This is a genomic window from Fodinicurvata sp. EGI_FJ10296 (assembly GCF_040712075.1).
Classification (GTDB): domain Bacteria; phylum Pseudomonadota; class Alphaproteobacteria; order DSM-16000; family Inquilinaceae; genus JBFCVL01.
Genome location: NZ_JBFCVL010000003.1, coordinates 56,812 through 113,896 on the forward strand (window position 1 = coordinate 56,812; position 57,085 = coordinate 113,896).

Consider the following 57,085-nt stretch of genomic DNA (forward strand, 5'->3'; position numbering starts at 1 on the left):
ATCGGTGTTCAGGCGATTCGCGATTCGGTTGAGCAGATACGGCAGGAAATCGTCGAGATAGATGCCATCGGCGAGCGGCTTTGCGCCCCCGTCCGATGGGGCTGCGTTGCCGTCATCTCCCGCCGGATCCGAGTAGTCAGCGCCCGCGCTGCGATCTCTGCTTGTTTCGTTGGTCATGGAGGTATCCTTCCGTCACCACGCCTTTCAGCGGAGTCCGGCCGCTAATTCGGGTAGCCATGTCGCCAGCCCCGGATACGCGAGGATCAGCGCCAAAACAAGGATTTGCAGGAGGATAAACGGTGCCGCCGCCGTATAGACCTGGCGAAGGGTGATATGCGGCGGCGCAACCCCCTTCATGACGAAAATCAGCAGCCCGAACGGCGGGGTCATGAAGCTGACCTCCATGCAGATCAGCATCATCACGCCGAGCCACAGCAGATCGATGCCGACCAGCTCGGCCAGGGGCACGAAGAACGGCAGCGTCACCATGATCATGCTGATCTGGTCCATGAACGCGCCGAGAAACAGCAACACCAGCAGCATCAGCAGCAGGACCGTCAGCGTCGAAACCTCGGCACCCTCGATCAGCGCCAACAACCCCCGCGTCGCCCCGGAGAACGACAGAATCTGCGAGAACGTGATCGATGCCACGATGATGAACAGGATCATCACCGATATCTTGGTGGTCTCCATCAGGGCGGTTTTCAGCGCCTCGACGGTCAGGCTGCGATAGCACGCCGCCGCGACGAGCGAAGCCGCGCAACCGATGGCAGCGGACTCCGTCGGCGTCGCCCAGCCGGCGAGCATGCTGCCGACCACCGCGACGAAGATGCCGAACAGCGGCACGACATAAATCAGGAACGGACGGACCCGGTCCCAAAAATCCAGATTCGCCAGCCCGTCATCCCCGGCCGGCGCCAGTGTCGGGTTCAACACGCAGCGCGTGACGATATACGCCAGAAAGACCGCGCTCATCATCAGGCCCGGTATGATGCCGGCGATCAGCAACTGCGAAATCGAGATGCCCGCAAGACTGCCGAGCAGCACGGCCAGCGCAGACGGCGGGATCAGCATCGCGATGCCGCCTGTCGCCATGATCGGCCCCATCGCGATCGAGGGATGATAGCCGCGCTTGAGCATATCGGGCAGAAGCGTGCTGCCCAGCATGGCGGTGTTGGCCAGCGAAGAGCCGGACAGCGTGGAAAAGATCGTGCCGCCGGCCACCGTGACCACCGACAGCCGGCCCGGAACCCGGGAAATCAGTCGGTTGGTAGCCTCGATCGCGCGAAAGGCGAGGCCGGAATGAAACAGGATCTCGCCCATCAGCAGGAACAGCGGAATCGGCGCGAGCGAGAAGTTCGTCAGCGACGCCGCGGCATTGCGCACGAGTTGCCCGAGTCCGATGCCGCCGCCCAGAAAAAGGATCGACCCGACGATGTTGACCCCGAGAAAGGCGACCGCGACGGGCAGGCCCAGTGCCATGAAGAACACCAGCAGGCCCAGCAGGATCGTCAGGCTGGTTACCCAGTCCATATCAGCCGGCCCCCGCAATCGTGTCGGCCCCGGGGACGGGGCGGTCGCCGACGATGATGTCAGCCGCGCGCATCAGAAAACCGATGGTCAGCAACATCAGGGTGAACGGCAGAAAAGCCAGCAGTATCCATTCCGGAAACACCAAAGTCTTCAAAATCATGGCGCCGCGGGCATGGGCGGCCAGCGTCACAACAACCCCGTACCAGGACAGGATCCCGGTAATGGCCGCACCGACAAGCGCCGCAACGATCTCCAGCACTCTTGCGCCGCCAGCGGGCAAAACGCGCGGCACAAGGTCCATACGGACATGCGCACCCAGCGACAGCACCCATGGCGCCGCCAGCAGGGTCATGCCGTAAAGACCGTATTCCGTCGCCTCGTTCGTCCAGGGAATGGTGCCGAGCCGAAGGTTGCGGGCAAGAACGTCGGCGCAGATCAGCACGACCAGACCGCCGGCGATGGCGGCGGCAACCACCGCCAACGCCCAGACCAGAAAGTCATGAACGACCCGGCAATAGCGCAGCGCCGTCATCTGTCGCCGATCAGATCGCGCAGGCGTCCGGCGTTCTCGGCGTCGATCTCTTCGGCCTCTTCCCAGCCGACGCGATAGGCGGTGTCGAGCCAGCTTTCCGCCTGCTCGCCCTCCAGCGTGATCACCTCGATCCCGGCTTCGGCCTGACGGTCATATTCCGTCTGGTTGATCTCGGCGTTCTCGTCGTTGAACGCTTCGGTCCAGACCGCCGCTTCGGTCAGGAAATCGCGTTGTTCGTCGCTGAGGCCGGTCCAGGTGTCGAGATTGACCAGGAACGAGACGTCGACATTGTAAAAGCCCGGATCGACGCGATAGCTGGTGTGTTCCTGCCAGCCCAGGTCGAGCACGCCCTGCGCCGGCCAGCCATAGCCGTCGACAACGCCGCGCTCCAGGGCGGTGTACACTTCGCCCGGCGCCGTCTGAACCGGCGAGCCGCCCAGCGCATTGATGAAGGCGCGATAGGTCGATGTCGTCCGGATGCGCAGATCGCTCAGATCCGGTCCGTCGACCGGCTGAGTGGTATAGATGTGGAATGGAATCCCGATGCCGGTCCGGGCCAGATAATGGACGTTCATCTGCTCGCGGTGTAGCTCGTCGATAAAGTCCATGGCGCCGTTCTCGCGCATCTCGGCGGAGCTGATTTCGGCCAGCTTCAGCGCATCGCCCAGGGGTAGAACATTGGTGTAAAAAGCCCCGCTGGCATTTGCCAGGTCGATGATGCCCTGCGACACGGCGCTGCCCATTTCGAACGGCGGAATCGCTTCGGGACCGCCGATCAGATCGATCTGAACGAGCCCCTCACCCTCCTCGTTGACATGGTCGACGAACCGTTCGAACTCGCGGGTGAACGTCGTTCCCAGCGCAAAGGAACTGGCCGCGCGCAGCGTCGCCTCTTCGGCGGCGGCCGGCAGCGCCGCCAGACCGGCCATGACCCCGATGCCGCTTGCCAGCGCCACCGTCGAAATCCTGCTGAGTGTGGTCTTCATCGTGGGTGCCTCCTGTCGCTTGTTTGTCGCATTCTTCTTGCCATCAGACAGCCGGCGGGACCGGCTGTCCATCCGTCGCCGGCGTTTACGCCAGCGTGCCGCCGTCGATCATGTCCCGCAACCTTATCCCGCTCGGATCGGCCAGCGCCGCCTCTCGCAGTTCACCGATGCGCGCCACGGCGTCAACCGGCGGCGTATCGTCGGCCAACAGGGGATCGATCGCCCGGTCCATCAACAGATGGAAGGCCGACCAGCCGCGCCGGTGCGTATCGGAATATCCCTTTATCAGCTTGGCACAGCGCGCGATTTCGGTACCCAGCGCCGGCGACCGCTCGGTACCGGCGATCACCGCCGACAGCCATCGCTCGATCAGGGCCTGTTCCTCGGCAAACCGGAAGGTTCGCGGCCGCCAGACCCGCAACCGCGCCAGCAGCCACAGCCGCAGGAAACCGAAAACGGTGTGCGTGCGGATGCGCATGCGGACGTGTTTGGTGCCGATCCAGCCGCGCCGGTCGGCCAGCGCCATCAGGCGGCGGCCGAGACCGGGCGTCAAAAGGGCGGCGACTTCCTCGACACCGGGCTTGAAGAACTCCGTCAGTTGAACCGGCTCGTTCTCCGCCGCCCGGACCTCGCCGCGCACGCGGTCGAACCGTTCCGCCCGCGTCTTGAGATCGGCGACCTTGACGATGTCCTCATAGCTCATCCACAGGGCCAGAAACCGCGCCGTTTCCCGCGTTGCCGGAAATCCGTCGGCGCCCCCATGCGCGCGCTCGGCGGCCAGCACCGGCGCCAGCCGGTCGAGATAGCGGCGGCCATAGGCGATATCCTGAAAATCGACCACACGCTCCAGGCCGGTTTCGACCAGACGGGCGATATCCGCCGGGAACTCGGCCCACACCCGCTTTCTGAGGCCGCCCAGCGTCGTCGGCGCCGCGCGGCCGGACTCGCTTTCGGCATTGTCGATCGGCGCCGCACCCAAGGTCTCGGCGCCGCCGCCCGCCGCCAGATCGAAACCCGCCCGGAACGCCGCCAGATTGCTGTCGACCATCTTGCCGGTGGCCCTGATCGACGCCTCGTACACCTCGCGTGCGATCGGCAACGCGCCGGAGCCCGACAGGATGCCCAGCATCACGGCATTGGGCGCGCCGCCGGCCTGTTCGGCGATGCGGCGGATATCCATCAGATATGACCGCTTTGCCACCGCATCGATCGCCTTTTCCAGCGGCCGGTGATCGAACCGCCCGTCGGCCATGGCCGATTTCTCGCTGATGGCGTAAACTCGATGGGTCGAGGCGATCAGCGTCGTCCGGTCGGGGCTGGCAAAGCCGCGCTCCATCGCCCGCCCGGCCTCCAGAATTTCAGAGGCGACGACGACATCGACCTCGCCCGGAACGGGATAGAGGCCGAACAACGGGCGCCGCCCGCCCAGTTCCGCATAGGGCACCGGCAGAAACTCGACATAGTAGGTCGTCGCGCCGGTGCGCTGGGCCACGCCGGGAATGGACGTGCTCTGAACCGGAAAGCCGCTCTCCATCGCGGCGCGGACGATCCAGTCCGTCAACACGCCGCCGCCCTCGCCGCCCAGGGCCGCGATCACGACAGAGCGCGACTTCACCCCGGCCGCCGGATCGGCAGCGTCGGGCTCGCGGGTGTCGTCGGGAATGCTGATCTGATCGGGACTCACGGGATCAGACCTCCGCCCGGCGGGCGGTAAACCCCTGAAGGGACCCGATCACGCGGTTGCGCAGCCGCGCCATGAAGCGGTCCCATCGGCCGGGATTGCGGATGATGTCGGCGCGATAGAACGAGGGGCAGAGCGCGGCGGCGTCGGCGACCTCGCCGCACAGGCCGCAGCCGACGCAGTCGTTGTTCACATGGGCGACAGGGTCGGTGCGCAGCGGGTCGGCGGATTCCTTGACCGTCAGCGACGGACAGCCCGACAGCCGGATGCAGGCATGGTCGCCGGTGCACACCGTCTCGTCGACGCCGAAACGTGTGCGCACAACCCGTTCGCCGCGTTTCAGCGCCGCACCGTCCGCCACCTTGACCCGACGCTGGCGGGCAAGCTGGCATTCGCCGTCGGCGACGATGACCTTCAGCCCGCCGGCCTTCGACGTCACCGCCTCTTTCAGGGCCGACACCATGTCGCCGACCTTGTAGCTGTTGATCGTGCGCACCCAGGACACGCCGAAACTCTTGACCGCATCCTCGATCGTCATCAGCGCCTTGCGATCGGGCCCGACCTTCGACGACGGGATGGTTTGCTGGCCGGTGGCCGACGAATAGCCGTTGTTCAGCACGACCAGCACGCCGTCGGTGCCGTTCTGGACCGCCCCGGACACGCCGCTGGTCAGGCCGTTGTGCCAGAATCCGCCATCGCCCATGACACTGACCACCCGCTTGCCCAGCGCCGGGCGCACGCCGTTGGCGCTCGCCAGCCCCAGGCCATAGCCCAGGATCGAGTTGCCGATATTGAACGGCGGCAGGGTGCTGAAGGAATGGCAGCCGATGTCGGCGGAAACGTGGAACTTGCCGATCTGGCGCTGGGTCAGTTCCATGGCCGTGAACACCGGTCGTTCCGGGCAGCCGGTGCAGAAGGTCGGCGGCCGCGACGGTACCGCGCCGCCGATCAGCGACCGCGCCCGATCGGCGTTCGACGTCACCCGATGGACGATGCGCCCGACCGTCTCCAGATCGACACCCCGGGGCACCGCGCCTTCCAGATAGGCGCCGAGGCCCTTGAGCATGACATCGGCGACATATTCGCCAGCTTCGGGCAGCACGCCCTTGCCGATCACGGTGGTGTTCAGGTCGGCCTTGCGCAGGATCGTGTTGACGGCGTCCTCGATATAGGCCGGAAAGCCCTCCTCCACCACCAGCACCGACCGCTTGCCGGCGCAGAAGCCCGAGATCTCGTCGGGCAGCAGCGGATAGGTCACGTTCAGCGCCAGTATCGGAATGTCGGTACCGCCGAACCCGTCGGCCAGGCCAAGCTGGGCCAGCGCGCGCATGACCGTGTTGTGCAATCCGCCCTGACAGATAATGCCGACATCGTCATAACGCCCGTCGAAATGATCGTTCAGGGCGTTGTCGCGGATGAATTTCAGCGCCTCGGGAAAACGGCGGGTGACCTTGTCCTGCTCCTGCACATAGGTCGACGGCGGCAGGCAGATCCGGTTGTAGTCGAAGTCTGGGTTTTCCAGCGGCGCCTTGGCCGAATAGCGCGGGCTCTTGTTGTCGCGGGTTTCGAACCGGCCATGCATGTGACATGCGCGGATGCGGAACTCCATGATCACCGGCGTGCTGGTGGCCTCGGAGAACTCGAAGGACTTTTCGATCAGATCGACGAAACGCGTGTGATCGGGGCGCGGGTCCATCAGCCACATGGACGACTTCATGGCAAAGGCGTGGGTGCGCTCCTGGATGATGCTGGCGCCCTCGCCATAATCCTCGCCGACGATGATCAGCGCGCCGCCGACCACGCCGGCCGATGCCAGATTGGACAACGCGTCCGAGGCGACATTGGTGCCCACGACCGACTTCCAGATCGCCGCGCCGCGTATCGGATAGTTGATCGATGCCGCCAGCATTGCCGCACTGCCGGCCTCGTTGGCCGCCGGCTCGTAATGGACGCCCAGTTCGTCCAGAAACGGCTTGGCCGTCGACAGCACGTCCATCAGATGAGAGACCGGCGCGCCCTGATAGCCGCTGACATAGCCGACGCCGGACTGCAACAGCGCCTTGGTGATGGCAAGAATGCCCTCGCCCTCGAAGACCTCGCCGTCGCCGCGTTTCAGCAACTCAATCTCAGCGGAATACGACCGTTCCATGCCTGCCCCGACCTTTGCGTCACCTCGCCACGGCGAAGCATATGCAAATTCATATAGGCAGGCAAGGATACACTTCAGGGGCGAAGCATCACTCTCTTGAAACGCAATTGCGCTCAAAAGGCTGGAAGCCGTGTCCGACGAGCATGACCACCGGCTGACCGTGCGCCGCCAACCCGGCTACGATCAGAGCTACTTCTTCATCGCCACCGTTATCGACGACCCTCTGCGCTACCACGCATCTGATCTGGCATGAGCGGCTTGAAACCGCAGAGTTCCGCCCAGTTGCGGCGCAGAGATGTGCCAGCATGGCGATCGCCATAATGCTCACGCACCCAAGCACTATAGGCCTCAAGGGGGCCGTCATGTCGGTACAGGCAGTATTCGGCCATCGCCGTGCCGGCCCGCAGGCCGGATTGAAGTGCCGGCCCCAGCCCTTCGCCGGTGAGGGGATCGATCAGTCCGGCGGCATCGCCGCAGGATATGACCCCGCCGCCGAGATGCCACAGGCGGCCCTGACCGCTCCACCCGTTGCCGACGCCGCCGCGCAGCGATGGGCAACCGGCAATGCCGCTCGATTCTCGGGACTGGACATAGGTATCGAACGCCGCGCGCAGGGCGTGCCCCTTGGTGGGAGAGAAAGCGCAGATGCCGATGTTGACCTGGTTCTCACCAACCGGAAAACACCAGCCATAGCCGGGCCGAAGGCCGAGCAGAAAGTCGAACGCCAGGATTTGCGGCTGGTGGCCGTGTCGGTACCCGGTTACGGACCAGAAGCGGGTCGGGCGGCCGTCGACACCCAATCGGCGCGCCAGGCCGTCGGCCGATCCCGCTGCAATGATGACACCGTCGACATTGATGTCTTCGCGGCCGCCGGGTCCCTGCGCGTCAATAGTCCACTGGTTACGGCCCGTCGCTACGATATTGCGGACCCTTGTTTCGTAACGCAAGTCGGTGGTCGAAGCGGTCCTGTCGCGCAAGGCCTGATCGAACGCCTTACGGGGCATGACAAAACCGGTATCCTTGCCCAGGCGCCAGGTCCACAATTGGGCCCCATGGGCAAACAGCGATACCGCCGAAACCGCGGCCCCAAGTCGTTCAAGGTCGCGCGGCATCATTCCAAGGGCAGTGAGCGCGCTGACGGCTTCGCCCATGAACGCATCCCCGCAGGCCTTGTCCTTGCCGGGTCGGCCACGCTCGAACATGACCGCCGCGATGTCCCGTCGGGCCAGAACCGTCGCTGCCGCGCAGCCGGCCGGGCCCGCGCCGATGATGGCGACGCGCGGTCGACTCATTTCGGTCCGTCCAGTGACGTTGCCGTCAGATCCCCCAACAGGCAACGCAGCGGCGGGCAATCCAGTCCTGCCGCTTCCAGCGCCGATACGGCACGGGAAAGTCGCCCGACGCCGATGGCGATCAACGCTTCGGTCGTGGGCGCGTCGCTCAGGGCACGCCCCAGCCGCGACGGCGTATCCCCATATGTCGAATGGGCAGCAAACCGGTTTCGGGCGGCGAACTCGATCAAGGGGACGTTCCATGAATCGGCATTCGCGTCTTCGACGAGATCCTGAATGTCGTCGATCCACTCAAGATAGTCGCCCAGAGCGTCCATGGAATTCCGATACTGGTCAAGGTCGCATTCGGCAGGAGATCCATCGACGCAGACCGGCATCAAGGCCATGCACCAGGTAGTCGTTCGGGTCTTGGAATCGAGATCCCTGCCAATGGCGGACAGGTCCGACCCGGTCCGGGAAAACCGCAGACAGGGCGTGCGGAACTCCGCCGCGAGAGCCTCGCGAGCCGCTTGGGCGACGGCGTTGCGGATAGTTGGATCCCGCCGCCACGCGGCGCTTTCCCGGACGGCCTCGGTCCAGAACAGGGCCGTTCGCCACAAGAGCGCGGTAGCGGGATGGCGGTGGGTCGTGTCGGCCCAGCGCAAGGGCTGAGGGCCGTCCCGTGTCAACGCTGAAGGGATTTCACGTTGAAGGTCGGACCGGTCGGATTCCGTCAGCAGGTCCGGTGCATTGTCGATCAACCCGTCGAGCAGGCGGATAAAAACGTAAATCCATTGCCCGAGCTGCCGGGTTTGCATGTTGGTGGCACCGTGCAGGCCGGTAGCGAGGGCTTCGGCAATGCGGCCGCCCAGGCCGGCGCTGCGCGGCAGGGAAAACATGAATTCCAGCCGCGCATCACCTTCGACCAGTGCCTGAAAGGTCTCGCCGTCGAATCCTTCAGCGTCGGCATACGTCTGGAGCATGTGCACGCCGTCGACCAGGGATGCGGCCATCCGGTCGGCATGTCCGGCGAGAGCGCTATCGAAAGCCGGCGCCAATGCTGCCCACTGCCGCGCCATGAGATCGCGATGCAGTGTCGCCACGAGCCGGTCCGGATCGATCGTCATCGCCGATCTCCCCACCGGATTCTGGCCATTGCGGTTACCATAGGCCCTTGTTGTGAACCAGATAACCATTGGCGAAATAGGTATTATCGCCATCCAGGATCAGGTTGTATACGGGCATCTCGTACGGTGCCCCGGCGGCGGCGATGCGCATGACCGTTTCGTCGACAAGCGGAATTTCCATGGTTGCGGCGGCGCTGCCGGTAGTCACCGGCTGTCTCCATTGCCCTGGCATGCGCGACAGCCGGTCCCCGATTACCATCGGCGTTGCCTCCAGCGTCATCCCCTCGGCCTTACCCGCCGTCGGGTCGAGGGCTTTCCAGCCGGACTGCGTCCAGAATGGGTGTTCGGCGGTAAAAAACGCCCGGCCGTCGTTGATGGCAAAAAGACCACGGTTGCCGAGCAGCGGTGTTTCCACATCCAGAACGCGATTGGCTGCGCCCGACCAGCCCAGGACCCGATCACCCACAGCGATTGCAGCGATCGGCTTCTCACTGCCATCGGCCATCGTGACGACCGTTTCACCGTCAAAGCAACAAGTCGTCGTTGGCGGCTTTGGGTCCAGGCAGATCGTCACCCAGCCCGAACTGACATCCGAGGAGGTGAATGAGTGGGTTTTCGGATGGAGCCCGCCCGCCGACGCGGTCAAGGCGTAGCCGGGATAGGCATAGGAGGTATACCAGAAGCCGTAAACATCCGCCGAAGCTATATTGCCGAGATTATCGGACAGCGTCGCGTATCCGATCCCGTTGTGATTGTCGCAGCGTTGCACGCGACCTTCGACATAGGCCATCGCTCACCCTTCCCCATTGCTTGATTGTTCGGTACGGTGTCGTGGGGCTCCCGGCCCCATGCCAAGGCCCGAAGCCATATTGGGCACGCGCATACCGCCGATCGCGCCAGATCGTGCTGCGAGAACCTTCAGCATCAGTCGCCGGGCCGTCTCCGGGTCATCATGGTCAAACTCTACCTGGGGCGGCGCCATCCTCGCCGCGAGGGCCGCGAGTTGGACCAGATTGCCGAGGCTGTCGATGGGAAAAAGAAAATCGGGAACCAGAGACGTGAAATGCCCCAGGTCGTAATCCTCGCCCCGAAAGCGGATGGGACCATTGCCCGCAAGCTCCCTCATGCTCTTGATCGGTAGCCGAGGGGCCAGTTGGCTGACCAGTTCCAGGGTCTCGCGCGCCTCGTCCACCTCGTGGACGATCAGTGTCAGGGTTTCGAGATCGTCTTTGCCGGAATTCGGATTCTTTGCCATGCCGGGCGCTCCTTCGGGTCAAGTGTGGGCCGGGTCAAGTGTGGGCCGGGTCAAGTGTGGGCCGGGTGATGGGTGGTCAGGTGACGCTAACAACCAAGGTGTAACCTCCGATAATGTGCCGGTCGGTGCGCAGCAGAATGTCCGCGACCACCACATCGCCACTTGCGGCCTCACCGGGTGCCGTTACTTCCACCTCCAATTGGCGTTGCTCGAATGGTTGAGCAGTAAAGCGCAGTATGGGGATGTCCGACCCGCCCTGGGTACAGGCACCGTCGGAGGACAGCTTGTCGTCGGCACCGAACGCATCGCACATTGCCTTGCCGGTGTGCTGCGGCACCAGAATGCGTGTGTGGTCCGTCAGACCTGCGGCCAGGGCCGGTGTTCCCCGAACCGGTGTCGCAATCGGGTCTTTCTGACGAAACTGCGTGTGGGCGTGTCGCCCCAGCGCGGCCAAGGCTTCCCGGGTTCGGGCCGGAAGGGCGCCGGCGGCGAAGCGCTGTTCGATCTCCCAGCCGTCGTTCGCGCCGCTGTGAGTGGTGGATGCCAATTGGTTCAGCAAAGTCTTGCGGGGAAGAGCAAGGCCGACCCGCGTGGGACGCAGGACACGCATGCGTGCGGTGACGGCAACGGCTGTTTCTATTGGAAACAGATTGTTTGCGAACAACAGCATCTTCGCCGCCTTTCCGGCCGGCGCCGACAGGACGGTAATGTTTCGCTGGCCGGCACGGCGGTCGAGGCGCGGTTTGAACGGGTTCTGGATTGGATCGAGAATCCAGTTGCTGCAATTGACCTTGAGGCATTCATGTCCGTTATTGACGAATTCGGGTACCCAGGGCGTCTGGCATCTCACCTCCCGTGATTGCCATGAGGGAATCGTGACCCATTCCGTACCGATCGGCTTCATGTGGTGGGCGTCCAGGCCGAGCGAGGGATCGGCCCAGTAGAAGTCGACCTGGACCGGCAGGGCAGCGGCCAATCCCAGGTTAAAAACTCGGCAATGGACAAAATTGGCTTCACCGGCGACGGCATTACCATCCGGATCGCTGGATTCGACCCGAATGTCGGGTGACTTCCAGTGAATCTCTCCGTTGGGTATGGGGCGAGCACCCACGTCGGTAAGAGCGTAGCGGATGAGAAGCCACGGGGTGTAGGTCGAACGGTTCTTCTCCCGCGCGATCCGTTGCAGGCGGCGATAGAGTTCAAGGATACGCTCTTCGCTCCAGGGCGAGTTCGGATCGGGCCGATCATCCGGACGTCGGTCATCCTGGGGAGGACGGCGGTCCTTGTCTCGATGCTTCCGGCCTTCACTGCGGTCCGTCTTATCCTGATGCGCGCGCGTGCCGTGTCGATTTCCGACCATCGTTTGGAGTCCCCGAGTCAGGGTTCCGGTTCTATGTCTACCGGATCGGTGTAAAGGCTGTTCTTGAACTGCCAGGTCATGTACGCGGTGCCGCGATCGCCATCGAGGTTCCAGTCCGGCAAGGCGCCGTGGCGGTGCTGAAGAACGTCAACGGCGTTGGCGACGGCATTGCCGAACTGTACCGGCAGCGCCATGGCGCCAACGACGGCCTGCGTAGCCACGGGCCAGGACCCGCCGTCGCGAACGCGGCCGTTGGTCAGGGGATTGGTCGCGTCGTTGTTCAGAAAGAAATCGGGGTAGGCGGTGGTATAGTAGCCAATCGTATGGGGGGCTTCGAAAGTTGTCGGTGCCAGGTGCCAGCTTGCGGGCGTGCCATCCCATACCGTTGCGGGAAAGACTTCCGGCCGCCGCGACTTGACCAGGTTCGGCCCGCTGTCATAGCGGGTGCCCAAGAGGTCGGCAGTCGCTTCGTCATTGCCCAGGAATTGGGTGTGCGGATAGATGAAACCCGCATAAACCAGAAGTTGGTCCAATCCGCGCAGCCCGTTGGCCAGGTATTGGCGGTACCAATAGATCATACAGCGCAGCTTGCCCCAATCGACATCGACGCTGCCCAGAATCAGGGCAACGCCACCGGCGATCGCGCCGCCGCCCGCAACGAGCCCGCCAGCCAGGAATATCAGTCCACCGATGATCGCCAGGATGAAGCCGCAGACCTTCTGGGCGGTATCGACTTCGACAAAGTCCTCGGGATTGGGTGTTGGCGGAGGCAAGGGGCCGCCGGAGGATCCAGACTCCGTCGGATCGACCCAGGGTGGTGCGCCCCCACAATCCGCGGGCGGTGCCAGGGTCTCGAACCGATGGACGCATCCGATGACGTCGCCGCTGGTCTGGAACCAGAGAACGAGCCAAGTCATCAAATAGGCGGCGTTCAGTCGTTCTTCACGGACGGCGCTCGTCGCAGTTACCGGGCCATGGGCATCCTGGTAGGCGGCGATCCAGAATTCCGTGAAGTCGCTGGGCAGGATGTCGCTCTGCGCGTCACCGGACCATAATCTGCCCATGACATCCTGAAGGTCGATACCGGGCAGTTCGATCTTTTCGTGGAGGCGAGCGTCACAAAGATCGGGCCAATCCGCATAAGGGGGTGTCATGGTGTCGCCGGAAACGCTGGCACCGGCCCCCTGGTAGCCATGAGTCCAGGCTGCAATGAAGTTGTTTATCCAGCGGTGACGCCACCACTGAGTCCGGTAAGGGCCGCCGACGATGGAGTTGGCAAACGGGCTGGCACCGGTCTTGGCTGCGTAGCTGGCCGCGTATCCATAGGCATAGGCGCGGAAACGGTCGTCATTGGCCGCCTCGGCCCGCGAAACCAGGGCGGAAACGAACTTGCCCGTATTTTTCCAGTGAAGCTGTGCCCGGGCCTTCCACAGTTCATGGGGTGGTACGGCGTCGCCGACGCTGACGCTGATGACCGGTTTCATGGCCGACCCGATGCTTACTGCAACCGGGACGGCAATGCCGGGAATCTGGTCGACAATGATCTGCAGGCCGTTGGCGACATCCTCGATATCCTCCAGGCCGCCATCATCGGACAGCGTTTGCAGAGCATCCAGGTCTTCGGCTTCCGCAATTTCGTCCAGCCGATCGATGATTTCCCGCATGCGCGACAGCAGGGACAATAGTCCCTTCTCTGCCACCATATTGTCGCCGACAATGCCGATGATCTGACGCCAGATGACTAGATAGGGGTTGCCGCCCAACTCGCCGGGTGGTGGCGGCTCGCCGGGAATGAAGTCCGCCAATGTCGGACCGATGACGCCAAGATGTGCATAAACCGATTGGTTTTTCATCACCTTGCCGACATCCTGAAGATCGGCATCCGGTGACATTGTCAGCCGCTCGATTGTATCGTCGAGTACATTGAATAATGTAGGAATGCCCGGCATGTGACACCTATAACTGTGCTGGAACTGTGCTGGCCTACAAGATAAAAAGCTAATTATTGTATGTTTATGTTCACGGATTTTGTAGATACAGAATCCAAGTATAGATTTAATGACAACGATTGCAAAGAAATACAAAATTCATAATAAAATATATAATATTTTAAATTTATTTACTGTATAATAAATTGAATTAGAAATTATGTTTCTAAATTTCTGTTATTATAAACGAGCCAACCTCCTTTTCAGGATCGGTTTTTGCTGTACGCGCAAGTTCGCATCCTGAAAGTATATCCCTAATTCTTTATATTGCATTGTGATTATTTTGTGACTGAAAGTAGCTATAATATAATATATATAAAAAGGCTTCCTATCCAGGCAATTCCCAGAGGGCTGCGAGTCCGGTCGCGCGAATCGTGGGATTCTCGCCCGGATGAGGACATGTCCGATAGCGCTTGCGACTCGGAGGCCCGGGGTTACGACCTCTTTCAATCAGGCCGAACCAGCGTTTCCTTACCAGATCACGCCCAATTTCTTCGATACCAGACCTTGACCCAACTTAAATACCGGCTTCAGAAAGAATTCATAATATCCTATGTTACGGGCCGGGCCACGTCGGACCGCCGATCAGATGTGCAGCACCCCACTGCAGCTGCTCCCGACCGACCCGCCCCCGAAACGGCCGCTCACTCGCCGCCCGAGGCGCATTTGATGCAGGTGGGGATGGTGGGATCGACGGCGAGGCGTTTGGGGGCGATCTCTTCGTCGCAGACCGTGCAATAGCCATAGTCGCCCTTGTCGATCCGGGCGATGGCGGCCTGGACGCGCTGCACATCCACGTTGCGCGCATTCTCTGACGCCAGTGCCATGGCCTGCTGCTGCATGGCGTCCATACGCGACAGCCGGCCGACGGTCGTCTGATCGAGTTCGACCGGCTTGCGGTTGGCAGCCGTGTCGGTGCTGGCCGTCTTGAGCGTCTTCAGCCGTTCGACCAGGGATTGGCGCAGTGCTTTCAGTTCGTCGTCGCTCAGGGCCATCTCTCGTCCGCTCCGTCTCGGAATTCCCTGAGTCTGACGAAGAAAGGGCGCAAGGAAAAGAGGGAAGTTCCCCCGCTCCTCGCGCCCTTGCAGTCCGGTAGGTCTGTCGCTGGTTGGTGCGGCCTATTCGGCGGCGTTGCGCAGCGCCTCGTCCTCTGTCCAGCGCAGGATCGGCTTGCGGGCCGCGGCCGTTTCGTCCAGCCTGCGCAGCGGGGCGTAATACGGCGCCCCGGCGAAATACGCCTTGTCGCCGGCCTTCGCCCGCTCGGCCAGATAGTTGAGCGTGTCGACGAACTGGTCCAGCGTCTCCTTGCTTTCGCTCTCCGTCGGCTCGATCAGCATGGCGCCGTGGACGACCAGCGGGAAATACACCGTCATCGGGTGGAATCCCTCGTCCAGCATCGCCTTGGCGAAATCCAGCGTGGTGATGCCGGTGCCCTTCAGGAAGCGGTCGTCGAACAGGGCCTCGTGCATGCACGGCCCGGCGAACGACGGCGTCATGGTGCGCGACAGCCCTTTCATGATGTAGTTGGCGCTGAGCACCGCATCTTCCGATGCCTGGCGCAGGCCGTCGATGCCATGGCTGAGCATATAGGACAGCGCCCGGACGAACATGCCCATCTGGCCGTGGAAGCCCTTGAGCCGGCCAAAGCTGTTCTTCGTCTCGCCCTCGGCCGATTCCACCAGATCATAGACATCGCCCTTGCGGGTCACGACCGGGTACGGCGCGAACGGGGCCAGCGCCTCGGACAGCACCACCGGACCGGAACCCGGACCGCCGCCGCCATGAGGCGTGGAGAAGGTCTTGTGCAGGTTGATGTGCATCGCGTCGATGCCCAGATCGCCCGGCCGGACCTTGCCGACGATGGCGTTGAAATTCGCCCCGTCGCAATAGAAGAACGCCCCGACCTCGTGCACCGCCTCGGCGATGCGGGCGATGTCGCGCTCGAACAATCCGCAGGTGTTCGGATTGGTCAGCATGATCGCGGCAACGTCGCTGTCCAGCATTTTGGTCAGCGCCTTCAGATCGACCCGGCCGGTCTTGTCGACCGGGATCGTGTCGACCTTGTAGCCGAGCGACGCGGCGGTCGCCGGATTGGTGCCATGGGCACTTTCCGGCACCAGAACCCGCGTCCGGCTTTCGCCGCGATGCTCGATCGCCGAGCGGATGGCCATCATGCCGCACAATTCGCCATGCGCGCCGGCGCCCGGCGTCATCGCCACGGCCGGCATGTTGGTCAGCGCCTTGAGCCATTCGGCCAGATCGTCGATCAGGGCCAGCGCGCCCTGCACGGTCTCGATCGGCTGCATGGGGTGGATGTCGGCAAGCCCCGGCAGCCGCGCGACCTTTTCGTTCAGGCGCGGGTTATGCTTCATCGTGCACGAGCCGAGATTGTACATCGTGCTGTCGATGCCGATGTTCTTCTGGCTCAGACGGGTGAAGTGACGCACGACCTCGGGCTCGGTCAGGCCCGGCAGGCCGACCGATTTCCGTTGCGCAACGCCGCCCAGTCGCGGTTTGCCGACGTCTGGCAGGTCGGGCAGGTCGACGCCAGTCGATCCAGGGCTGTCCTGTTCGAAGATCAGCGATTCCTGCAGCATCAGCGCCCGGTTGCCGGTATAGGTGCCGGCAATGCCGCCGAAGCGGTCGCCTTCCGGCCCGTCGACGGGAGCCGTCGGCCGGCCCTGCTTGTTCATGCCGGTCATTGCAGTTCCTCCTTGAGGCCGTCGATCAGCGCGTCCATATCGGCGTCCGTCGTCATCTCGGTCACGGTAACCAGCAGGTCGCCGGACAACTCGGCGCGGTCCGGATAGAACCGGCTGACGGGAACGCCGGCCAGGACGCGGCGCTTGGCGAGGCTGTCGACAATGCCGGCGGCCGGTTTCGGCAGCCTGACGGTGACCTCGTTGAAGAAGCCCCGGTTCAGCACCTTGACGCCCTTCAGTTCGGCCAGCCGGTCGACCAGCTGGATCGTGCGGGCATGGTTGAGCTCGGCCAGCTTCAGCAGTCCGGCCTCGCCCAGCAGGCTGAGATGAACGGTGAACGCCAGCGCGCACAGGCCGCTGTTGGTGCAGATGTTCGACGTCGCCTTTTCGCGGCGGATATGCTGCTCGCGGGTCGACAGGGTCAGCACGAAACCGCGATTACCCTCTGCGTCGGTCGCCTGACCGCAGAGCCGGCCCGGCATCTGACGCACGAATTTCTGGCGTGTCGCGAACAGGCCGACATGCGGCCCGCCGAAGTTCAGCGAATTGCCGATCGACTGGCCCTCGGCGACGACGATATCGGCGCCCATATCACCCGGCGGCGTCAGCAGGCCCAGCGACATGACCTCGGTCACCGCGACGATCAGCAGCGCGCCCTTGGCGTGGCAGGCCTCGGCCAGCGCCGTCAGGTCGCTCGGATGGCCGAACAGGTCCGGTGTCTGAACAACGACGCATGACGTCTTGTCGTCGATGCGGTCGGCCAGATCCTCGACGTTCTCCGGATCCGGCGGGCATTCGACCAGATCGAAGCCGATGAACCGGGCCAGAGTGCGGGTCGTCTCGGCGTAATGCGGATGCAGGCCGCCGCTCATCACCGCACGGCTGCGCCGGGTCAGGCGATTGGCCATCAGCACGGCTTCGGCGCAGGCCGTCGCGCCGTCATACATCGAGGCGTTGGCCACATCCATACCGGTCAGCAAGGCAACCTGCGTCTGGAATTCGAACAGATACTGCAGGGTGCCCTGGCTGACCTCGGGCTGATACGGCGTGTACGAGGTCAGGAACTCGCCGCGCTGGATGATATAGTCGACCGTCGCCGGCACATGGTGGCGATAGGCCCCGGCGCCCAGAAAGAACGCCGCATCGCCGGCCGGTGTGTTCCGCCCGGCATAGTCGGCAAACAGGCGCTCGACTTCCAGCTCGCCCTTGTGGGTCGGCAGGCCGTCGATGCGATCCTTGAGCAACAGGTCGGCGGGCACGTCGCGAAACAGGTCGTCCACGGTGCCGGCGCCGATGCTATCGAGCATCGATGACCGGTCCTGGTCGGTGAGCGGCAGATAACGCATCAATCAAGCCCCTCCACAAAGGCTTCATAGGCTTTCTCGTCCATCAGTCCGTCGAGCGCGCCGGTATCGGCGATCTTTATCTTCATGAACCAGCCGGCCCCGGTCGGGTCGGAGTTCACTGTCGACGGATCGTCGGCAAGCGCGTCGTTGGCTTCGGTCACTTCGCCGGCAACCGGCATATAGATCTCGCTGGCGGCTTTCACGCTCTCGACCACGGCCACCTCGGCGCCCTTGTCCAGGGACTTGCCGACTTCGGGCAGTTCAACGAATACGACGTCGCCCAATTGCTGCTGGGCAAAGTCCGTGATGCCCACCGTGCCGATGTCGCCGTCGACGCTGACCCATTCATGGTCTTCAGTGAAATATGTCTTGCTCATGGCTCAACCCTCTCCTGGTCGTTATTGGGCCTCTCCATTTGGCTGGAGAGAGTTTTCATGTTTTGGATCCCGCAGCACTGCGGAAGTAATTCTGGGGTACGAAGGGCAGCGCCGCGATGGTCGCTGGCACGGTCTTGCCGCGCACGACCAGCCCGATCCTGGTGCCGGGGGCGTCATGGCCGGCCGCGACATAGCCCATCGCCACCGGCGCCTGAACCGTCGGCCCGAATCCGCCAGAGGTCACGCGGCCGATCTCCGCTCCGTTCTCGTCGACGATGACAGCGCCTTCCCGGGCCGGGGCGCGACCTTCGGGCCTGATGCCGACGCGCCGCCGGGGGGCGCCGTCGCGCAATTGCTGCTGAATGACACTCGCGCCAGGGAATCCCCCCTCTTCGCGCCGCCGCTTGCCGATCGACCACGCGAGATCGGCTTCGATCGGTGTCGTCGTGGTATCGATGTCGTGACCGTACAGGCACAGCCCGGCCTCGAGCCGAAGGCTGTCGCGGGCGCCGAGGCCGATCGGCTCGACTTCCGGCTGGTCGAGCAGGCGTTCGGCAATGCCGGCTGCCTTGTCCGACGGCACCGACAGCTCGTACCCGTCCTCGCCGGTATAGCCACACCGGCTGATCAGCACCTCGACACCGTCAAAGGCCGAATCCCGGCACGACATGAACGGCATTTGCGCCACGGCGTCACCCTCGGCGCTGCCGATCAGGCGCGACAGCACCGCCGCCGCCTGCGGCCCCTGCAGCGCCAGCAGGCCGCGGTCGAGCACCTCGACCTCGTGCCCCGCCGGCAACCCGCTGCGGATATGCGCGATGTCGTCGTCCTTGCACGCGGCATTGACGACCAGGAACAGATGGTCGGCCCGGCGGGTCACCATCAGATCGTCCAGAATGCCGCCCTTGACGTTGGTCAGCTGGGTATAGCGCATTCGATCGGTCTTCAGCCCGGCGATGTTCCCGGGCACCAGCGTCTCGATCGCCGCCTCCGGATCCGGGCCGCGCAGGATCGCCTGACCCATATGCGACACATCGAACAGCCCGGCCGCGTTGCGGGTCTGGGCGTGCTCCTTCATGATGCCGGCGGGGAACTGCACCGGCATCTCATAGCCGGCGAAGGGAACCATCCGGGCGCCGTGCGCACGGTGCAAGGCATTCAGCGGGGTCGCTTTAAGGGCGTCGGTATTGTCGGTGGTGGTCGGGTCGGTCATCGTCTCGTCCTCGGACAGGGCCAGTTATCGACGGTGCCGCCACTGCGGTTCCATCCTAACGCCCCACTCTGTCCGAGACCTGAGAGATTCACGCGAGCCGCAAAAAGCGTCCGCCGCTTACTCCTTCGGTGGGATGAACCGACTTCCCGGCGCATCCGCTTTCCAGAGTGCCATACATGTCCCTGGCGGTCCGTTGGCCTGAGAGTTTCCGGGGCGGTTGCTCCTTCGGCGTCGACCGGCAATCGGGCAGGTCGAACTCTCCCGCCAGGGCCTTGGCTATGGGCCATAGCATAAGGGTGGCAGCGTCGATGTCAACCGAATGCGGGCGCACGGTCCGCAGCACGGTGTATGACCGGCTTTCGCAGCCTCAATGTCTCCGGTTTGCGGAGCGGCCTCAGGTCGGCTGAATTGAAGGTCCTTTCGATGGATACAGTAGCTGGGTGCGACGCGGTGAACATAAGAACTCCGGTGTACGGAAAAATCATTCATAACTTGTATTGTTGATTGATGGGTTATCAGGCTCACTACACCATTCGTGCTGCCATGGCGGTCGACAACGAACTCGGGGTTCCTGCCTTGGGCGGCCATAGCGCCCTGGCCGAGAGGCATTAGTTCGGAGTGTAAGTAATCCAGGAAAAAATATATCTTGGAGCAAATTTCTATTTATAGTAGTGATATACCACGGTCTGCCGCAGCCGGTGATTGACGAGCAGCGTGGCCGTTGAACCAGCCGCCACCCTTGTTCATCACCGTCAAACCCGCCACGGACACGAGACAAGCAAGATGCTGAACAGGCTCAAGGTCTCACAGAAGGTACTGATTGCGCCGTTGGCGGTTCTGATCGTTCTCCTTGCTTTCGCGACTCTGGCCTTTATCACCGTGCGCGGGCAACTGGCGACGACCAACCGCCTCGTCGACGAAACCCATGCCGCCAGCCTGGCCGCGGAGAATCTGGTCACCATCGTCTCCGACGCTCACGCCGACATCATGCGGCTCATGGTCTGGAACCGTATGGACAGGCCGCAGGAGGATCTGGATGGCCTGATGGCGTCCATCACGACGGCGATGGAAGACCTTCCTGCCGCCCATGTCGCGGTGAACGACGTGGCGGGTTCGGCGCACCGGACGGCGCTGGCCGATATGGAACCCCTCATTGCCGATTTCCGTTCCGTTGGCGGGAATGCGGCCACTATGGCCCTGGTCAACCCGGCGCTTGCAGCGGCCGTGGTGACGGGTGCCACCGAACGCTATACCGAGCTGCGTGGCGAGATCGATGCGTTGCTGGCCGAACTCGCCGTCGAATCCGAAGCGACGACCGCCATGGCCGAGCAGCGCGCAACACAGATGCAGCTGCTTCTGGCCGCCTGTATCGTCATCGCGGTGTTCGGTTCGGCGATCGTGACGATCACCATCGGCCGCCATATCACCAACGGCCTGAGGTCCGCGGTGGCGGCCATCGATGCGCTGGCCGACGGCGACCTCGACGCTCCCATCCCCAACGCCGATCGTCCGGATGAATTGGGCGACATCAGCCGCGGGCTCGTCATCTTCCGCCGAAAACTGCGCGAGCGAACCGAGCGGGAGGCCAACGACCGACGCCGACAGGAGGCAGACGCCCAATCGGTGCTCCTTGGCGATCTTGCGGACACGTTCGAATCGAGCGTCACCCATGTGACCGAAACCCTGGCTTCCAGTGCGACCGAACTCGGACAGGCAGCGGACAACATGTCCGCCATGGCCGGGCGGTCATCGACGGGCGCGCGAGATGTGATGTCGGCAACCGAATCCGCCGCGGAAGAAGCCGATCACATCCGTGGCGGCGTTTCCGACCTGAACGACGCCACGCGGGCCATTCTGGACCGGGCCACCGAATCGACGACCGTGGTCTCTCGCGCCGTCAACCGCGCCGAGGACACGAATGCGACGCTTGCAGACCTGTCCGAAGCAGCGCAACGAATCGGCGACGTCATCAAGCTGATCACCGAGATTGCGGAACAGACCAACCTGCTTGCGCTGAACGCCACGATCGAAGCCGCGCGCGCCGGTGAAGCGGGGCGCGGGTTCGCGGTCGTCGCCCAGGAAGTCAAATCGCTCGCCAGCCAGACGGCCGAGGCGACCGACGATATCCGCCGCCAGATCCAGGGCATCCAGTCCGCGACCGCCGACTCCGTCGCGGCCATCAAGGGTGTGACCGCCGTCATCGGAGAAATCAGCGCCGGGACCGATGCGATCAGGACATCCGCTGAGCAGCAGAACGACACGACCGACCGCATGACGGACGCGGTGGGACGCGTTGCGGATTCCACGGCCCGCGCCGTGGAAGAAATGCGCGCGGTCATGTCGGCTGTGGAGGAGACGAGCGAGATTGCGGGCCATGTGCAGCAGGCGTCTCGCCATCTCAGCCAGGAAACGGAAACCCTTTCCGCCGAATCGCGCCAGTTCATCGACGGAATACGCCAGCAGAAATCCGGCACAACGTCCTAGCCCGCTGCCAGACTACGATTTCAACGGCCTGGAGGTTTCCGGCCACTGTCCGCACAGGCACCCTTTCGGCAGGGCTCCACTTTCGTTGGAATGGGACTCGATGTCTGAAAGAGAAGTCGTGCTGGCAAAGGATCGATGCAGGTTATACACCTGCGCTTCGAGCCGACCGCCGCACCTCTCACCTGTCGAATCATCTGTCGGGGCGCCATCACGATGAAACCTTTACCCGGCACCCGCAAATGTATGGCCCGATCCGCGGCCATTGCGATGCCGGTGGCAGTGCTTGCCTCCATTAGCGGTCCGGTAAAAGCCGATCGGGAGATCGGGGATATACCGGCTCCCGCCGTATCGATCGAAATTGGCAGCCTTGCCGGGCAGTGGTCAGGCGAACCCGTGACGGTCGCCGTCACCACGACCGGCGCCACGGCGTTCGATTCCGTCGTCCGGGGGTGCCCCGGCTGGGGAACGGAGCCCGGGAACACCGCCGGCGCCGGTCTCGGTGTGGAACTGGGAAGCGTCATCGGCGATCTCTTCATCCAGTTCGAGGGCGAGAACACTGTCGCCGCCATCGTCGAGGGACCGGACGGTGTCCATCACTGCGTGACCCCCGACGATGACGGACTTCTGACCCACCATTTCCCCGATGCGGGCATCGGCCGGCTGCGTGTCTGGCCGGCGGGCGTCGAGCGGGGTGAAACGATCAGCACCCGCGTCATTCTCTCCAGCCGCCATCTGCGCGACCGCGATCTGCATCCGGTTTCGATGGACGATACCGCCCCGCCGCGACAGGGCGCGTTGTCCCTGGATGCCGGGCGTCACGGCGTGCGACAGCACCTTGCAACCGGCCCCATACAGGCAACGGAACCCGCATTCGCCGTCGCCGCCGACTGCGCTGGTCACGTGAACTTCGATGCACCGGATGCCCTGTTGAACGTCACCGACCAGGAACACACACTCAGTGTCTTTGCGGAAAGCGTCGTCGATCTGGTTCTCATGATTCAGGATCCGTCCGGTGATTGGCACTGCAATGACGACATCCATGGCTTCAACCCGGCGGTGACTCTTTCGCCCGCCCCTGCGGGAACCTATCGAATTCAGGTCGGCGCCTATGAGCGCGACCGCACTGGTTCCTACGAGCTCTTCGCAAGCCGCGGCGACCCGCAATGGACATACTCGTCAGCCTTTGCCGACCCCGGCGGATGGCTGGATGGGGAACTTGGTTCCCAAACATTGCCAGCGGGCGGACGGCTGAGTCTCAATGGTCCTGACAGCGGTCACACAGACGCCGATCGCCTGCCTCTCCGATTGACCGCTCGCGGCACACCCGCAGAAGATTTTCGAGCGGACTGCCGGGGCTACATGGATTTCAGCCGCCCGGACGCCATCCTGACAGTCGCACGCCGGGAACGGCACGTGACCATCTATGCCGCCTCGCAGGCCGACACCGCCATGCTGGTCCGAACGCCGGGCGGCAGGATCCTGTGCAATGACGATTTCGATGGCTTGAACCCGGCAATCGTCATGCGGGATGTCGGTCCGGGCGACTACATGATCTGGGTCGGCACCTATGACGGCTTTGGCGCCGAAGCCACGGTCGGTGTCACACGCACAACGCCCGATTGGACGGAAGTGCAGCAGGCCGGGATCGGCTCCGGCATAGCTCCCGGCCAATCAGTCGCAAATCAACCGACTCTGGCCATAGGCCGTCGTTTGACCCAGATCAGCGCCCGAGTCAGCGATAGTCGAAGATACGGCATTGCTCCATCGGCGACCCCGGCCGCAAACGCCCGCCCAAGCGGCGAATTACAGCACAGGCGGCATTGATTCCCGTGTGCAGAGCGCCTTCGGCCCATCCTCCCGACCACGAAATGCCGTCCCCCGCCAGGTAGATGCCGTCGTCGTGCGCCGTTCCGGCTTTCTGGAACTGAAAATAAAGCCCGGCATTGTCGACATCCTGACCGGGCAGCATCAGCTTGAAGGCGCCCATATGGTCGGATTCCGATTGCCAATCCACCGCCTTGATCTCGCCATTGACGGGCACCAGATGTTCGGCGAATTGCGGACTTATCCGGTCGATATATCCCCGGACCATTTCGAATCGGCGCATCGGATCGAAAGACTGCATTTTCACCGAATCCGCGCCCCAGGCATAGCTCAGCAGTACGACACCATTCTCGGTTCCCGGGTTGTCGATGCAATAGACGCCCCGCGACATGGCGTCGGACTGAATATTGTGAGGTATATTGTGATGGATTTTCCAGAATTTCTGCTCGGTGCGGATGAACATCTTCGAGCTTTCGATCATATTCAGATTTTGCAGAGCAAAATATTTTGAACCATTGAAATAGGTATCATATCCACCAACACCGCCGGTCATCAGCAGCAACTGCATGGCCCGCGTGGTCGTGGCGATGATCACCGCCTTGAAGGACCTGTATATGACATTGCCATCCGGCGGCTCGATGGCGAGAACGAGCCGGTCAGCGTTGTCAGGTCCGATGCCGATCACCCGGTGACGCCTGTTGATTGCGCCCGAACCGGATAACGATCGGCGGCCCAACGGCGTATCGACGAGCGTATCGGCAAACGCCCGGTTCAGCGCATCCGCGCCGCCCAGCAGAGAAGCCTGGTTGCGATGGTAGTCGTTGACAATAATCCGCAGGAATTCCACGAAACCGATATGATATAATGCACCGTACCCACCCGCGCCGATGCCCAACGAGCCGAAGATTCCGAGATCTTCACTGGTCCAGTGGGGCATGCCGCGTGCTATCGCGGAATACAGGCTGTCGTGGGCATAGCATTCCAGGCAATGCTGCCACGCCCTGATCAAGCCTTCGGCATCACCACGTCTGCGGCAGGCAACCGCGTCGGCGACGATGGGGCTGATGAATGCCTCCCAGTCGCGCGCAATCCGGCCGAACGGACCCGGCGGATTGGCGGGATCGCGATTTGTCCATGAATACGCATTGCCGCGATACGACAGCAAGGTCGGAACGAGCCCCGGATCGGGAAAGACATTGGCCATATCCAGAGCGAACAAATCATTGGCATAGTGCCGGAATGCGGACGCCGATGCTGGAAACCGCATCGCGCCCATATCAGCAAAAGCCGACGCCGGAGCGCCGTCCCGATCGTGGAAACGATCGGTCCGATTCCGGCCGCCGATCCTGTCTTGCGCCTCGAAGATGACGGGATTGGCGCCAGCTTTCAGCAGCTCGAATCCGGCGCACAGGCCGCCAATTCCGGCGCCGACGACGGCAACATCGCCGCCGGCCACGGTTCCGGTTTCAGCGATCGGACCCTGGCGGAGAAATCCGGCGTAGTCGTACAGCGTGTCGATCTGAAGTCCCTCCAGATCCGACATGCCGCCGGTGTCGAGATCCCGTCCGTCCCGCTCGATCATTGGCTTCCCTGCCCGCCGCGTCGATGGGCGCAACCCGATTGCCGCACGCCATTGGGAGCATGGCCAAATAAATATAATCTCGCAAGTTGTATACTTCGCGCAGAACGGGTAACGCAGGAATAAAGCTACAGCGGTTAAGGCCCACTGCCAGCCGAATTATCGCCGATCGGTATTCTCCGCTCGCCGCCAGCGATCAGGGCTGGAAGCCGAATATCACCTGATAGGACATGCCGGCCGCAGGATTCGGCAGCGGGATGACCTGCCGCAGCTGTTCGCGCCTGATGCCGGTTGTCCCGTCAAAGGGCACATCGGTCTGGAAGACTTCCTTGTTCAGAATGGTCTGCTGCGGATCGACCACGGCCACGAAATAGGATACGCGCGCCGCCCCGTCGGTGCCGGAACTCCGCTCTCCCGCCAGAACCGCGTCGACATCGACCGTCACCGCGTTCGCCGTATAGGCACATTCGCCGGACAGCGATTGAATGGCCAGAGTTGCCGAGGCGCCATCTGCCGTGGTTGCGTCCGTGCGCTCCATCTGGCGCAGTACGGATACATCCGGACAGCCCCGCGCGGCCTGGGTCTCGGCCGTATCGGTCCCTGCGCACCCGGTCAGCAACAGTGCAGCCGGAGCGGCAAGGGAGAGCATGCGCAGCGCGGCATTGCCGCACGGCCGATCGTGGGGTTTCTTCATGGCGGACCGTGTACTAAGTTCCGGGTCACCGGTTGCGATTGAACCGATATCATCAATGGGACTTTAGGCAATGGATACGGTCGACACAAGCGTTCCCGCCGCCGATTCCGGCGGCAATGCGGCCCCGGACCGGGCCCCGAACCGACAATTGAAGATCCTTCTGGCCGCGCCCCGGGGATTCTGCGCCGGTGTCGATCGCGCAATCCATATCGTGGAACGGGCGCTGGAGCGGTTCGGCAGCCCTGTCTATGTCCGGCATGAGATCGTTCATAATCGCTATGTCGTCGAAGGGCTTGAAGCAAAGGGCGCGGTATTCGTCGACGAACTGGACGAGATTCCGGCGGATCGCGCCGACCGGCCGGTGATTTTCTCCGCCCATGGCGTCCCGAAATCCGTTCCGGAAGATGCCAGGGCGCGGAACATGCTCCATATCGATGCTACGTGCCCCCTGGTCAGCAAGGTCCACCGCGAAGCCGAACGCCATCATGCAGCGGGCCGCCTCGTGGTACTGATCGGCCACGCTGGTCATCCCGAAGTGATCGGCACGATGGGGCAACTCCCGCCCGGCGCCGTCGTGCTGGTCGAAACGACGGCACAGGCTGCAACCGTCGACCTGCCCGACGATAGACCGCTGGCTTTCTGCACCCAGACGACACTGTCTGTCGATGACACCGCCGACATCGTCGCGACCCTCACCCGTCGTTTCCCGGACATCGCCGCGCCAAAACGCGAAGATATCTGCTACGCGACGACCAACCGTCAGGAGGCCGTCAAGGCGATGGCCGACCGTTGCGGCCTGACCCTTGTCGTCGGCGCACCAAACTCGTCCAATTCACGCCGCCTTGTCGAGGTGGCCGAACGCGCCGGCTGCCCTCGGTCCTATCTGGTCCAAAGGGCGGCGGATATCGACTGGGACTGGTTCGAGGGGGTCGAAACCGTGGGCATCACTGCTGGTGCCTCGGCGCCGGAAGCTCTGGTAGAAGAGGTGATCGCCGCCTGCCGCAGTCGTTTCACGACCACGACAGAGTCGGTAACGACAGCCGTCGAAGACGTGATCTTCAGAGTCCCGCCGATCCTCGCCGAAACACCGGTGCGTAATGCCACCACGGGCACCGCCGAAAACCGATGAACGGAGACCGGATGTCCCGGCGCCTTACGACGGTCGACGATCTGCATTCGGCCGGGCTGGTCGATGCCGGCGCGCTGCCGGAACTGCGCCGGGTGGCCGAGCGCTATGCCACGGCGATCACGCCGGAAATGGCAGCCTTGATCGACCCTGACGATCCCGATGACCCGATCGCCCGGCAATTCATCCCCACCGGCGGCGAAACCCGGACCACGCCGGCGGAACGGGCCGATCCGATCGGCGACGACGCCCATAGCCCGGTGCCTGGCGTCGTCCACCGCTATCCAGACCGCGCCCTGCTCAAGGTCGTCCACGCCTGCCCCGTCTACTGCCGTTTCTGTTTTCGCCGCGAAAGCGTCGGGCCGGGCGGCGATCACCTGACCGGACCGTCACTCGACGCCGCGCTCGCCTATATCCGTGCGACGCCGGCGATCTGGGAGGTCATCCTGACCGGGGGCGACCCGCTGATGCTGGCGCCCCGGCGGCTGGACGCCATTATCACTGCGCTGGCGGCCATCGATCATGTGGCCGTTATCCGCTTGCACAGCCGTGTGCCGATCGTCAGTCCGGAACGCATCGACGCGGCGATGACGAACGCGCTGACCGCCGGCCACCGACACACCGCTGGCACCGGGGATCGCGCGGGGGACGACAGCACGGGCGCGGCCGTGTGGGTCGCCATCCACACCAATCATGCGCGCGAGTTGACGCCCGATGCGCGCTCGGCCATCGCGCGGCTTGCAGACCGCGGAATTCCGCTGGTGAGCCAGACGGTCCTGCTGCGCGGGGTCAACGACGACCCTGCCGTGCTGGAAGCCCTGTTCCGCAGGCTCGTCGCCAACCGCGTGAAGCCCTATTACCTGCATCACGGCGACTTCGCCCCGGGCACCGGTCACTTCCGCACCGGCATCGAACAGGGTCAGGCCATCGTCGATGATCTGGCCGGCCGGATTTCCGGGCTGTGCCAGCCGCGTTATGTCCTCGACATCCCGGGCGGCCATGGCAAGGCGCCGATCACGCCCGCCGCCGCCGAAGGCAGTGACGAGAAGGGCTGGCAGGTTCGCGACTTTCACGGCAAGACACATTCCTGGCCGCCTGTGCCCTGACGAAATTGGCGGCGCCTCGCCCCGCCAACGCCGTTGACGCCGCGGCAAAAAGTCATCAGTTTCCGATCCCATGGCAGTCTACACAGAAGTTACCGACGAAGACGTTCAGGCCTTCGCGTCACGGTTTGATATCGGCACGGTCATCTCGCTGAAAGGGATCGCCGAAGGGGTCGAGAACTCGAACTACCTGATGGTCACCGACCGGGATCAGTTCATACTGACGCTCTACGAAAAGCGCGTTCATCGGACGGACCTGCCCTTTTTCATCGGGCTGATGCGCCATCTGGCAGACCGCGGGGTGAATTGCCCGCTGCCGGTCGCGGCATCGGATGGCGAGGCGCTGCACGAACTCGCCGGCCGCCCGGCCGCCGTGTTCACCTTTCTGGAAGGCATGTGGCCGCGCCGGATCACGGTTCGGCATTGCGCGGAACTGGGGCCGGCAATGGCCCGTATGCATCTGGCCGGCTCGGATTTCGCCATGACGCGTGCGAACGCACTGGGACCGTCAGCCTGGCGCCCCCTTTATAATCTGTCGGCGGATCGCGCCCATCTGGTCGATCCGGCGCTGCCGGAACTGGTTTCAACCGCCCTCGATCGCTTTGATGCCCAATGGCCAACGGGGCTGCCGTCCGGCCTGATTCATGCCGATCTGTTCCCCGACAACGTCTTTTTCCGCGACGAGGAACTGACCGGGCTGATCGACTTCTATTTCGCCTGCACGGATTTTCTGGCCTATGACATCGCGGTGGCGCTGAATGCGTGGTGCTTCGAACCCGACGGCGCGTTCAACACGACCAAGGCCCGCGCGCTGCTGACCGGGTACCAGCGGTTGCGCCCCCTGGCGCCGGAAGAAATGGCGGCGCTGCCGGTTCTCGCCGCCGGTGCGGCGGCCCGGTTTCTGCTGACGCGCCTTTATGATTGGCTGAACCACCCCGACGGCGCGTTCGTCAAACCCAAGGATCCGGTGGAGTATCTGCGCAAGCTGCGGTTTCACAGCAAGGCCGCCGATCCCGCCGCCTATGGCCTGCCGGCATGACCGCGCCCGTGATCGTCGAAGCCTTTACCGACGGCGCCTGCAGCGGTAACCCCGGCCCCGGGGGCTGGGGGGCGATCCTGCGCTATGGCGACCAGGAAAAGGAATTGTCGGGCGCCGAAGCGCATACCACCAACAACCGTATGGAACTGATGGCGGCCATCGCCGCTTTGGAGGCCATGAAACGCCCGGTGACGGTGACGGTATGGACCGACAGCCAATACCTGCGCAACGGCATCACGCAATGGCTGGCCGGGTGGAAAGCACGCGGCTGGAAAACCGCGTCGAAAAGCCCGGTGCGCAACGTCGATCTATGGGTCCGGCTGGACGAGGCCCGGCAGCGCCACACCGTGAACTGGCAGTGGATCAAGGGCCATGCCGGCCACGCCGAAAACGAGCGCGCCGATGCCCTCGCCCGCCAGGCTCTCAAAGCCCTGCGCGAGGGGGTCTGAGAAACGGGGAAAGTACACGCCGATGCTGCTCCGCCCGCTTGGAGACGGCCGCACGGCCGTCATCACCCAGCCTGCCCATGCCTGGCTCTCCGGCCGGTTGATCCGGGCCTGGGGATGTCCGCCTTTTGCCGCACCGGCACCCTTCGATCAGGTCTGTTTCGCGGCCGAGAATCACGACATCGGCTGGCTGCGGTGGGAGAGCGCGCCGACGCCCGACCCCGAAACCGGCTTGCCGCGAAACTTCACCCGGATGCCATTGCCGACCCATCTGGCGATCTGGCGCGAGGGCATCGACCACGCCGGCCACTATGGCCGCTATCCGGCCCTGCTGGTTTCCCTGCACGCCACGACGATATACCGCCGCTACTTCGATCTGGACGCGGCCAGGCCCGAGGACGCCGGGCGGGTGCGGTCATTTCTTGATGAACAACAACAGGTTCAGGATCGCCTCTCCGCATCGCTTCAAAACGACCCGTACTGCGCCGCGACAGCCTCGGCGCCGCAGATCGAGGTCAACCGTCTGCTGATTGCCGCCGTCGACTGGATGTCGCTGGCCATGTGCCAGAGTCCCGACCGGCCGGCTTCGGTGGAAAATGTGCCGACCGCCGACGGCGACCGGACGTCTCTGACGCTGACGCCATCAAAGGATGGTACGATCGCAGTCGACCCCTGGCCATTCACCCGGGATCGGCTGGAAACGACCATCGAATGCCGCATCCTGACCGGCCGCTACAAAGACGACACGTCCCTGAGGCAGGGGCTGGCGAACGCGCCGCGCCAGTCTCTGCCCATCCACCTTCGGCCCCAAGCTCGCGAACGGGCTTGACGACGCGCATGGACATACCGGCGTCATGCGGTCCATTGTCGGTCCCAGCACTCCCGTAACGCTCCCCGCCGGTGGCATGGAAAGCGCGGCTTCCGCCTTGATCGCGACCGGCCAACAGCCTGGAAGACACGATGAACGACGCTGAAATGGATACCCCCGTTCCGGTCATCGACCTGGATATCGTCATGGCCAATCTGCGCCGCATGCAGGACTACTGCGACCTGCACGGATTGAAGCTGCGCCCGCATATCAAGACGCACAAGATGCCCGATCTGGCACTGGAGCAGGTCCGCCTCGGCGCGGTCGGGATTACCTGCCAGAAGCTGGGCGAGGCCGAGGTCATGGTCGATGCCGGGCTCACCGACATTCTGATGTCCTATCCGGTGATCGGGGCGGCCAAGGCTGCCAGGCTGGGCGCGCTGGCCAGGCGGGCCACGATGCGCGTGGCGGTGGACAATCCGGTCGCCCTGCGGACGGTTGCCGACGCCGCCTCTCAGGCGGGCCGCGAGATCGGCATTCTGGTCGAATTCGATTCCGGCCGACTCCGCACCGGCGTAACGACAGTGGACGAAGCACTGGCGCTTGCCCGCGCGGTCGTGGCGACCGATGGCGTGCGATTCGACGGGTTGATGACTTATCCGAGTTCGGCCGCAACGGCGCCGTTCATCGCCGCGGCAAAGGAGGCCTTCGCTGCGGCCGGGATCGAGATCGGCATGGTTTCAGGCGGCGGAACCCCCGATGTCTGGTCGAAGCATGAAACGGTGGGCCTGACCGAATTGCGGGTCGGCACCTATATATTCCACGACCGCGCCACAGTCGGCAACGGCGTCGCCACGCTGGACGATTGCGCCCTGCATGTGCATGCGACCGTCGTCAGCCGGCCGACGCCCGACCGGGCCGTGATCGACACCGGATCCAAATCGCTGTCCAGCGATCTGGTTGCGCCATCCGTGGGCAAGGGGTTCGGCATGATCCGGGAATATCCGGACGCCGTCATCGAACGGGTGAACGAGGAACACGGCATGGTCGATCTTTCGGCCTGCGCCGCCCGGCCTGAAATCGGCGAGCGGGTGCGCGTCTTGCCCAATCACGTCTGCGTCGTCGTCAATCTCCACGACACCGTCGTCCGTACCCGAGGTGGAGAAATCGACGGTGACGGCACCGGGGTCTGGCCGGTGGCGGCACGCGGCCGAAGCCGTTAGCGGTTATCGAATTCTCCGCATATCACTATCGGTGGGCGGTACGCCCTGACTGGCGCGACGGCGTCCTTCAGTCATAGCGCATCGCCATATCCGCAGTGGCATTGGGCGTACGCGAAGCACAATCGGTCCGCATTTCCGGCTCGTCATCAACGACGCGGTCAAGGCCGCGATCCAATGCCCAGATCGCCGCCTTGGTTCGATTGCCGACGTTTATCTTCTTGAACAGAAACTTCATCTGGACCTTGATTGTGCTTTCGGTAACATTGAGCTGAAAAGCAATAATCTTGTTGGGTTCACCGCGTATCAAGAGTCGCAGAATACTCATTTCGCGGTTGGTAATCGATGCCTCCGCCTGTATAGCCGCCGAACTGCGCCGCTGGGAAAAGCTCACGCTGCCGGAAATCAACAACGCCCCCAATTCCGTTGGAAACACCGTTTCTCCCATCTCCACCAAACGCAACGACTCGATCAAGGCATCGGGCGACAGATCCTTCAGCAGAAAGGCCTTCACACCGGAACGCAGGGCACCAATCAAGTCGTTACACTCAACCTCGTCGTTGATGGCCACGATCTGATAACCGCTGCCCACGGCAGTCAACTCGATGATGTTCCTGAGGAAGTCGGGATCATCGGCACACCACTTGACGATCAGAAGCCGAGTTTCCGACGCGCCCCGCCGAAGCTCCGGCATCACCTCGTCCAGACGCTGGGCCTCCGCCACGATTCTGAACCTGGTCGTTTCGAACAGGCGTTTCATGCCTTCGCGAAAAAGGCGGCTTGGGTCAACAACCACGACAGCTGTCTCTTCCAGCAGCCCTTCAATCTCAAATTCGCGGCTTCCACTATCCATAAATGCTACCTTTTGCTTGCTTTTACTTGATTTCGGCGCACGTATACTATAATTGATAGACCAAGATATCTCTCACTTTCCATGCACAGCTCCGGCGACGAAATTGCCGTAAGCGAGACCGAAACGCCTGGTGACAAGGGCGCCCACAAGATAATCGGCGCTGAAAAGTACCCACCATCGGCTCAACCAACAAACGTGCGAAATCGGCCGATTTGAAAGGGCCCGGAATCATTTCCAAAATTCAAAGAAACTGAAAATTTCGGATCGACGTCCGGCTTCAGAACTTATGACAAATGCAAAGCGGTGGGTATCATCGGAATCTACTCAATTTTCTTCCACGAGTGACTTTGCGATTGGCGCCGCCATCCGCAGAACCTCACGCCGCGACGTCCGGAAGGCGATCGGGCAATCCGGGCACAGCGCCAGGGTCATTGTTTTGGGACTATGCGGCACCAAATTGTAGTATGCGTTACCTGTTATTGATCGAAAGTTCTGTTTTGATACGCGACCGCTCGTCGGCCCCTGAGGGCCAGCCTACGCGCGCCGACGAGGCCGCGTTGGACATTGGCCACCCCCCGGGCAGGACTTTTCCGGTGATTGCGCTCGGCGCGTCTGCCGGCGGTCTGCAATCCTGTCGCAAGCTTCTGAAAGCTCTGCCCAAAGAGCCGAAACTGGCATTCGTGTTGATCCTGCACCTGGATCCGACGCACGAAAGCATGATGGTCGATCTGCTGGCCCGAGACACGACGCTGACCGTCCTAGAAGCCGCCGAGTCCATGGTGGTCGAGCCTGGTTGTCTCTATGTCATTCCGCCGGGCGCCTATTTATCGATTGCCAATGGCACACTCCATCTCAACCCACCGAGCGAACGGCATGGCGCTCGGCTTCCGTTCGATTTCTTCCTGCAATCACTGGTGAAGGACATGGCCGGCCGCGCGGTCTGCGTCGTGTTGTCCGGGACGGGAGCCGATGGTAGCGCGGGTCTGGCCGCGGTCCGCGCGGCAGGCGGCGTGGTGATCGCCCAGGATCCTGACGACGCCGAATATCCCGGCATGCCGAACAGCGCGATCGAGACCGGTCTGGTCGATCATATCCTGACGACGGCCCATATGCCGCCCGTATTGGCGGATATTGCCCGAAACGCCGCCCTGGTGCCTGCGGCCAAACCCGCGCCTCCGGTCGTGCGAGCGCACGTCGAACTGGATCAGGACAGCTTCAATGCAATCGTCGATCTCGTCCGAAGTCGCACCAGCCAGGACGTCACGCTTTACAAGACCGGAACGATACAGAGACGAATCGCCCAACGGATGGCGATGTCCAGCATTCCGCCGACCGATTCGACGCGATATCTCGACCTTCTCCGGTCGGATTCCGCAGAACTTGACCGTTTGGCCGCCGATTTGCTGATACATGTGACGGGGTTCTTTCGCGACACGATCGCCTTTGATCGATTGGCGGCCAGCACCATTCCCGAACTGTTGCAGGGAAGGCCGACCGACCAACCGCTTCGGGTCTGGGTTGCGGGATGCAGCACTGGCGAGGAAGCCTATTCCATCGGCATGCTGTGCCTGGAAGCGATCGAAGCCCGGGAGGAGCCTATCGGGCTGCAGATCCTGGCGTCCGACATTGATGCCGAAGCCATCGCCACTGCACGCGAAGGGTTCTATCCGGACAGCGCGGTCGCGGCCATATCCGGGGAACGTCTTGCACGCTTTTTCAACAAGGAGGTCGGTGGCTGGCGCGTGCAGGCACATCTTCGGGACAAGATCGTGTTCACGGTCCAGGATCTGCTGTCGGACCCACCGTTTTCGCGTATTGATCTTGTCGCCTGCCGAAACCTTCTGATCTATCTGGGCGCTGAAGGACAGCGCCGGGCAATCGGGATGTGCAGTTTCGCGCTGCGGCCCGGCGGATTCCTGATGCTCGGCAGTTCGGAAACGCCGGGCGCCCTCAACGGACGGTTTGAATCCAACGACAAGGCCGCGCGGCTTTGGCGCCGCGTCGGAAAATACTCACCCGACGATCTGAAACTTGTTTCAGGGGCCCGGCCCGAACCGGCCACTCCGGCGAAACCGACCGGCGGGCGGCGGACGGATTATGCGGAAATCTGCCGCCAACAGCTGATCACCGCGTACGCCCCCGCAACAGCTTTGCTGAACCGGCGTCTGGAATGCCTGTATCTTCTGGGGCCAACCGACCGGTATCTGCGGCTGGCACCCGGCTATCCCAACCACGACTTCCTCGCCATGGCGCCAAAGTCCTTGCGTGTCAGACTGCGCGCGGCGGCGGCATCCTGCACCGCAGAAAATCCCGTGGTGACGATTGTCGGTGGCCGGACCGACGATGGCGCCGCCTTTTCCGCCGAAATGCGGGCTATCGCCGCTGCGGATGAAAACCTCTTGCTGGTCTCCTTTTTCGATGACCGGTCGCAACTCTCTTTCACACCGCCCCCATCCGACGCCGATCAGTCCGCGCCCCCCAAGCGGGTCCTGGCGCTGGAGGCTGAACTCGAAACCGTCAAGGCAGAATTGAGCGCTGCGCTCAGCGATCTGGAAACGGCTGCTGAAGAACATGGCGCGGATGCGGCAGAGGCGTTGTCGATCAACGAAGAATATCAATCGACCAACGAGGAATTGCTTGCCTCCAAGGAAGAGTTGCAGTCGCTGAACGAGGAACTGAACGCTCTCAATGGTCAGCTGCAGGAAACGCTGGAATGCCACCGCACCACTGCCAACGATTTGCAGAACGTCCTGTACAGCACCGACGTTGCGACCGTATTTCTCGACACCGAGTTGAAGATTCGCTTTTTCACACCGGCCCTGCAGTCACTTTTCCGCATCATCCCCACCGATATCGGCCGTCCCCTGGCGGATTTCGCGGGCCTGGCGAACGATGCCGGCCTTCTCGAAGATGCCGTCGCCGTGCTTCAAGGACACGAACCGAGCGAACGTGAGATCATATCGGCCGACGATACATGGTACCAGCGCCGCATTCAGCCCTATCGCGTCGAGGGTGGGCATGTCGAAGGGGTGGTAATCACCTACACCAACATCACAGAACGCCGAAAGACGGCCGAAGCCCTCGACGCGGCGCGTCTGAAGGCCGAACGCGCCGATGCAGCCAAGTCCCGTTTCCTGGCAGCTGCCAGCCACGACCTGCGCCAGCCACTGCAATCGCTGGCCCTGATCCACAAGCTGTTGCTCCACGACGAGGGCGAAGCGCACCGCCGGCGACTTGCGGCCCTGCAGGACCGAACACTGGCATCGATGACCGAAATGCTCGACGCCCTGCTCGACATCAATCGGATCGATGCTGGCGCGATAAAACCCGAGATAGCCTCATTTCCCCTGGCACCATTGATCGAGCGGCTGATCGAAGACCATGCCGATCTGGCGGCGGATTACGGTCTTCGACTGCGCGGCCTTCCCTCGACCGCAACGGTGCGGAGCGACCCGCGCCTGCTGGAACAGATGCTGCGAAATCTCTTGTCAAACGCGATGAAGTACACACTCAAGGGGGGTATACTTCTTGGGTGTCGACGAAGGGGCGATCACGTCAGCATCGAAGTCTGGGACAGTGGCGTCGGGATCGCGGAATCCGATCAGGCGGCAATTTTCGAAGCCTATCATCGAATCAAGAATGACGCCGGCGGTGAAGGCCGCAGTTTCGGCCTCGGCCTGGGACTGCCGATCGTCAAGCATCTCGGTGAAATTCTGGGTCATCGGGTATCGGTCCGCTCACGGATCGGCCACGGTTCCGGTTTCGCGATCGAAGTTCCGGCCGCATCGCTGCGGTCGGATTCCGTCTCGCCGTCCTCACCCCACCTTGATGTCGGCATACTCCCCGAACCTCGGAAGACTGGATCGACCTCCGATATCGACGATGCGCCCGACACTGGAACACCCGGCGCAACGATCCTGTTGGTCGAGGACGAACCGGATTTGCTCGAACTCATGACCGCCATGCTGACCGCTGAAGGGCACCATGTTATTGCAGCACGCGATGCCGCCGACGCCCTGTCACGCGCGGTCGACCCGGCGGTGACGCCCGACCTGCTTCTCACCGATTTCGACCTTCACAATGCCTTGAACGGCGTGCAATTGGCCGCTGCCCTTTCCGGTGTTCTCGGTCGCCCGGTTCCGACGATCGTCCTGACCGGCGATATCTCGACAGCGGCTCTGCGTGGTATCACGGAATCGAACTGCCAGCCGATCGCCAAACCGGCCAGCCCGGAGATGCTGAACGCCCGGATCAAGTCGCTGCTCCAATGGGCATCGAGCGTTCCGCTTCACCCGGAGCCCGGCGGGCAGGAGGCCGACCAGGACCGATTCCAGCCCGCTGGGCCGACCATCCATATCATCGACGATGACCCGATCATTCGCGACAGCTCGCGGCACCTGTTCAAATCAAACGCGTGGGCGAGCGAAACCTACAATTCAGCGGAAGCATTCCTTGATGCCCCGCGCCCATCCGGCGACGCCTGTTTGGTTGTCGACGCACGGCTGCCCGGGATGGACGGCGTGGCCCTGTTGGCTCTGCTCAAGAACGAAGGGCACAACATACCGTCGATCATGATCACGGGTCATGGCGATTCAGCCATGGCTGTTGCCGCCATGAGATCGGGCGCGTCGGACTTTATCGAAAAGCCTGCCAATCCCGACGATCTGATTGCAAGCGTGGCCCGCGCATTGGAGCAATCACGAGACAGCCGGGCGCTGGCTCAATCGCGCCAGACGGCCGCCGCGCAATTCGCCAGCTTGACGCGGCGCGAGGAACAGGTGCTGGAAAAGGTTCTTGCGGGCGACTCCAACAAGAACATCGCCGCCGATCTGGGGATCAGCCAACGGACGGTCGAAAATCACCGGGCATCGGTTATGCAGAAAACCGGCACGCCGTCGCTGCCAGCGCTCGTCCGGCTCGCCCTGGCGGCGGGACGATAACCGGACGACGCTTCCAGTTCCCGGCGTTCCGGCGAAGGAACAGCGTGGTTGGCCGCGACAAACCCTGGTGTCGTCACTGGCAACCGCAAGTGACGCTCTGCTTTGATGGCAGATCAGGTTGGCGCGACAGCGTATTGCTCGTCGGTGACCGGCTCCATCCAATCCGCGTGCGCGCCGTCGAGGGCCTCGTGGATGGCCAGATGAACCATGCCAATCGTCGGCGATGCGCCGTGCCAGTGCTTTTCGCCGGGTGGAATCCAGATTGAATCGCCCGGCCGGATCTCGCGGACCGGCTCGCCCCAGACCTGAATGCGGCCGACTCCCGTCAGAACGTGCAGGGTCTGACCAAGCGGATGGGTATGCCAGTTGGTCCGGGCCGCCGGCTCGAACGTCACTCGGACGGCGCGGACCCGTGCCGGTTCGGGTGCCTCGTTGATCGGATCCTGCCAGACAGTTCCGGTGAAATAGTCGGCTGGCACGCGCCGTGTCGGGGTGTCGGCTGCTGGACGGATTTCCATCTACTTTGCTCCGTGCGGTCTCAAAGGGTCAAACATCAGATTCGCCGCACAGACTACGCGATTTCCTTCGCCTTCTCATCCTTGCTTTGTCGGATTGCGCCTTGTCCGATTGGGCTTCGCCCGAAGGGGCTGTGACCGGTGAAACCCCAAGGCACCAGACCGACACCTAAGCCAGACGTATCTGCGGCTGCTGACTGCCGTAATCCGGGGAATCGTCGTCTGGCTGCGCTGCGAGACCATGGGCCTGCGCCCAGATCGCCGCCTGGGTGCGATTGCCAGCATTGATCTTTCTGAGCAGGCTCTTGAGCTGCATCTTTATCGTGCCTTCAGTGACCTCCAGCCGACGGGCGATTGCCTTGTTCGACTCACCGGACACCAGACACCGCAATACCATCATTTCACGCTCGGTCAGGGCAACGGGCAGCATGCTCACTCCAGGCCCACTCTGCCAGGCGTCGCCCCCACCGCCAATCAGGGTGGCAGCCAGTTCGGTCGGGAACACGACCTCGCCGATCTGAACCAGTCGCATCGACTGCACCAAAGCATCGGCCGACAGGTCCCTGAGCAGAAACGCCCGCACACCGGCGCGCAAAGCAGCAACCAGGCTGTCCGAATTCATCTGAGGGCTGAGTGCGATAACACGGTAGGAATTTTCCATCGCCGCCAGTTCGGCAACGGCTTCAAGGAGTGCCGGGTCGTCATCGAACCATTCCACGAGGAGAAGTCGGCGGGCGTGCGCCGCCAGCCGCAGATCCGGCATCATGGCGCCGAGGTGCCGCCCTTCGTTCACGATCCGAAATGGTGTGGACTCGAGCAGACGCTTCATGCCCTCCCGGCAAAGCCGGCTCTGATCGACAACGACCACATCCGTCCATGACAGCGCCCGCTCTACCTCCAAATGCGTACTCATTTTTCGACCGTCCTTACATTATAGGTTGATAAACTAATAAGCAAGAACACGTAAACGGCTCAGTCGGATGCTTCGCATCTCTTGTTTTATTTATTCGTATTTTTTGTATAAAACGTCCAGCGACATCCATTCGTCTGCGGAAAGTACGTATAATATCGTTGCTCACTACCCCTTGATCATCCGGCGTCATCGAGGCAGCGTGACGGCACCCGAGTTCGTCCGCCGCGCGATGGCCCAACGGTCAGATTCCGAGATAAGCCTCGCGCACCTTGTCGTCCTTCATCAGTGCCTCAGCCGATCCCGACAGGACAAACTGGCCGGATTGCAGCACATATCCGCGTTGGGCGACGGACAGCGCCATCTGGACGTTCTGCTCGACCAGCAGCACCGAAACGCCGGAGCGGTTGATCTCCACCAGCCGGTTGTGCAGTTCCTCGACCACGATCGGCGCCAGCCCGTGGCTGGGCTCGTCGAGCACAAGCAGCTTTGGCTCCAGCATCAGGGCGCGCCCGACCGCAACCATCTGCTGCTCGCCGCCGGACAGTGTCCCGGCATGCTGGCGCTGGCGCTCCGCAAGGCGCGGGAACAGGTCGAAGACGCGGCGAAGCCGACCCTCGACCACGCCCGGGTCGCCGACCGTATAAGCCCCCAGTTTCAGGTTCTCGACCACTGTCATGTCGGGAAAGACATGCCGGCCCTCGGGCACATGGGCCAAACCCAGCGCCGGCACCTCGTGGGCGCGACGGCCCATCAGGTCGGCGCCGTCCAGCGTGATCGTCCCCGAAGACCGGGGAATGAGGCGCGAGATCGTCTTCAGCAGCGTCGTCTTGCCGGCGGTATTGGCGCCGATGACGCAGACGAACTCTCCGCGCCGGACCTCCAGACTGACGCCGGTCAGCACGTCGGTCTTGTCATAGGCAGCACGGACGTCGCGGACATCGAGAATGACGTCGGCGGCGCCCGCCCCGTTCCCAGTCCCGTTCCCGGCCCCGCTCATACCGACACCTCTTCGGCTTTGGCCTCGGAATAGGGCTTGCCCAGATACGCTTCGACGACTTTGGGATCATGGGCGATTTCGACCGGCGTCCCGTCGGCGATCAGCTGGCCGAAATTCAGCACCAGGATACGGTCGCACAGGCTCATGATCGCCTTCATATGATGTTCGACGCAGATGATGGTCAGTCCCTCGTCTCTCAATTGGCGCACGAAGGTCATGAAGTCGGCCATCTCGACGGCGTTGAGCGCGGCCATGACTTCGTCCAGCAGCAGGATTTTCGGTTCGGTGCACAGGGCGCGGGCCACTTCCACCCGCGCGCGTTCGGGGAATGACAGGTCGCCGGCCTTCTTCCGGGCAATGGCGTCCATACCAGCCCGCGCCAGCATGCTTTCCGCGATCCGGCGCGCGTCGAGCATATCGTGGCGCAGCAACGCACCGGTCAGCACATTGTCCAGCACGCTGCTTTCGGGGAAGATCGCGCCGTTCTGGAACGTCTTGGTCATGCCCATTGCGCAGACACGGTGCGGCTTGGCACCGACGATGTTCTGGCCCTGGAGCCGGATCTCGCCGCCGCTGGGCGCCTGCAGGCCGACCAGCATGTTGAACAACGTCGTCTTGCCAGCGCCGTTCGGTCCGATCAGCCCCAGAATCTGACCGCTCGGCAGGCTGAAGCTCACCTGATCGACAGCGACCAGACCGCCAAACCGGCAGGTCAGATCGGTAACGCGAAGAATGTCGTCGGTATCGGTCATGATCGGTCTTTCCCCCCGAAGCGCTCGGAAATCTGGATGATCAGATAGACCAGACCGCGCGGCTGCAGCAGGATCAGCGCGATTAGCACAAGTCCATAGGCGAAGGCAGATAGCCCCGCCGCCCGGCCGCCGAGGGTCGCGTTGGCGAGTTCCTCGAACGGCACGATCAGAAAGGCGCCCAGGATCGGCCCGAAGACGAGGCCGACGCCGCCAATGATCGCCGTCAGTGCGATCTTGACCGAAACCGACGCCAGACTGAAAATCTGATCGGGGTCGAAGAAATAATTGAACTGGGCATAAATGACGCCAAGACACGCCGTCACCATGGCCGAAACGACGCTGGCGATCAGCTTGGTGCGATAGGTGTCGACGCCGATGACCTCTGCCGCCTCGGGGTTCTCGCGGATCGCCCGGAGGCGATAGCCCAGCGCGCTTTCCTTCATCCACCAGAACAGGCCCGTCACCAGGATAAGCGCCACCAGCGTGATGTAGTAATACGGCATCGCGCCGCTGAACTGCATCATGGCGAAACTGCCGTCGGGCAGATACGGCACCGATATCCCGACCGGTCCGCCCGTCATCGACGACCAGCTGATCGCGATGACGCGCATCACCTCACCGAAGGCCAGTGTCGCCAGAGCGAAATAGTGCCCGCGCAGCCGGAATGTCGGCACGCTCAACAACAGGGCGGCGACCGCGGCCAGCGCCGCACCGGCGCCCATGCCGAGCCACGGGCTGACATTCAGATCGCGCAACAGGATCGTCGAGGTATAGGCGCCAACTCCGAAAAAGGCGGCATGGCCGAGCGAAAGCTGGTTGGCCAGCCCGCCGATCATGTTCCACGCCTGACCCAAAGTGGCGAACAGCAGCGTCATGGTCAGGACGCGCATGACATAGCCATCGCCGTCGAGCCCCAGGGGGATCGCTGCAGCAACGGCAACCAGCAGGCCGATGGCCAGCCAGCGCGCCGTCCCGACCGGCCGCCCCAGCGCGACGCCCGTCATCCCGGCAACCGACATCACGAACCTCCCTTGAGCAGACCCTGGGGCCGCAGCGCCAGCACAGCGATGAAGACGACGAAAAGGGTCAGGTTCTGCAACTGGATCGGCAGGATCAGGGTCGACATCGACTGGATGATGCCGACCGCGAGGCCGCCCACGACCGCGCCCAGAACATTGCCCAGTCCGCCCAGCACGACCGCCGTGAACATCAGCACCACGAACTGGCTGCCCACGGTCGGAGACGCCGTCAGATAGGGCAGGATGATTGCACCCCCGAAAGCCGTCGTTCCGGCGCCAATGCCGAACGCGATGCGGCGCACCCGGTCGGGATCGATGCCCATCAGACGTGCGGCCATGGCGTTCTGGGCGGTTGCCCGCATCGCCCAGCCGAGCGAGGTATAGCGCAGGAAGAGCCACAGCGCGACGCCGCAACCAAGCGACATGCAGAAGGCCAGCAGATACGGCACGCTGATATAGATCGGGCCGATGAACAGCGCCATGGTCTGATAAGGCGTCTGCACCGAACGGAATTCCGATCCGAACAGCAGCAGCGCCCCGTTTTCGAGGACGATCAGCAATCCGACGGTCAGAAATATCTGCGCCACCGGCGGCGCATCCAGCACCCGCCGGATCAGCAGGTGCTGAATGCCCATTCCCAGCACGAACGCAAAGGCGAAGGCGAAGAAGGCGCCGATCAGCGGATCGAGCCCCAGGAACAGCCAGATGAAATAGGCCGTGAACATGCCGACCATCACGAATTCCGCGTGCGAGAAATTGATGATGTGCATGATCCCGAAAACCAGGCTCAGCCCGATCGCCAGCACTGCATAGACGCCGCCGATCATGATCCCGTCCAACAGGGCCTGAATGACGTTCATACCCTCGCCCACTCCTCTATGTGCCCAGATATCTGCCCAGAAGAATTGCGGCCCGGCACTTCAGTCGGACCGGACCGCCTGTCGGGTCAGATCGGCTCGCCGCGCCACAATGCCGACGCTGTGGCGGCCTCTTCGGGATAGACCGTTACCAGTTCGCCACCCTGCCATTGGACCATGACCGGGATGGCGTTGACATTCAGGCCGGTCTCGTCGAAGTCGATCTCGCCGCCGCTCATCACCGACGCCCAGCCTTCGTTGAACGTGTTGTTGCGCAAGGCGTCGCGCAGGGCGTCGCTGTCGGTCGTTCCGGCGATCTCCAGCGCCGATTTCAACACGCCCATCAGGGCCGCGTGCTCCAGCGCCTCGTGGACCATGAAATAGCCGAACCGCTCGCGGAACCGCTCGGTGTATTCCGGCGCCCCGTCGTAATTGGCGGGCGAGATCGACAGCACGCCGTCCGACAACTCGCCCAGCCCGTCGCGGAAATCGGGAATGACGTAACCCGCCGCACCGCCGACCGCCGGCGTGTCCAGTCCCTGCTGACGCATGGTGCGGACGATGAGCAGAGAGTCGTTCAGATACGAGACCGGAAACACGACCTGCGCTTCGGAATTGCGCAGATTGCGGATCAGCGGGTTCACGTCGGTGATGCCCAGTGGATAGGCCTCGTCCATGACGATCTCGATCCCGGCCTCTTCGGCGGCGGCGCGCAGGCCGCCGGCTTGAGACGTGCCATAGGCCGTGTCCTCGTACATGATCGCCACACGGTCCAGCGACTCGCCCGCTGCCTCGGCCAGTGCGACGGTATAATCGAACTGTGCGCGGCCGATATCCGATGCCTTGGAGACGACCTGGAACACATTCTGGAAGCCGCGTCCGGTGATCTCGTCGGAGAACGACATGGTCAGCAGCGGGATGCCCCGGCGTTCTGTCACCTGAGAAATCGCCAGCGTCAACGACGACGCGAACGCGCCCAGAATGGCGGTCACGTTGTCCTGTGAAATCATCCTCTGCGCCACGTTGGCCGCCGTCGACGGCGTGGAGGTAGAGTCGGCGATGATCAGATTGATGCGCGCGCCGCCAAGTGCTTCGATACCGCCGGCCTCGTTGATTTCGTCGGCGACCAGTTGAATGCCGTTGCGGGAATTGATGCCGAACTGCGCATTGGCGCCCGACAGCGGCACGACGACCCCGATATTGATGTCACCGTTGCTCGCCAGCAGCCCCCTGGAGGCAAAGGGCGCGGCCAGAGCGGCGCCAGCCAGCGCGGCCGACCCCTGCAACACGCGGCGGCGTCCCAACCCCTTGCCCGCATTCCCGATTCCAGCGATCCCGGAACTGGGCATCCACAGGCGATGATCCGTTTTCGGCGTCTTTTTCATGGCGATTCCTCCCGAGGAATTTCATTTAGTGTTCTAAACCATAGGACCCTTTCCTTTCAGCCGTCAAACTGATTGACAGACTGTCATACAATTTTCGACTATGGAGCCGATGAACGACACCATGAAAATTCAACGCCACCGTCTGTCGCTCGCCGATCAGGTCGTCGACACGATGCGGCAGAACATCATGAACGGCCGGTTCCAGCCGGGCGAGAAGCTTGTCGAACGCGAATTGTGCGATCTCCTGGGCGTGTCGCGGACGTCGCTCCGCGAAGCTTTGAGCCATCTCGCCGCCGAGGGGTTCATAGAACACGTGCCCCACCGCGGCCCGTTCGTCGCACGCGTCACCGCTGACGAGGCACAGGCGATCTACGAGGTGCGCGAAGTGCTCGAAGGGCTTGCCGGCCACGGATTCACCCGGCACGCCGACGCCGACCAGCGCCGCCAGTTGCACGAGGCCGTAGCGGATCTGGGTGCACAGCCCGAGCCGCTCGACCGGCAGCAACTCGTTGCAATCAAGAACCGGATCTACGCCATCCTGCTGGACGGCTGCCGCAACAACGTGGTCCGCGAGACCCTGACCCTGCTGAACAACCGCATCGCCCTGCTGCGCGGCATGTCGCTGTCGTCGCCGGGGCGCCTGCAGCAGACGCGCGACGAAATGCAGGCGATCCTCGATGCCATCGATACCGGCGATCCGGAAAATGCCCGGGCCGCCTGTCAGAGCCATGTCCGTTCCGCCGCCAACGTCGCGCTCGACGCCCTGCGGGCGGCGCAATCCCATTCCGAAACTGCAACTTCAAAACAGAGGGAACAACGAGATGAGTGACGACAATTACGAAAAGGGCCTGAAAATCCGCCGTGAAGTGCTGGGCGCGGAGTATGTCGACAAGGCGATCGCCAACGCCGACGACTTCAATCGGCCGCTGCAGGAACTGGTTACGTCGTATTGCTGGGGATCGGTCTGGGGCCGCGAGGAACTGTCCAGGCGCGACCGCAGCCTGATCAATCTGGCCATGCTAACCGCGCTGAACCGGCCGCATGAAATCAAGCTCCACCTGCATGGCGCCCTGAACAACGGCCTGACCAAGGACGACATTCGCGAAGTCCTGCTGCAGACGGCGATCTATTGCGGCGTGCCCGCCGCCATCGACAGTTTTCGCATCGCCCGCGAGGTCTTTGCCGAGCGTGAAGCGGAGAACAAGTGATGACGGAACGCGTCGGGTTCATCGGGCTCGGCCGGATGGGCCGACCGATGGCGAGTAATCTGGCCAGGGCCGGCTTCGGCCTGGTGCTCCACGATGCCGTGCCGGGCGTTGCCGACCAACTGGCGGCCGAACTGGGGGCGCAAGCGGCCGCCAGCCCGGCCGACCTGGCGGGCCAATGCGATCGCATCATCACCATGCTGCCCAATAGTGCGATCGTCGAAGCGGTGCTGGAGGGTGACAAGGGTGTTATGTCGGCGCTGCAGCCGGGCACCGTGATCATCGACATGAGCTCGTCGGATCCGGATTCCACCCGGCAACTGGCGGCGAAGACCGAAGCCGCTGGCGGAACGCTGATCGACGCCCCGGTTTCCGGCGGCGTCAAGAAGGCGGTGCAGGGCTCACTGGCGATCATCGCGGGCGGCGACAGCGACACGCTCGCCCGCTGCCGGCCGCTGTTCGAGGCCATGGGCGCCAAGACCCTGGAAACCGGCCCCACCGGCACCGGTCACGCCATGAAGGTGATCAACAATTACGTCTCCGCCGCCGGGCTGATCGCCGCCAGCGAGGGCCTGGTCCTGGCCCGCAATCAGGGCATCAGCGACGAGAACTATGTCTTCGTGCTGAATGCGTCGACGGGCAAGAGCAACTCGACCGAAAACAAGCTGGCCCAGTACATCACCAACGAGGCGTTCAATTCCGACTTCCTGCTGTCGCTGATGAGCAAGGATGTCGGCATCGCCCGCACGCTGGCCCAGCGCGGCAAGCTCGATCTGCGCCAACTGAACTTCGTCGCCGACATGTGCGAGGAAGCGCGCGACATGCTGGGTGACCAGGCCGACCATACGGAAGTCTATCGCTTTGTCGCGGCCAAGGCGGGTCTCGCCGGAGTCGGGGGCCAATAATGACCGAAGGGCGGTTTGACGCCTGGCGTCGGCGCGCGCAGGCCGACCGCGTGCTGGCAAGTCTGGCCGGGGGTGTCGACGTATCCGTGGCGCTGACGGGCGAAGTCCCGATCGGCCGGATCGTCCTGGCCGACCCGATTGAATGGCCGAAATCGGGGCCAGAGTCGGGTCCGGCACCGGCGTTGACACTGTCGGCCCCCGACAGCTTCTGGCACGGATTGATGTCGGGCACCGCCCCGCCGGGCGGTCATGGTCTGGGCGCAGCGTTGGCAACCGGCGCGCAACTCAAAATCGACGGGCGACCCGGTCTGCTGGCCCGCGCTCGTCCGGCACTGGAACGTCTGTTCGAACTGGCGGCCCCGGTACGCATGGATGATGGCGCGCCCTGGGCCGGAGACGCGGCGCTGCCGGTGGGCCGCTATGCCGATCTGGCGACGGACACCGGCGAGCGCGCCCGGATTTACTTCGAAAGCTCGGGCCCGACGGTCGATCCGTCGCTGCCGCCGGTGGTTTTCCTGCACACCGCCGGCGCCGACAGCCGCCAGTTCCACTTTCAACTGGCCGATGGTGGACTGTCCCGGAACCGCCGGCTCTATGCCTTCGACATGCCGCGCCACGGGCGTTCCCTGCCGCTGACCGATCGCTCGCCGTTCGAGCGCGCCGACCTTGACGCCAAAGCCTATATCGGCTGGTGCAAGACCTTCATGGAGCGTGTCGTCGGTGAGCCTGCGATCCTGATTGGCTGCTCCATGGGCGCCATGGCCGCGCTGATGACCGCCGCCGACCACCCGGATCTGGTCGCAGGGGCGATTGCGGTCGAAGCGCCGGAACGTTCGCCCGATCGCCGCTCAGCGGATCTGTCCGATCCGGGCCTCGACCAGACGCGCTTCGTCCCGGCCTATGTCCGCAGCCTGATGAGCCCGCACAGCCCGGAGCGCTATCGCGACCTCGCCACCTGGATCTACAGCCAGGGCGGTTTTTCCACCTATGTCAACGACATCGCCTTTTACAGCCGGGCCTTCGACGGTTCCGCCGTGGCCACCCGGCTGAACGCCGCCAAGATGCCGGTCGCGCTGCTTACCGGCAGCTATGACTATTCCGCGTCACCGGCATCGACGCAAAAACTGCACGCGGTCCTGCCGCAGTCGCGGTTCGTGGAAATGACCGAACTCGGCCATTTTCCGATGATCGAGAACCCGCCCGTGTTCACCCGCTATCTTGCCGACGCGCTGGCCTTCGTCGACGACGGCCGTACCGACAAGAAACCTGACCGGAGCAATCCATGACGGCCCTGCCTCAATTCGACATCTATGCCGTGCGCTATGGCTTCTGCAAACGCACCCACGCCGAATGCTTCCTGCATTCCGACAGCCACGATGTCCCCCGGCAACTGGATTATTTCGTCTGGCTGGTGGTCGGCGGCGATCGCGCGATCCTGGTCGATACCGGCTTTTCGGCGGAAACGGCAAAGGCGCGCGGCCGGACCTTTCTGCAATGCCCGATCGAGGCCGTCGGCAAACTCGGCTGGCCGGCGGAAAAGCTGACCGACATCGCCATCACCCACCTGCACTACGACCATGCCGGCAATCTGGCGCGCGTGCCGGATGTGCCGATCCACATTCAGGAAGCCGAACTGGCCTTTGCCACCAGCCCTGCCATGCGCCATCGGCTGGTCAACGCACCGTTCAATGTCGACGACGTTTGCGAAATGGTCCGTCGCACCTATCGCGACCGGCTGCGCTTTCATCGTGGTGATTCCGAAATCTGCCCCGGTGTCGAGCTGAAACTGGTCGGCGGCCATTCGCGGGGCCTGCAGTTCCTGCGCGTCCACACCCGCCACGGCTGGATGGTGCTGGCGTCAGACGCCGCCCATTTCTACGACACCTTCACCGAACGCCACCCGTTCCCGATCGTCGTGGACATGGTGCAGACGCTGGACGGCTACGAACGCCTTGCCGCCGCCGCCGACGATCCCGGCCTCATCATTCCCGGCCACGACCCCGATGTCCTGACCCGCTTCCCCGCCGGTCCGCTGCCCGATACGGTTCATATCACGGGGTGATAGCGGATATCGTTCCCGGAACCGTTCGAAAACCTCGACGCAGGCAAGGATCAAATGTCTCTTGCAGCCAGTGCATCCGGTGCGCGACCCGGGCCGCGTCCTGGCTGCGCCCGCTGCGCAATAATTGTTCGCTGCATCCACACCCCGACTGCAACACTCACCACGATCAGCACGACCCCGGACAGTTGCAGCGAGGTCATTGATTGCCCCAGGATGATCCATCCGAGAAACAGGGCGGAGACTGGACTGAAGAACCCGAGCGTCGTCGGGGTGATCGGTCCGAGTTGCGCGACACCCCAGAACCATACCGTGTATGTCACCGCGCCGCCGATCAGCGCCAGATAGAAGTAGCCCGCCAGATTGGCGACGCTGATGGTTGGCATGGGCGGGTCGATCAGGATCGCAGCCGGGGCCAGAAGCAGCCCCCCGATAACCAGCTGCCAGGATGCAAAGGTCAGGGGCGAGACCGGAAACTGCCATCGCTTCGTCAACACAACGCCAAGCGCCATCGAGACGGCGCCGGCGATGGCCGCGGCAATCCCTACCGGATCGACCGACGCTTCGGGCGTAAGCGCCAGGAGCGCGACCCCGATGACACCGCCGATCCCGGCGACATAGACCAGGATGCTGACCCGCGTTCCGAGGAGCAGTGCCGAAAGGGTGAAGACGATAAGCGGCTGCACCGATCCCACCGTGGCGGCGACGCCGCCCGGCAGTCGGTAGGCAGCCTCGAAAAGAAGCCACCAGAAGATCGAAAAATTGAGAGCCGAGACAATGAGCAGCTTTCCGATCCAGGACGGATGCGGCAATTGCCGGGTAACTGCCAGCAAGGCGAGACCAGCTGGAAGCGCGCGTAGGCAGGCGTTCGTGAGCGCGTGATCGGGCGGCAGGAGCTCGGTCGTCACGACGAATGTGCTCCCCCATATGGCGGGAACCAGTGCGGTCACGGCGATGATGGCGGGTTGTCTCATGCTTCCCATTCCTTGTTACACTGGAATATCTCCCTGCAATATCTCTACGTCAAGATATTTATCTCTACGTCAAAATAACACTCTTGAGTGCCGCCCCTAACGGCTGTAGGATGAGACATGGACAGGGTAGACCAGATTCTCTCTCAGTGGCGCGAGCAGCGCCCCGACCTGAATGTGACGCCGATGGGCACGGTCGGCCGCATCAGCCGGGTGTCGGACATTTTCACGGCCTCGATGGCGGTCGTGTTTGCCAGGCATGACATCAATGCGGCCGCGTTCGACGTTCTCGCCACCTTGCGTCGCGCCGGCCCGCCCTACAGCCGCTCGATCGGCGAGATGGTCGACTGGATGATGATCAGTTCGGGGTCGACGACCAATCGTATCCAGCGGCTGGAGGCAAGCGGCCTCATCGAGCGGATCGTGGACACGAGGGACGCCCGCCGGGCCTCGGTCAGGCTCACCGATGCCGGGCTGGCCAAGATAGATGAGGTCGTGGAGGATCACGTGGCCAATCAGGCAAGGCTCACGAGTTGCCTGTCCGACGAGGAGCGGCACATTCTCGAGGGGCTGCTCAAGAAGATGGAAGCCGCTGCCGATCCGGACTCAGAGAGATGGTCCCGGAATTATGCGCAGGATGACAAGCTCATCCCGACGGCGTCCTGACCCGCTTCCCCACCGGGCCCATGCCCGATACAGTGCCTATCATTGGATGATAGCAGCCCCGACAGAACGGGGCCGATAAAGGGGAGAGTTATATGACGGATTTCGATCTTGTCGTACGGGGGGACCTTGTCCTGCCGCAGCGGATCGTCAAGGACGGCTGGGTTGCGGTGAGTCAGGGACGGATCGCCATGGTCGGGGATGGCCCGCCGCCATCGGCCACGACGGTGCATGACGCGCGCGGCGCCTGGGTGATGGCCGGGGCGATCGACGCCCATGTCCACTCTCTCAGCCAGCGGGGTCAGGAGGGGTTTGGCCGATCGACCCGCTCCGCCGCATCGGGCGGCGTGACGGCGTTTTGCGATATGCCCTATGACGACGGCCGGCTGATCGCCAATGTTGAAAATTTCGACGCCAAGCGGCGGGAAATCGAAGCCGAGGCCGTGATCGATGTCGGTCTGTATGCCACGATCCATCCGTCTGACGGCACGGCCAACATCGCCGATCTGGCGCGCGCCGGTGCCAGCGCCTTCAAGTTCTCGACCTATGAATCCGATCCCGGCCGCTTTCCACGAATTCCGACGGCGCTGCTGGCCGAGGCCTTTGCCGCGGCGGGCGCCTTTGGCCTCGTCTCCGGTGTTCACAACGAGAATCAGGAAATCGTGGATGCCTGCATCGCCAAGGCAAGAAAGGACGGACTGAACTCACCAGAGGTCCACGCCGCCACACGCCCGGTCTTGAACGAGGCCATGGCCATGCTGGAAATCTACGAAGCGGGCGTCACGGCCGGGGCCCGCGCCCACGTGGTCCATTGTTCGATCTCGCGCGGGATCGAGATCTGCGAGAGCTATAAGCGCCAGGGACACGCCGCGTCGGTGGAGGTTCTGCTGCCCCACCTTGCCCTGACGGAAGACGACGATGTGCGTCGGCTTGGCGGCTTCGGCAAGATCAACCCGCCGATCCGTCCAGCGCCGGAGCGCGAACGCCTCTGGCGGCATCTGGTCGCCGGTCAGATCGATATCGTCTCCAGCGACCATGTCTGCTGGTCGCTCGATCGCAAGAACAACGACAACATGCTGAAGAACGCCTCCGGCCTGCCCGGTGTCGATGCGTTCATGCCGCTGTTCCTGACGGCCTGTCTTCGCCGCGATGTACCCCTGTCGCTGGCGACGCGGCTGGTCTCGCTCAATCCCGCCCGGCATTTCGGCTTCCTGCCCGACAAGGGGTTGATCGCAACGGGCTACGACGCCGATCTGGTCGTCATCGAGCCGGGTTCGTTCAAATACGACAGCGGCAATACATTGTCGGTTCTCGACTGGAGCCCCTATGACGGCATGACCATGGATGTTCGGGTTCAGGCGACATTTGTGCGCGGTGCGTTGGTCTGGGACGGCTCGGCCATCGTGCAGGAGCCCGGCTTCGGGCGCTTCATCCGTCCGACATCGGCACCAGAAACGCGGGTTTCCCAACAATGATGACCGACAACAGCTTTTCCTTTGCGACACGGTTGCTCGACGGCCTGGAGAAGGAAACCGGCGATCCGTCCGGACGGGGCATGACCCGGATCGCCTATGGCCCCGGAGAAGAATTCGCCCATGGCCTTTTCGCCGAACTGGCGCGTGAAATCGGGGCAACCGTAATCCACGATGCCGCCGGCAACACGATCGCCCATATCAACGGCAAGGATCCGGCCCTGCCCGTCGTCGTCACGGGCAGTCATCTGGACAGTGTTCGTCAGGGCGGCAATGTCGACGGCGCCGCTGGCGTGGCGGCGGGGCTTGCCTGCCTGAAAGAAGCCGCCGACCGGCCCGGCGAACGCGGGCTGTCGGTCGTCGCCTTCCGGGGTGAGGAAAGCTGCTGGTTTCCGCATTCATATATCGGCTCGCGCATGGCGCTGGGCCGTCTGCCGGCCGAACAGCTCGAACTGCTGCGCCGGTCCGATACCGGCCGCACGCTGGCCTCTCATATCGATGAATGCGGCTATGATTCAGCGGCGGTCAAACGCGGCGAAGCGCTCCTGACACCTGAGAAGATCGACAGCTTTTTCGAAATGCATATCGAGCAAGGGCCGGTTCTGGAAACGGCGGGAATTCCGGTCGGCGTGGTGAGCGCAATTGCCGGCGGCCATCGCTTCCGTGACATGACGGTAACGGGCGTCTGGGCCCATGCCGGTGCGGAACCCCGGACCTATCGGCACGACGCCATGGCCGCCACAGCCGCCTTCATCGACCAAACGAACACCATCTGGCGGGGGATGGAGGAAGACGGCGACTTTCTTCTGGTCACGTTCGGAATCGTTCAAACGGATCCCGAACTGAACGCGTTCAGCCGCATTCCCGGAAAGGTCAATGTGACCATCGATATCCGGGCCATCGAGGCGGAGGCCCTGAAGCGATTCATGGACCGGCTATACACCTTGATCGACACGATTTCAGAGACGTTCGGTGTCGACTTCAAGATTGGCGGTGACAGTGGGCCGCCGATCCGCGCCATGGACGATGGTCTGGTGGCTTTGCTGGAGAAAAGCGCCGACGAAGCCGACATCAAGACCCTGACCATGCCCAGCGGTGCCGGCCATGATGCGGCGGCCTTTTCCGAGGCCGGTATCCCAACGGCCATGGTCTTCATTCGAAGCCAGAATGGCAGCCACAACCCGGATGAGTCGATGCGGATCGACGATTTCCGCCTGGCCTGCGAGGTGATGGGCCGGGCCATCGCCAGGCGCCGGGAACGCCGGCATGGATCGGGAGAATAGTCTTTGCATACCACAAGATGCTCAGTTAGACAGACCATGCAACATTAGGATTAAGTTATGCATAGTTTGATCTATCTCGTCGGGCTCGTCGTCGTCGTCTTTTTCATCCTGTCCTTTCTGGGGCTGGTCTGACCCCAGTGCCCACCTTTGATCGTCCTTCCGGATAGGCGCGGTTCGCGTTTCATCCGTGGGAAGTTTCTGCACCAGATCCCGGGTCAGCAATGCGTCACTCCGTGCCGCACAGCACCCGGGAATTGGTCAGGGTGGCGGCTGGTCCGGGACAGGGATTTCGTGCGGCATCGCGGCCTTTTCCCCTCACCCCCCGAACAGCGCCCAGACCACGGTCAGGGCGAGCAGCAGCAGCAGGCCGACCAGCCCCACCACGCCCCCAAGGCGTTTCTGCGGCTGTGCCGCGCCGCAGTGCTGGCAGGTCGCGGCATAGCGGTTGACCGGTCGGCCGCAGCTAAGGCAGTGGGTCGGGCGCGTCATCAGTCCGGCGCCAGTCTACGCGACATGGTCCAGCCCCAGGCGCACGAAATAATCGGTGCAGGCGTCAATGGCGTCGACGTCACAGTATTCGTCGGTCTGATGCGCCATGGCCATGGGGCCCGGCCCCATGATCAGCGTCGGCGGGTTGCCGCAGGCCGGTTTCAGGACGGAGGCATCGGTGAAATAGGTCGCGGTCTCGACCGATGGCGACCGGCCGAAATCCTGCGCCCATAATTCAAACGCCCGCTGCATCCAGGGCGTTTCGGGATCGGTATAGACATGGTCCATGTCGGTCAGTGTCGTGAAACGCGCCGCCCCTTCCAGCACGGCATCGAGCTGCATTCGCGCCTCGGCGTTGGTCTGACCGACGACGGTGCGGATATCGACACCGATTTCGGCGGAATCGGGCACGGAGTTGATATTCAGCCCGGCTGACATGGTGCCGACATTCAGGCTCAGCCCGCCCATCACGGGGTGGGGCGAAACGCCGAAGGCGAACTGCTGCAGTTTCGTCACCGCCGCGCAGGCCTTGAAGATCGCGTTGTCGCCCTTTTCCGGCATCGAGCCATGAGCGGTAACGCCCTCGAAGCCGAGCGTCAGCCACAGCGCGCCCTTGTGCCCGACCATCGGGCGGTTGTCGGTCGGCTCGGCGACCACCAGTGCCCCCAGTTGCGGCAAAGCGCCCGGCGTCCGGGCCAGATGCATAACACCCTCGCATCCCGTTTCCTCACCGGCGCTGATGACAAGCACGACGTCGGCGCGCCGGCCGCTGCGCTGGGACAGCGCCAGACCCGCAAGCACGCAAGCGGCGACACCGCTTTTCATGTCGCTGGATCCGCGCCCATACAGGCGCCCGTCGCGCACCTCACCGGCAAACGGGTCGACCGACCATGGGGCACGGCCCAGTGGCACCGTGTCGACATGACCGGAATAGGCGATCGGCGCCCTGTCGGCGGGACCATCGGCCGGCAGCGTCGCCACCAGGCTGGGCCGTCCGGGCGCGAACTCGTGAAATGCCAGATCGAATCCGGCAGGCTTCAGCAGACCGGCGATATGCTCGACGCAAGGACGCTCGTTGCCCGGCGGGCTCACGGTATCGAAGGCGAGGAGGTCGCGGGTGAGGGTCAGTCCGCTCGGCGCCGTCGTCATATCGAATTCTCCGTCTTCGTTATTGCCGCCGCCGGCCGCTAGCGCAGGTGGCAGGCCGCCTGATGGCCGGGCGCGACTTCCCGCAGCAGCGGTTCCTCTTCGAAACAGCGCTTTACGGCATAGGGGCAGCGGGTGTTGAAATGGCATCCTCTGGGTGGATTCATCGGGCTGGGGACGTCGCCCGTCAGGATCGTGCGTTTGCCGCGCCGGCGCGGATTGGGCAGCGGCGCCGCCGCCAGCAGGGCTTCGGTGTAGGGATGCTGCGGATTCTTGAACAGGCTGCGCTTGTCGGTGATCTCGACGACCCGACCCAGATACATGACGGCAATGCGGTGGCTGATGTGTTGAACCACGGCCAGATCATGCGCGATGAACAGGTAAGACAGATTGAACTCTTCCTGCAGGTCCATCATCAGGTTGATGACCTGAGCCTGAACCGAAACGTCCAGCGCCGACACCGGTTCGTCGGCAATGATCAGTTCCGGGTTCAGGGCCAGCGCCCGTGCTATGCCCAGCCGCTGGCGCTGACCGCCGGAGAACTCGTGCGGATAGCGATGGAGAAAGTCCTGGCGCAATCCGACGCGCTCGAAGAGCGCCGCCGCCCGCTCGGCCCGTACCTTTGCCGACGCCCCCTCGGGATAATTGCCCAGCGGTTCGGCAACGATGTCCCGCGCGCGCATGCGCTGATTGAGCGAGGCATACGGGTCCTGAAAAATGACCTGCATCTGGCGCCGATACGGATGCATCTGCGCCCGGCTGAACCGCGTGATGTCGTGCCCGTTCAGCCGGATCTCGCCCGATGTCGGCTCGATCAGCTTCAGGATTGTCTTGCCCGCCGTCGACTTGCCGCAACCGGACTCTCCGACCACGCCCAGCGTCTCGCCCCGGGCGACGGAAAAGCTGATACCGTCGACGGCATAGACGCGCGCGGACTCCCGCCCGAACAGGCCGCTGGTGATCGGGAAATGCTTTTTCAGGTTGCGCACGTCCAGCAGCGGCGGTTCGGGCGCGGCGGCGCCCTGTGCGCGCGGGCCGGTCGTCGCGTCGATGGTTTCGGTATCCATGCTCATAGCGTCCACTCCGGCAGGCGATCGCTTTCCCAGCAGGCGGCCAGATGTCCCGGCTTCTTCTGTTCCAGTGGCGGATAGGTTTCGCGGCAATGGTCGCGGACGAAGGGGCAGCGGTCGGCAAAGGTACAGCCCGCCGGCAGATCCGACAGCGCTGGCACGATACCGGGGATTTCAGTCAGCCGATGCCGCCCGCCGTCCATTTCCGCGGCCTCGATGCGCGGCACCGATGTCATCAGGCCGCGCGTATAGGGATGCAGCGGACGGTCGAACAGGGTGTAGACATCCGCCTCCTCGACCTTGCGGCCGGCATACATGACCAGCACGCGGTCGGCCATTTCCGCGACCACGCCCAGATCGTGGGTGATCAGGACGATCGCCGTCTTCAACGTGTCGCGGATCTCCTCCATCAGCGCCAGGATCTGCGCCTGAATCGTCACGTCCAGCGCCGTGGTCGGTTCATCGGCGATCAGCACCGACGGATTGCACGACAGCGCCATGGCGATCATCACGCGCTGGCGCATGCCGCCGGAAAGCTGGTGCGGGTATTCCTGAACGCGCCGATGGGGCTCGGGGATGTGCACCAGCTTCAGCATCTCTTCGGCGTGGGCGAGCGCGGCCTTCGGCGGCATGTGCTGGTGCAGCATGATGGCTTCGGTAAGCTGATCGCCGATGCTCAGCACCGGGTTCAGCGAACTCATCGGATCCTGGAAGATCATCGAGATGTCGTTGCCGCGCACCCGGCGCATTTCCCGCTCGGACAGTGTCAGCAGATCGCGGCCCTTGTACAGAATCCGGCCGCTGGCGAACCGGCCGGGCGGCCTCGGCACCAGGCGCATGATCGACAGCGACGTGATCGACTTGCCGCAGCCGGACTCCCCGACGACACCCAGGATCTCGCCGGGTTTGACGGAGAAACTCAGCCCGTCGACAGCCTTTACAACGCCGTCACGGGTGTCGAACCAGGTTCGCAGGTCGTCGACCTCCAGCACCGGTTCGTCGTTCTGCGTCGCGTCGTTTACGTCGCCGCTCGTCGACAGCAGCGTCGACGGGGAAGAATTCGCCATGAATGTCGGACCTTTCACCTGTTCGTCACGCTGTCGTCAGACGCGCCGCGCCATGCGGGGGTCGAGGCTGTCGCGCAGGCCGTCGCCGAAGGTATTGATGGCGAAGACGGTGATCGCGAGGAACAGCCCCGGAAACAGGATGATTGCGAAGTTCGAATGAAAATACATGCGTCCTTCGGCCATGATGTTGCCCCAGCTCGGGATCTCCGGCGGCGTGCCGGCGCCGACAAAGCTGAGATAAGCTTCGAAGATGACCGCTTGCGCGCAGATATACGTGGCCTGGACGATCAACGGCGGCACCGCGTTGGGCAGGATGTGCCGCAGCAGGATCTTCCAGGTCGGCGTTCCCGATGCGACGGCGGCCTGAACGAACAGCTGATCGCGCAGCATCAGCACGACCGAGCGCACCAGCCGCACCACCCTCGGCACCTCGGGGATGGTCAGCGCGAGGATGACGTTGGGCACGTTGCTGCCCCACAGCGCCACCAGCGCAATGGCCAGCAGGATCGCCGGGATCGACATCAGCGCATCCATCAGCCGCATGACGACGGCGTCGACATGGCGGTTGAAACCGCTGGCAAGGCCGATGGCGAGGCCGAGCACGGTTGACAGGAACGCGACGCTCAACCCGACCACCAGCGAGATCTGGCCGCCGTGAAGGACCCGGCTGAACAGATCGCG

Annotated in this window: 50 protein-coding genes and 2 riboswitches (2 of these 52 running past the window's edge); of the genes, 17 read left to right on the forward strand and 33 right to left on the reverse strand. The window is 63.3% G+C overall.

What is annotated here, in order from left to right:
• From ABZ728_RS06425 to gcvT, 17 genes are all read right to left on the reverse strand, one after another.
• Positions 1 to 177, reverse strand: partial view of a MarR family transcriptional regulator gene (locus ABZ728_RS06425; RefSeq protein WP_366655190.1) — the start only. Its footprint begins 372 nt before the window's first position; the window shows 177 of its 549 coding nt (coding positions 1–177); its start codon is at positions 175 to 177; its stop codon lies beyond the left edge, outside the window.
• Between the two features lie 27 nt (positions 178 to 204).
• Positions 205 to 1,533: a TRAP transporter large permease subunit gene (locus tag ABZ728_RS06430; RefSeq protein WP_366655192.1), complete on the reverse strand. Its 1,329-nt coding sequence runs from the start codon at positions 1,531 to 1,533 to the stop codon at positions 205 to 207.
• A 1-nt stretch (position 1,534) separates the two neighbouring features.
• Positions 1,535 to 2,065, reverse strand: a complete 531-nt coding sequence (locus ABZ728_RS06435; protein ID WP_366655193.1) for a TRAP transporter small permease — start codon at positions 2,063 to 2,065, stop codon at positions 1,535 to 1,537.
• Entirely contained in the window at positions 2,062 to 3,051 is a 990-nt protein-coding gene (gene dctP, locus ABZ728_RS06440) for a TRAP transporter substrate-binding protein DctP (protein WP_366655195.1), read from the reverse strand. The genes ABZ728_RS06435 and dctP overlap by 4 nt, the downstream gene beginning before the upstream one ends.
• 85 nt (positions 3,052 to 3,136) lie before the next feature.
• Positions 3,137 to 4,735 carry an indolepyruvate oxidoreductase subunit beta family protein gene (locus ABZ728_RS06445; protein ID WP_366655197.1) on the reverse strand — a complete coding sequence of 533 codons (1,599 nt, stop codon included), beginning with the start codon at positions 4,733 to 4,735 and terminating at the stop codon, positions 3,137 to 3,139.
• 4 nt (positions 4,736 to 4,739) lie between these two features.
• Positions 4,740 to 6,881 (reverse strand): indolepyruvate ferredoxin oxidoreductase subunit alpha, encoded by a 2,142-nt coding sequence (locus ABZ728_RS06450; protein WP_366655198.1) that lies wholly within the window; start codon positions 6,879 to 6,881, stop codon positions 4,740 to 4,742.
• Between the two features lie 209 nt (positions 6,882 to 7,090).
• Entirely contained in the window at positions 7,091 to 8,173 is a 1,083-nt protein-coding gene (locus ABZ728_RS06455; protein ID WP_366655200.1) for an NAD(P)/FAD-dependent oxidoreductase, read from the reverse strand.
• Positions 8,170 to 9,279 (reverse strand): hypothetical protein, encoded by a 1,110-nt coding sequence (locus tag ABZ728_RS06460; protein WP_366655201.1) that lies wholly within the window; start codon positions 9,277 to 9,279, stop codon positions 8,170 to 8,172. The genes ABZ728_RS06455 and ABZ728_RS06460 overlap by 4 nt, the downstream gene beginning before the upstream one ends.
• Before the next feature lie 34 nt (positions 9,280 to 9,313).
• Positions 9,314 to 10,069, reverse strand: coding sequence for a Hint domain-containing protein (locus ABZ728_RS06465; RefSeq protein WP_366655203.1), 756 nt, complete (start codon positions 10,067 to 10,069; stop codon positions 9,314 to 9,316).
• A gap of 3 nt (positions 10,070 to 10,072) precedes the next feature.
• Positions 10,073 to 10,534 (reverse strand): hypothetical protein, encoded by a 462-nt coding sequence (locus ABZ728_RS06470; RefSeq protein WP_366655205.1) that lies wholly within the window; start codon positions 10,532 to 10,534, stop codon positions 10,073 to 10,075.
• Positions 10,535 to 10,610: 76 nt separating this feature from the next.
• On the reverse strand, positions 10,611 to 11,894 hold the full coding sequence (locus tag ABZ728_RS06475; protein ID WP_366655207.1) for a hypothetical protein: 1,284 nt from the start codon (positions 11,892 to 11,894) through the stop codon (positions 10,611 to 10,613).
• A 17-nt stretch (positions 11,895 to 11,911) separates the two neighbouring features.
• Positions 11,912 to 13,843, reverse strand: coding sequence for a hypothetical protein (locus ABZ728_RS06480; protein ID WP_366655209.1), 1,932 nt, complete (start codon positions 13,841 to 13,843; stop codon positions 11,912 to 11,914).
• A gap of 683 nt (positions 13,844 to 14,526) precedes the next feature.
• On the reverse strand, positions 14,527 to 14,877 hold the full coding sequence (locus tag ABZ728_RS06485) for a TraR/DksA C4-type zinc finger protein (RefSeq protein WP_366655210.1): 351 nt from the start codon (positions 14,875 to 14,877) through the stop codon (positions 14,527 to 14,529).
• A 123-nt stretch (positions 14,878 to 15,000) separates the two neighbouring features.
• A complete protein-coding gene (gene gcvPB / locus ABZ728_RS06490) occupies positions 15,001 to 16,479 on the reverse strand; it encodes an aminomethyl-transferring glycine dehydrogenase subunit GcvPB (protein WP_366655719.1) in 1,479 nt (492 codons plus the stop codon).
• 101 nt (positions 16,480 to 16,580) lie between these two features.
• The gene (gene gcvPA / locus ABZ728_RS06495) at positions 16,581 to 17,930 is read right to left on the reverse strand and encodes an aminomethyl-transferring glycine dehydrogenase subunit GcvPA (RefSeq protein WP_366655211.1); all 1,350 of its coding nucleotides are present in this window, start codon (positions 17,928 to 17,930) and stop codon (positions 16,581 to 16,583) included.
• Positions 17,930 to 18,307 (reverse strand): glycine cleavage system protein GcvH, encoded by a 378-nt coding sequence (gene gcvH / locus ABZ728_RS06500; protein WP_366655212.1) that lies wholly within the window; start codon positions 18,305 to 18,307, stop codon positions 17,930 to 17,932. Before gcvH ends, gcvPA begins: the two co-directional genes overlap by 1 nt.
• A gap of 55 nt (positions 18,308 to 18,362) precedes the next feature.
• On the reverse strand, positions 18,363 to 19,520 hold the full coding sequence (gcvT, locus tag ABZ728_RS06505; protein WP_366655213.1) for a glycine cleavage system aminomethyltransferase GcvT: 1,158 nt from the start codon (positions 19,518 to 19,520) through the stop codon (positions 18,363 to 18,365).
• Between the two features lie 58 nt (positions 19,521 to 19,578).
• A riboswitch (glycine riboswitch) is annotated at positions 19,579 to 19,696 on the reverse strand.
• Positions 19,697 to 19,794: riboswitch (glycine riboswitch) on the reverse strand.
• Between the two features lie 509 nt (positions 19,795 to 20,303).
• Between gcvT and ABZ728_RS06510 the strand changes: the two genes are divergently transcribed.
• Positions 20,304 to 22,004, forward strand: coding sequence for a methyl-accepting chemotaxis protein (locus ABZ728_RS06510; protein WP_366655214.1), 1,701 nt, complete (start codon positions 20,304 to 20,306; stop codon positions 22,002 to 22,004).
• Positions 22,005 to 22,247: 243 nt separating this feature from the next.
• Entirely contained in the window at positions 22,248 to 23,828 is a 1,581-nt protein-coding gene (locus tag ABZ728_RS06515; protein WP_366655216.1) for a hypothetical protein, read from the forward strand.
• On the opposite strand, the gene ABZ728_RS06520 is transcribed toward ABZ728_RS06515, so the two are convergent.
• On the reverse strand, positions 23,737 to 25,410 hold the full coding sequence (locus ABZ728_RS06520; protein ID WP_366655218.1) for an FAD-dependent oxidoreductase: 1,674 nt from the start codon (positions 25,408 to 25,410) through the stop codon (positions 23,737 to 23,739). The genes ABZ728_RS06515 and ABZ728_RS06520 overlap by 92 nt on opposite strands.
• Positions 25,411 to 25,603: 193 nt before the next feature.
• Positions 25,604 to 26,101, reverse strand: a complete 498-nt coding sequence (locus ABZ728_RS06525) for a hypothetical protein (protein ID WP_366655220.1) — start codon at positions 26,099 to 26,101, stop codon at positions 25,604 to 25,606.
• Positions 26,102 to 26,171: 70 nt separating this feature from the next.
• On the opposite strand from ABZ728_RS06525, the gene ispH reads away from it, so the two are divergent.
• The 6 genes from ispH (at position 26,172) to ABZ728_RS06555 (ending at position 31,846) form a co-directional block, all read left to right on the forward strand.
• Positions 26,172 to 27,230, forward strand: a complete 1,059-nt coding sequence (gene ispH / locus ABZ728_RS06530) for a 4-hydroxy-3-methylbut-2-enyl diphosphate reductase (protein ID WP_366655222.1) — start codon at positions 26,172 to 26,174, stop codon at positions 27,228 to 27,230.
• 11 nt (positions 27,231 to 27,241) lie between these two features.
• Positions 27,242 to 28,333: a lysine-2,3-aminomutase-like protein gene (locus ABZ728_RS06535; RefSeq protein WP_366655223.1), complete on the forward strand. Its 1,092-nt coding sequence runs from the start codon at positions 27,242 to 27,244 to the stop codon at positions 28,331 to 28,333.
• A 70-nt stretch (positions 28,334 to 28,403) separates the two neighbouring features.
• Positions 28,404 to 29,369, forward strand: coding sequence for a homoserine kinase (locus tag ABZ728_RS06540; RefSeq protein WP_366655225.1), 966 nt, complete (start codon positions 28,404 to 28,406; stop codon positions 29,367 to 29,369).
• Positions 29,366 to 29,818 carry a ribonuclease HI gene (rnhA, locus tag ABZ728_RS06545; protein ID WP_366655227.1) on the forward strand — a complete coding sequence of 151 codons (453 nt, stop codon included), beginning with the start codon at positions 29,366 to 29,368 and terminating at the stop codon, positions 29,816 to 29,818. The genes ABZ728_RS06540 and rnhA overlap by 4 nt, the downstream gene beginning before the upstream one ends.
• A 22-nt stretch (positions 29,819 to 29,840) precedes the next feature.
• Positions 29,841 to 30,644: a DUF3891 family protein gene (locus ABZ728_RS06550; protein WP_366655229.1), complete on the forward strand. Its 804-nt coding sequence runs from the start codon at positions 29,841 to 29,843 to the stop codon at positions 30,642 to 30,644.
• A gap of 131 nt (positions 30,645 to 30,775) precedes the next feature.
• Positions 30,776 to 31,846 (forward strand): alanine racemase, encoded by a 1,071-nt coding sequence (locus ABZ728_RS06555; protein WP_366655231.1) that lies wholly within the window; start codon positions 30,776 to 30,778, stop codon positions 31,844 to 31,846.
• 67 nt (positions 31,847 to 31,913) lie between these two features.
• On the opposite strand, the gene ABZ728_RS06560 is transcribed toward ABZ728_RS06555, so the two are convergent.
• Positions 31,914 to 32,696, reverse strand: a complete 783-nt coding sequence (locus ABZ728_RS06560) for a response regulator transcription factor (protein ID WP_366655232.1) — start codon at positions 32,694 to 32,696, stop codon at positions 31,914 to 31,916.
• 593 nt (positions 32,697 to 33,289) lie between these two features.
• On the opposite strand from ABZ728_RS06560, the gene ABZ728_RS06565 reads away from it, so the two are divergent.
• Positions 33,290 to 37,636, forward strand: coding sequence for a chemotaxis protein CheB (locus tag ABZ728_RS06565; protein ID WP_366655234.1), 4,347 nt, complete (start codon positions 33,290 to 33,292; stop codon positions 37,634 to 37,636).
• Between the two features lie 113 nt (positions 37,637 to 37,749).
• Here ABZ728_RS06565 and ABZ728_RS06570 read toward each other — a convergent pair whose 3' ends face one another.
• The 7 genes from ABZ728_RS06570 to ABZ728_RS06600 form a co-directional block, all read right to left on the reverse strand.
• The gene (locus ABZ728_RS06570; protein ID WP_366655235.1) at positions 37,750 to 38,154 is read right to left on the reverse strand and encodes a cupin domain-containing protein; all 405 of its coding nucleotides are present in this window, start codon (positions 38,152 to 38,154) and stop codon (positions 37,750 to 37,752) included.
• Positions 38,155 to 38,320: 166 nt separating this feature from the next.
• Positions 38,321 to 39,064, reverse strand: a complete 744-nt coding sequence (locus ABZ728_RS06575; protein ID WP_366655237.1) for a response regulator transcription factor — start codon at positions 39,062 to 39,064, stop codon at positions 38,321 to 38,323.
• 241 nt (positions 39,065 to 39,305) lie between these two features.
• The gene (locus ABZ728_RS06580) at positions 39,306 to 40,061 is read right to left on the reverse strand and encodes an ABC transporter ATP-binding protein (protein WP_366655239.1); all 756 of its coding nucleotides are present in this window, start codon (positions 40,059 to 40,061) and stop codon (positions 39,306 to 39,308) included.
• Positions 40,058 to 40,813 carry an ABC transporter ATP-binding protein gene (locus tag ABZ728_RS06585; protein ID WP_366655240.1) on the reverse strand — a complete coding sequence of 252 codons (756 nt, stop codon included), beginning with the start codon at positions 40,811 to 40,813 and terminating at the stop codon, positions 40,058 to 40,060. The genes ABZ728_RS06580 and ABZ728_RS06585 overlap by 4 nt, the downstream gene beginning before the upstream one ends.
• Positions 40,810 to 41,832: a branched-chain amino acid ABC transporter permease gene (locus ABZ728_RS06590; RefSeq protein WP_366655242.1), complete on the reverse strand. Its 1,023-nt coding sequence runs from the start codon at positions 41,830 to 41,832 to the stop codon at positions 40,810 to 40,812. The genes ABZ728_RS06585 and ABZ728_RS06590 overlap by 4 nt, the downstream gene beginning before the upstream one ends.
• Positions 41,832 to 42,692, reverse strand: a complete 861-nt coding sequence (locus tag ABZ728_RS06595; RefSeq protein ID WP_366655244.1) for a branched-chain amino acid ABC transporter permease — start codon at positions 42,690 to 42,692, stop codon at positions 41,832 to 41,834. Before ABZ728_RS06595 ends, ABZ728_RS06590 begins: the two co-directional genes overlap by 1 nt.
• A gap of 86 nt (positions 42,693 to 42,778) precedes the next feature.
• Positions 42,779 to 44,074 (reverse strand): ABC transporter substrate-binding protein, encoded by a 1,296-nt coding sequence (locus ABZ728_RS06600; protein ID WP_366655246.1) that lies wholly within the window; start codon positions 44,072 to 44,074, stop codon positions 42,779 to 42,781.
• Between the two features lie 121 nt (positions 44,075 to 44,195).
• Between ABZ728_RS06600 and ABZ728_RS06605 the strand changes: the two genes are divergently transcribed.
• Genes ABZ728_RS06605 through ABZ728_RS06625 form a run of 5 tightly spaced genes read left to right on the forward strand, consistent with a single transcriptional unit; the run spans position 44,196 to position 48,246 of the window.
• Positions 44,196 to 44,903 (forward strand): GntR family transcriptional regulator, encoded by a 708-nt coding sequence (locus tag ABZ728_RS06605; RefSeq protein WP_366655247.1) that lies wholly within the window; start codon positions 44,196 to 44,198, stop codon positions 44,901 to 44,903.
• Positions 44,896 to 45,282 carry a 4-carboxymuconolactone decarboxylase gene (gene pcaC / locus ABZ728_RS06610; protein ID WP_366655248.1) on the forward strand — a complete coding sequence of 129 codons (387 nt, stop codon included), beginning with the start codon at positions 44,896 to 44,898 and terminating at the stop codon, positions 45,280 to 45,282. The genes ABZ728_RS06605 and pcaC overlap by 8 nt, the downstream gene beginning before the upstream one ends.
• Positions 45,282 to 46,184, forward strand: a complete 903-nt coding sequence (locus ABZ728_RS06615; protein ID WP_366655249.1) for an NAD(P)-dependent oxidoreductase — start codon at positions 45,282 to 45,284, stop codon at positions 46,182 to 46,184. Before pcaC ends, ABZ728_RS06615 begins: the two co-directional genes overlap by 1 nt.
• Positions 46,184 to 47,470: an alpha/beta hydrolase gene (locus ABZ728_RS06620; RefSeq protein ID WP_366655250.1), complete on the forward strand. Its 1,287-nt coding sequence runs from the start codon at positions 46,184 to 46,186 to the stop codon at positions 47,468 to 47,470. Before ABZ728_RS06615 ends, ABZ728_RS06620 begins: the two co-directional genes overlap by 1 nt.
• Positions 47,467 to 48,246, forward strand: a complete 780-nt coding sequence (locus tag ABZ728_RS06625; RefSeq protein WP_366655251.1) for an N-acyl homoserine lactonase family protein — start codon at positions 47,467 to 47,469, stop codon at positions 48,244 to 48,246. The genes ABZ728_RS06620 and ABZ728_RS06625 overlap by 4 nt, the downstream gene beginning before the upstream one ends.
• Positions 48,247 to 48,296: 50 nt before the next feature.
• Here the strand turns inward: ABZ728_RS06625 and ABZ728_RS06630 are convergent, their stop codons facing one another.
• Positions 48,297 to 49,217: an EamA family transporter gene (locus tag ABZ728_RS06630; RefSeq protein ID WP_366655252.1), complete on the reverse strand. Its 921-nt coding sequence runs from the start codon at positions 49,215 to 49,217 to the stop codon at positions 48,297 to 48,299.
• Between the two features lie 117 nt (positions 49,218 to 49,334).
• Here ABZ728_RS06630 and ABZ728_RS06635 point away from each other — a divergent pair, with 117 nt between their 5' ends.
• The 3 genes from ABZ728_RS06635 (at position 49,335) to ABZ728_RS06645 (ending at position 52,632) form a co-directional block, all read left to right on the forward strand.
• Positions 49,335 to 49,880 (forward strand): MarR family transcriptional regulator, encoded by a 546-nt coding sequence (locus ABZ728_RS06635; RefSeq protein WP_366655254.1) that lies wholly within the window; start codon positions 49,335 to 49,337, stop codon positions 49,878 to 49,880.
• A gap of 92 nt (positions 49,881 to 49,972) precedes the next feature.
• Positions 49,973 to 51,352 (forward strand): dihydroorotase family protein, encoded by a 1,380-nt coding sequence (locus ABZ728_RS06640; protein WP_366655256.1) that lies wholly within the window; start codon positions 49,973 to 49,975, stop codon positions 51,350 to 51,352.
• Positions 51,349 to 52,632 carry a hydantoinase/carbamoylase family amidase gene (locus ABZ728_RS06645; protein ID WP_366655257.1) on the forward strand — a complete coding sequence of 428 codons (1,284 nt, stop codon included), beginning with the start codon at positions 51,349 to 51,351 and terminating at the stop codon, positions 52,630 to 52,632. Before ABZ728_RS06640 ends, ABZ728_RS06645 begins: the two co-directional genes overlap by 4 nt.
• A gap of 315 nt (positions 52,633 to 52,947) precedes the next feature.
• Here ABZ728_RS06645 and ABZ728_RS06650 read toward each other — a convergent pair whose 3' ends face one another.
• The 5 genes in view from ABZ728_RS06650 to ABZ728_RS06670 are tightly spaced (at most 38 nt apart) and all read right to left on the reverse strand, a layout consistent with a single transcriptional unit that may run on beyond the window.
• Positions 52,948 to 53,121, reverse strand: coding sequence for a hypothetical protein (locus ABZ728_RS06650; RefSeq protein WP_366655259.1), 174 nt, complete (start codon positions 53,119 to 53,121; stop codon positions 52,948 to 52,950).
• Positions 53,122 to 53,136: 15 nt separating this feature from the next.
• The gene (locus ABZ728_RS06655) at positions 53,137 to 54,270 is read right to left on the reverse strand and encodes a M20 family metallopeptidase (RefSeq protein ID WP_366655261.1); all 1,134 of its coding nucleotides are present in this window, start codon (positions 54,268 to 54,270) and stop codon (positions 53,137 to 53,139) included.
• 38 nt (positions 54,271 to 54,308) lie between these two features.
• On the reverse strand, positions 54,309 to 55,340 hold the full coding sequence (locus ABZ728_RS06660) for a dipeptide ABC transporter ATP-binding protein (RefSeq protein WP_366655262.1): 1,032 nt from the start codon (positions 55,338 to 55,340) through the stop codon (positions 54,309 to 54,311).
• Entirely contained in the window at positions 55,337 to 56,404 is a 1,068-nt protein-coding gene (locus ABZ728_RS06665) for an ABC transporter ATP-binding protein (RefSeq protein WP_366655263.1), read from the reverse strand. Before ABZ728_RS06665 ends, ABZ728_RS06660 begins: the two co-directional genes overlap by 4 nt.
• Positions 56,405 to 56,440: 36 nt before the next feature.
• On the reverse strand, positions 56,441 to 57,085 hold the 3' portion of the coding sequence (locus ABZ728_RS06670; protein ID WP_366655264.1) for an ABC transporter permease. It continues 240 nt past the right edge of the window; 645 of the gene's 885 nt are visible here — the last part of the coding sequence; its start codon lies beyond the right edge, outside the window — the gene reads right to left on this strand; it ends in the stop codon at positions 56,441 to 56,443.

What these genes read in the sequence shown, in the direction of transcription:
- ABZ728_RS06430 (WP_366655192.1), bottom strand. Translation starts at nt 1,533, where the DNA reads ATGGACTGGGTAACCAGCCTGACGATCCTGCTGGGCCTGCTGGTGTTC.
- ABZ728_RS06435 (WP_366655193.1), bottom strand. Translation starts at nt 2,065, where the DNA reads ATGACGGCGCTGCGCTATTGCCGGGTCGTTCATGACTTTCTGGTCTGG.
- dctP (WP_366655195.1), bottom strand. Translation starts at nt 3,051, where the DNA reads ATGAAGACCACACTCAGCAGGATTTCGACGGTGGCGCTGGCAAGCGGC.
- ABZ728_RS06450 (WP_366655198.1), bottom strand. Translation starts at nt 6,881, where the DNA reads ATGGAACGGTCGTATTCCGCTGAGATTGAGTTGCTGAAACGCGGCGAC.
- ABZ728_RS06455 (WP_366655200.1), bottom strand. Translation starts at nt 8,173, where the DNA reads ATGAGTCGACCGCGCGTCGCCATCATCGGCGCGGGCCCGGCCGGCTGC.
- ABZ728_RS06460 (WP_366655201.1), bottom strand. Translation starts at nt 9,279, where the DNA reads ATGACGATCGATCCGGACCGGCTCGTGGCGACACTGCATCGCGATCTC.
- ABZ728_RS06465 (WP_366655203.1), bottom strand. Translation starts at nt 10,069, where the DNA reads ATGGCCTATGTCGAAGGTCGCGTGCAACGCTGCGACAATCACAACGGG.
- ABZ728_RS06470 (WP_366655205.1), bottom strand. Translation starts at nt 10,534, where the DNA reads ATGGCAAAGAATCCGAATTCCGGCAAAGACGATCTCGAAACCCTGACA.
- ABZ728_RS06475 (WP_366655207.1), bottom strand. Translation starts at nt 11,894, where the DNA reads ATGGTCGGAAATCGACACGGCACGCGCGCGCATCAGGATAAGACGGAC.
- ABZ728_RS06480 (WP_366655209.1), bottom strand. Translation starts at nt 13,843, where the DNA reads ATGCCGGGCATTCCTACATTATTCAATGTACTCGACGATACAATCGAG.
- ABZ728_RS06485 (WP_366655210.1), bottom strand. Translation starts at nt 14,877, where the DNA reads ATGGCCCTGAGCGACGACGAACTGAAAGCACTGCGCCAATCCCTGGTC.
- gcvPB (WP_366655719.1), bottom strand. Translation starts at nt 16,479, where the DNA reads ATGCTGCAGGAATCGCTGATCTTCGAACAGGACAGCCCTGGATCGACT.
- gcvPA (WP_366655211.1), bottom strand. Translation starts at nt 17,930, where the DNA reads ATGCGTTATCTGCCGCTCACCGACCAGGACCGGTCATCGATGCTCGAT.
- gcvH (WP_366655212.1), bottom strand. Translation starts at nt 18,307, where the DNA reads ATGAGCAAGACATATTTCACTGAAGACCATGAATGGGTCAGCGTCGAC.
- gcvT (WP_366655213.1), bottom strand. Translation starts at nt 19,520, where the DNA reads ATGACCGACCCGACCACCACCGACAATACCGACGCCCTTAAAGCGACC.
- ABZ728_RS06510 (WP_366655214.1), top strand. Translation starts at nt 20,304, where the DNA reads ATGCTGAACAGGCTCAAGGTCTCACAGAAGGTACTGATTGCGCCGTTG.
- ABZ728_RS06515 (WP_366655216.1), top strand. Translation starts at nt 22,248, where the DNA reads ATGGCCCGATCCGCGGCCATTGCGATGCCGGTGGCAGTGCTTGCCTCC.
- ABZ728_RS06520 (WP_366655218.1), bottom strand. Translation starts at nt 25,410, where the DNA reads ATGATCGAGCGGGACGGACGGGATCTCGACACCGGCGGCATGTCGGAT.
- ABZ728_RS06525 (WP_366655220.1), bottom strand. Translation starts at nt 26,101, where the DNA reads ATGAAGAAACCCCACGATCGGCCGTGCGGCAATGCCGCGCTGCGCATG.
- ispH (WP_366655222.1), top strand. Translation starts at nt 26,172, where the DNA reads ATGGATACGGTCGACACAAGCGTTCCCGCCGCCGATTCCGGCGGCAAT.
- ABZ728_RS06535 (WP_366655223.1), top strand. Translation starts at nt 27,242, where the DNA reads ATGTCCCGGCGCCTTACGACGGTCGACGATCTGCATTCGGCCGGGCTG.
- ABZ728_RS06540 (WP_366655225.1), top strand. Translation starts at nt 28,404, where the DNA reads ATGGCAGTCTACACAGAAGTTACCGACGAAGACGTTCAGGCCTTCGCG.
- rnhA (WP_366655227.1), top strand. Translation starts at nt 29,366, where the DNA reads ATGACCGCGCCCGTGATCGTCGAAGCCTTTACCGACGGCGCCTGCAGC.
- ABZ728_RS06550 (WP_366655229.1), top strand. Translation starts at nt 29,841, where the DNA reads ATGCTGCTCCGCCCGCTTGGAGACGGCCGCACGGCCGTCATCACCCAG.
- ABZ728_RS06555 (WP_366655231.1), top strand. Translation starts at nt 30,776, where the DNA reads ATGAACGACGCTGAAATGGATACCCCCGTTCCGGTCATCGACCTGGAT.
- ABZ728_RS06560 (WP_366655232.1), bottom strand. Translation starts at nt 32,696, where the DNA reads ATGGATAGTGGAAGCCGCGAATTTGAGATTGAAGGGCTGCTGGAAGAG.
- ABZ728_RS06570 (WP_366655235.1), bottom strand. Translation starts at nt 38,154, where the DNA reads ATGGAAATCCGTCCAGCAGCCGACACCCCGACACGGCGCGTGCCAGCC.
- ABZ728_RS06575 (WP_366655237.1), bottom strand. Translation starts at nt 39,064, where the DNA reads ATGAGTACGCATTTGGAGGTAGAGCGGGCGCTGTCATGGACGGATGTG.
- ABZ728_RS06580 (WP_366655239.1), bottom strand. Translation starts at nt 40,061, where the DNA reads ATGAGCGGGGCCGGGAACGGGACTGGGAACGGGGCGGGCGCCGCCGAC.
- ABZ728_RS06585 (WP_366655240.1), bottom strand. Translation starts at nt 40,813, where the DNA reads ATGACCGATACCGACGACATTCTTCGCGTTACCGATCTGACCTGCCGG.
- ABZ728_RS06590 (WP_366655242.1), bottom strand. Translation starts at nt 41,832, where the DNA reads ATGTCGGTTGCCGGGATGACGGGCGTCGCGCTGGGGCGGCCGGTCGGG.
- ABZ728_RS06595 (WP_366655244.1), bottom strand. Translation starts at nt 42,692, where the DNA reads ATGAACGTCATTCAGGCCCTGTTGGACGGGATCATGATCGGCGGCGTC.
- ABZ728_RS06600 (WP_366655246.1), bottom strand. Translation starts at nt 44,074, where the DNA reads ATGAAAAAGACGCCGAAAACGGATCATCGCCTGTGGATGCCCAGTTCC.
- ABZ728_RS06605 (WP_366655247.1), top strand. Translation starts at nt 44,196, where the DNA reads ATGAAAATTCAACGCCACCGTCTGTCGCTCGCCGATCAGGTCGTCGAC.
- pcaC (WP_366655248.1), top strand. Translation starts at nt 44,896, where the DNA reads ATGAGTGACGACAATTACGAAAAGGGCCTGAAAATCCGCCGTGAAGTG.
- ABZ728_RS06615 (WP_366655249.1), top strand. Translation starts at nt 45,282, where the DNA reads ATGACGGAACGCGTCGGGTTCATCGGGCTCGGCCGGATGGGCCGACCG.
- ABZ728_RS06620 (WP_366655250.1), top strand. Translation starts at nt 46,184, where the DNA reads ATGACCGAAGGGCGGTTTGACGCCTGGCGTCGGCGCGCGCAGGCCGAC.
- ABZ728_RS06625 (WP_366655251.1), top strand. Translation starts at nt 47,467, where the DNA reads ATGACGGCCCTGCCTCAATTCGACATCTATGCCGTGCGCTATGGCTTC.
- ABZ728_RS06630 (WP_366655252.1), bottom strand. Translation starts at nt 49,217, where the DNA reads ATGAGACAACCCGCCATCATCGCCGTGACCGCACTGGTTCCCGCCATA.
- ABZ728_RS06635 (WP_366655254.1), top strand. Translation starts at nt 49,335, where the DNA reads ATGGACAGGGTAGACCAGATTCTCTCTCAGTGGCGCGAGCAGCGCCCC.
- ABZ728_RS06640 (WP_366655256.1), top strand. Translation starts at nt 49,973, where the DNA reads ATGACGGATTTCGATCTTGTCGTACGGGGGGACCTTGTCCTGCCGCAG.
- ABZ728_RS06645 (WP_366655257.1), top strand. Translation starts at nt 51,349, where the DNA reads ATGATGACCGACAACAGCTTTTCCTTTGCGACACGGTTGCTCGACGGC.
- ABZ728_RS06650 (WP_366655259.1), bottom strand. Translation starts at nt 53,121, where the DNA reads ATGACGCGCCCGACCCACTGCCTTAGCTGCGGCCGACCGGTCAACCGC.
- ABZ728_RS06655 (WP_366655261.1), bottom strand. Translation starts at nt 54,270, where the DNA reads ATGACGACGGCGCCGAGCGGACTGACCCTCACCCGCGACCTCCTCGCC.
- ABZ728_RS06660 (WP_366655262.1), bottom strand. Translation starts at nt 55,340, where the DNA reads ATGAGCATGGATACCGAAACCATCGACGCGACGACCGGCCCGCGCGCA.
- ABZ728_RS06665 (WP_366655263.1), bottom strand. Translation starts at nt 56,404, where the DNA reads ATGGCGAATTCTTCCCCGTCGACGCTGCTGTCGACGAGCGGCGACGTA.